The organism is Pseudarthrobacter sp. CCNWLW207, assembly GCF_037203945.1.
In the GTDB taxonomy this organism is placed as follows: domain Bacteria; phylum Actinomycetota; class Actinomycetes; order Actinomycetales; family Micrococcaceae; genus Arthrobacter.
In genome coordinates, this window is record NZ_JBBCBS010000003.1 from 443,655 (window position 1) to 488,060 (window position 44,406).

At 64.2% G+C, this 44,406-nt stretch carries 45 protein-coding genes, 1 other RNA gene, 1 pseudogene and 1 riboswitch (1 of these 48 cut by a window edge); of the genes and pseudogenes, 25 read left to right on the forward strand and 22 right to left on the reverse strand.

Going from position 1 to position 44,406, the window contains the following annotated elements:
* The 13 genes from V9L17_RS07720 to V9L17_RS07780 all read left to right on the forward strand — a co-directional run.
* Positions 1 to 600, forward strand: partial view of a type II secretion system F family protein gene (locus V9L17_RS07720; protein ID WP_337351013.1) — the 3' portion only. 255 nt of this gene lie to the left of the window's left edge; the window shows 600 of its 855 coding nt (coding positions 256–855); the start codon falls outside the window, past its left edge; its stop codon occupies positions 598 to 600.
* A complete protein-coding gene (locus V9L17_RS07725) occupies positions 597 to 1,541 on the forward strand; it encodes a type II secretion system F family protein (RefSeq protein WP_337345798.1) in 945 nt (314 codons plus the stop codon). Before V9L17_RS07720 ends, V9L17_RS07725 begins: the two co-directional genes overlap by 4 nt.
* A 72-nt stretch (positions 1,542 to 1,613) precedes the next feature.
* Complete coding sequence (locus tag V9L17_RS07730) at positions 1,614 to 1,880, forward strand: hypothetical protein (protein WP_337351014.1); 267 nt, start codon at positions 1,614 to 1,616, stop codon at positions 1,878 to 1,880.
* Complete coding sequence (locus V9L17_RS07735) at positions 1,877 to 2,329, forward strand: TadE family protein (protein WP_443198019.1); 453 nt, start codon at positions 1,877 to 1,879, stop codon at positions 2,327 to 2,329. Before V9L17_RS07730 ends, V9L17_RS07735 begins: the two co-directional genes overlap by 4 nt.
* On the forward strand, positions 2,310 to 2,831 hold the full coding sequence (locus V9L17_RS07740) for a hypothetical protein (RefSeq protein WP_337351016.1): 522 nt from the start codon (positions 2,310 to 2,312) through the stop codon (positions 2,829 to 2,831). The genes V9L17_RS07735 and V9L17_RS07740 overlap by 20 nt, the downstream gene beginning before the upstream one ends.
* A gap of 29 nt (positions 2,832 to 2,860) precedes the next feature.
* Positions 2,861 to 3,274 carry a pilus assembly protein TadG-related protein gene (locus V9L17_RS07745; protein ID WP_337345939.1) on the forward strand — a complete coding sequence of 138 codons (414 nt, stop codon included), beginning with the start codon at positions 2,861 to 2,863 and terminating at the stop codon, positions 3,272 to 3,274.
* Between the two features lie 52 nt (positions 3,275 to 3,326).
* Positions 3,327 to 4,442, forward strand: a complete 1,116-nt coding sequence (gene prfB / locus V9L17_RS07750) for a peptide chain release factor 2 (protein ID WP_337345802.1) — start codon at positions 3,327 to 3,329, stop codon at positions 4,440 to 4,442.
* Positions 4,443 to 4,622: 180 nt separating this feature from the next.
* A complete protein-coding gene (ftsE, locus tag V9L17_RS07755) occupies positions 4,623 to 5,417 on the forward strand; it encodes a cell division ATP-binding protein FtsE (RefSeq protein WP_337351017.1) in 795 nt (264 codons plus the stop codon).
* Positions 5,414 to 6,328, forward strand: coding sequence for a permease-like cell division protein FtsX (gene ftsX, locus V9L17_RS07760; protein WP_337345804.1), 915 nt, complete (start codon positions 5,414 to 5,416; stop codon positions 6,326 to 6,328). The genes ftsE and ftsX overlap by 4 nt, the downstream gene beginning before the upstream one ends.
* A gap of 36 nt (positions 6,329 to 6,364) precedes the next feature.
* Positions 6,365 to 7,780, forward strand: coding sequence for a peptidoglycan DD-metalloendopeptidase family protein (locus tag V9L17_RS07765; protein ID WP_337351038.1), 1,416 nt, complete (start codon positions 6,365 to 6,367; stop codon positions 7,778 to 7,780).
* Positions 7,781 to 7,867: 87 nt separating this feature from the next.
* Entirely contained in the window at positions 7,868 to 8,338 is a 471-nt protein-coding gene (gene smpB, locus V9L17_RS07770) for an SsrA-binding protein SmpB (protein WP_066292645.1), read from the forward strand.
* Positions 8,339 to 8,442: 104 nt separating this feature from the next.
* Positions 8,443 to 8,811: a transfer-messenger RNA gene (gene ssrA, locus V9L17_RS07775) on the forward strand.
* A gap of 210 nt (positions 8,812 to 9,021) precedes the next feature.
* A complete protein-coding gene (locus V9L17_RS07780) occupies positions 9,022 to 10,002 on the forward strand; it encodes a S1C family serine protease (RefSeq protein WP_337345805.1) in 981 nt (326 codons plus the stop codon).
* Between the two features lie 6 nt (positions 10,003 to 10,008).
* On the opposite strand, the gene V9L17_RS07785 is transcribed toward V9L17_RS07780, so the two are convergent.
* From V9L17_RS07785 to V9L17_RS07835, 11 genes are all read right to left on the reverse strand, one after another.
* The gene (locus tag V9L17_RS07785) at positions 10,009 to 10,146 is read right to left on the reverse strand and encodes a hypothetical protein (RefSeq protein WP_310161748.1); all 138 of its coding nucleotides are present in this window, start codon (positions 10,144 to 10,146) and stop codon (positions 10,009 to 10,011) included.
* Positions 10,147 to 10,228: 82 nt separating this feature from the next.
* Positions 10,229 to 10,597: a hypothetical protein gene (locus V9L17_RS07790; RefSeq protein ID WP_337345806.1), complete on the reverse strand. Its 369-nt coding sequence runs from the start codon at positions 10,595 to 10,597 to the stop codon at positions 10,229 to 10,231.
* A 79-nt stretch (positions 10,598 to 10,676) separates the two neighbouring features.
* Positions 10,677 to 11,090 (reverse strand): fluoride efflux transporter FluC, encoded by a 414-nt coding sequence (locus tag V9L17_RS07795; protein ID WP_337351018.1) that lies wholly within the window; start codon positions 11,088 to 11,090, stop codon positions 10,677 to 10,679.
* Positions 11,087 to 11,506 carry a fluoride efflux transporter FluC gene (locus tag V9L17_RS07800; protein WP_337351019.1) on the reverse strand — a complete coding sequence of 140 codons (420 nt, stop codon included), beginning with the start codon at positions 11,504 to 11,506 and terminating at the stop codon, positions 11,087 to 11,089. The genes V9L17_RS07795 and V9L17_RS07800 overlap by 4 nt, the downstream gene beginning before the upstream one ends.
* A complete protein-coding gene (locus V9L17_RS07805; protein ID WP_337345808.1) occupies positions 11,507 to 12,220 on the reverse strand; it encodes a metal-dependent transcriptional regulator in 714 nt (237 codons plus the stop codon).
* 31 nt (positions 12,221 to 12,251) lie between these two features.
* Positions 12,252 to 13,010 carry a class I SAM-dependent methyltransferase gene (locus V9L17_RS07810; RefSeq protein WP_337351020.1) on the reverse strand — a complete coding sequence of 253 codons (759 nt, stop codon included), beginning with the start codon at positions 13,008 to 13,010 and terminating at the stop codon, positions 12,252 to 12,254.
* Positions 13,011 to 13,078: 68 nt separating this feature from the next.
* Positions 13,079 to 14,515 carry an aminotransferase class V-fold PLP-dependent enzyme gene (locus V9L17_RS07815; protein ID WP_443198017.1) on the reverse strand — a complete coding sequence of 479 codons (1,437 nt, stop codon included), beginning with the start codon at positions 14,513 to 14,515 and terminating at the stop codon, positions 13,079 to 13,081.
* Positions 14,516 to 14,550: 35 nt separating this feature from the next.
* A riboswitch (SAM riboswitch) is annotated at positions 14,551 to 14,664 on the reverse strand.
* A 159-nt stretch (positions 14,665 to 14,823) separates the two neighbouring features.
* Positions 14,824 to 15,636, reverse strand: coding sequence for a histidinol-phosphatase (gene hisN, locus V9L17_RS07820; RefSeq protein ID WP_337351021.1), 813 nt, complete (start codon positions 15,634 to 15,636; stop codon positions 14,824 to 14,826).
* Between the two features lie 97 nt (positions 15,637 to 15,733).
* The gene (gene rsgA / locus V9L17_RS07825; RefSeq protein ID WP_337345811.1) at positions 15,734 to 16,849 is read right to left on the reverse strand and encodes a ribosome small subunit-dependent GTPase A; all 1,116 of its coding nucleotides are present in this window, start codon (positions 16,847 to 16,849) and stop codon (positions 15,734 to 15,736) included.
* Entirely contained in the window at positions 16,849 to 18,231 is a 1,383-nt protein-coding gene (aroA, locus tag V9L17_RS07830; RefSeq protein WP_337345812.1) for a 3-phosphoshikimate 1-carboxyvinyltransferase, read from the reverse strand. Before aroA ends, rsgA begins: the two co-directional genes overlap by 1 nt.
* A 6-nt stretch (positions 18,232 to 18,237) precedes the next feature.
* Positions 18,238 to 18,786, reverse strand: coding sequence for a DoxX family protein (locus V9L17_RS07835; RefSeq protein ID WP_337345813.1), 549 nt, complete (start codon positions 18,784 to 18,786; stop codon positions 18,238 to 18,240).
* A 209-nt stretch (positions 18,787 to 18,995) separates the two neighbouring features.
* Here V9L17_RS07835 and V9L17_RS07840 point away from each other — a divergent pair, with 209 nt between their 5' ends.
* Together V9L17_RS07840 and rsrA are read left to right on the forward strand one after the other, a co-directional pair.
* A complete protein-coding gene (locus V9L17_RS07840) occupies positions 18,996 to 19,901 on the forward strand; it encodes a sigma-70 family RNA polymerase sigma factor (RefSeq protein ID WP_443197925.1) in 906 nt (301 codons plus the stop codon).
* Positions 19,898 to 20,158: a mycothiol system anti-sigma-R factor gene (gene rsrA, locus V9L17_RS07845; protein WP_131131627.1), complete on the forward strand. Its 261-nt coding sequence runs from the start codon at positions 19,898 to 19,900 to the stop codon at positions 20,156 to 20,158. The genes V9L17_RS07840 and rsrA overlap by 4 nt, the downstream gene beginning before the upstream one ends.
* A gap of 97 nt (positions 20,159 to 20,255) precedes the next feature.
* Here the strand turns inward: rsrA and V9L17_RS21285 are convergent, their stop codons facing one another.
* The 5 genes from V9L17_RS21285 to V9L17_RS07865 all read right to left on the reverse strand — a co-directional run bounded on the left by V9L17_RS21285 (position 20,256) and on the right by V9L17_RS07865 (position 26,537).
* Positions 20,256 to 20,330 (reverse strand): 50S ribosomal protein bL37, encoded by a 75-nt coding sequence (locus V9L17_RS21285; protein ID WP_369299106.1) that lies wholly within the window; start codon positions 20,328 to 20,330, stop codon positions 20,256 to 20,258.
* A 97-nt stretch (positions 20,331 to 20,427) separates the two neighbouring features.
* Positions 20,428 to 21,042, reverse strand: a complete 615-nt coding sequence (locus V9L17_RS07850; RefSeq protein WP_337351022.1) for a PadR family transcriptional regulator — start codon at positions 21,040 to 21,042, stop codon at positions 20,428 to 20,430.
* A complete protein-coding gene (locus tag V9L17_RS07855) occupies positions 21,042 to 21,869 on the reverse strand; it encodes a DUF4097 family beta strand repeat-containing protein (protein WP_337345815.1) in 828 nt (275 codons plus the stop codon). The genes V9L17_RS07850 and V9L17_RS07855 overlap by 1 nt, the downstream gene beginning before the upstream one ends.
* Before the next feature lie 95 nt (positions 21,870 to 21,964).
* Positions 21,965 to 22,564, reverse strand: a complete 600-nt coding sequence (locus V9L17_RS07860) for a GDSL-type esterase/lipase family protein (RefSeq protein ID WP_337345816.1) — start codon at positions 22,562 to 22,564, stop codon at positions 21,965 to 21,967.
* Between the two features lie 154 nt (positions 22,565 to 22,718).
* Positions 22,719 to 26,537 (reverse strand): multifunctional oxoglutarate decarboxylase/oxoglutarate dehydrogenase thiamine pyrophosphate-binding subunit/dihydrolipoyllysine-residue succinyltransferase subunit, encoded by a 3,819-nt coding sequence (locus V9L17_RS07865; RefSeq protein ID WP_337345817.1) that lies wholly within the window; start codon positions 26,535 to 26,537, stop codon positions 22,719 to 22,721.
* A gap of 526 nt (positions 26,538 to 27,063) precedes the next feature.
* On the opposite strand from V9L17_RS07865, the gene V9L17_RS07870 reads away from it, so the two are divergent.
* From V9L17_RS07870 to V9L17_RS07890, 5 genes are all read left to right on the forward strand, one after another.
* On the forward strand, positions 27,064 to 28,398 hold the full coding sequence (locus V9L17_RS07870; RefSeq protein WP_337351023.1) for a hemolysin family protein: 1,335 nt from the start codon (positions 27,064 to 27,066) through the stop codon (positions 28,396 to 28,398).
* A complete protein-coding gene (locus V9L17_RS07875; RefSeq protein ID WP_337345819.1) occupies positions 28,395 to 29,465 on the forward strand; it encodes a hemolysin family protein in 1,071 nt (356 codons plus the stop codon). The genes V9L17_RS07870 and V9L17_RS07875 overlap by 4 nt, the downstream gene beginning before the upstream one ends.
* Before the next feature lie 106 nt (positions 29,466 to 29,571).
* Positions 29,572 to 30,558: a metal ABC transporter solute-binding protein, Zn/Mn family gene (locus V9L17_RS07880; protein WP_337351024.1), complete on the forward strand. Its 987-nt coding sequence runs from the start codon at positions 29,572 to 29,574 to the stop codon at positions 30,556 to 30,558.
* The gene (locus V9L17_RS07885; protein ID WP_337345821.1) at positions 30,559 to 31,374 is read left to right on the forward strand and encodes a metal ABC transporter ATP-binding protein; all 816 of its coding nucleotides are present in this window, start codon (positions 30,559 to 30,561) and stop codon (positions 31,372 to 31,374) included.
* Positions 31,374 to 32,249 carry a metal ABC transporter permease gene (locus V9L17_RS07890; protein ID WP_337345822.1) on the forward strand — a complete coding sequence of 292 codons (876 nt, stop codon included), beginning with the start codon at positions 31,374 to 31,376 and terminating at the stop codon, positions 32,247 to 32,249. The genes V9L17_RS07885 and V9L17_RS07890 overlap by 1 nt, the downstream gene beginning before the upstream one ends.
* Before the next feature lie 43 nt (positions 32,250 to 32,292).
* Here the strand turns inward: V9L17_RS07890 and V9L17_RS07895 are convergent, their stop codons facing one another.
* Positions 32,293 to 32,772, reverse strand: coding sequence for a Fur family transcriptional regulator (locus V9L17_RS07895; protein WP_337351025.1), 480 nt, complete (start codon positions 32,770 to 32,772; stop codon positions 32,293 to 32,295).
* Positions 32,773 to 32,883: 111 nt separating this feature from the next.
* Between V9L17_RS07895 and V9L17_RS07900 the strand changes: the two genes are divergently transcribed.
* Positions 32,884 to 33,540 carry an MBL fold metallo-hydrolase gene (locus tag V9L17_RS07900; RefSeq protein WP_337351026.1) on the forward strand — a complete coding sequence of 219 codons (657 nt, stop codon included), beginning with the start codon at positions 32,884 to 32,886 and terminating at the stop codon, positions 33,538 to 33,540.
* Here the strand turns inward: V9L17_RS07900 and V9L17_RS07905 are convergent.
* Positions 33,537 to 34,616 carry a PLP-dependent cysteine synthase family protein gene (locus tag V9L17_RS07905; RefSeq protein ID WP_337345825.1) on the reverse strand — a complete coding sequence of 360 codons (1,080 nt, stop codon included), beginning with the start codon at positions 34,614 to 34,616 and terminating at the stop codon, positions 33,537 to 33,539. The genes V9L17_RS07900 and V9L17_RS07905 overlap by 4 nt on opposite strands.
* An 83-nt stretch (positions 34,617 to 34,699) precedes the next feature.
* On the opposite strand from V9L17_RS07905, the gene V9L17_RS07910 reads away from it, so the two are divergent.
* From V9L17_RS07910 to V9L17_RS07920, 3 genes are all read left to right on the forward strand, one after another.
* Positions 34,700 to 35,539, forward strand: a complete 840-nt coding sequence (locus tag V9L17_RS07910) for a sulfurtransferase (protein ID WP_337351027.1) — start codon at positions 34,700 to 34,702, stop codon at positions 35,537 to 35,539.
* Positions 35,540 to 35,602: 63 nt separating this feature from the next.
* Positions 35,603 to 36,763, forward strand: coding sequence for an NAD(P)-dependent alcohol dehydrogenase (locus V9L17_RS07915; RefSeq protein ID WP_337351028.1), 1,161 nt, complete (start codon positions 35,603 to 35,605; stop codon positions 36,761 to 36,763).
* On the forward strand, positions 36,760 to 37,191 hold the full coding sequence (locus V9L17_RS07920; protein WP_337345828.1) for an HIT family protein: 432 nt from the start codon (positions 36,760 to 36,762) through the stop codon (positions 37,189 to 37,191). Before V9L17_RS07915 ends, V9L17_RS07920 begins: the two co-directional genes overlap by 4 nt.
* Before the next feature lie 35 nt (positions 37,192 to 37,226).
* On the opposite strand, the gene hrpA is transcribed toward V9L17_RS07920, so the two are convergent.
* Both hrpA and V9L17_RS07930 read right to left on the reverse strand, forming a co-directional pair.
* Complete coding sequence (gene hrpA / locus V9L17_RS07925) at positions 37,227 to 41,174, reverse strand: ATP-dependent RNA helicase HrpA (protein WP_443198018.1); 3,948 nt, start codon at positions 41,172 to 41,174, stop codon at positions 37,227 to 37,229.
* Between the two features lie 243 nt (positions 41,175 to 41,417).
* The gene (locus V9L17_RS07930; protein ID WP_337345829.1) at positions 41,418 to 41,585 is read right to left on the reverse strand and encodes a hypothetical protein; all 168 of its coding nucleotides are present in this window, start codon (positions 41,583 to 41,585) and stop codon (positions 41,418 to 41,420) included.
* Between the two features lie 81 nt (positions 41,586 to 41,666).
* Between V9L17_RS07930 and V9L17_RS07935 the strand changes: the two genes are divergently transcribed.
* Positions 41,667 to 42,635 (forward strand): GlxA family transcriptional regulator, encoded by a 969-nt coding sequence (locus V9L17_RS07935; protein WP_337345830.1) that lies wholly within the window; start codon positions 41,667 to 41,669, stop codon positions 42,633 to 42,635.
* A gap of 36 nt (positions 42,636 to 42,671) precedes the next feature.
* Here the strand turns inward: V9L17_RS07935 and V9L17_RS07940 are convergent, their stop codons facing one another.
* Complete coding sequence (locus tag V9L17_RS07940; RefSeq protein WP_337345831.1) at positions 42,672 to 42,974, reverse strand: protealysin inhibitor emfourin; 303 nt, start codon at positions 42,972 to 42,974, stop codon at positions 42,672 to 42,674.
* Positions 42,975 to 43,046: 72 nt separating this feature from the next.
* Positions 43,047 to 44,084, reverse strand: a pseudogene (locus V9L17_RS07945) (M4 family metallopeptidase); the annotation flags it as partial.
* Between the last annotated feature and the right edge of the window lie 322 nt (positions 44,085 to 44,406).

The following is a 44,406-nucleotide window of genomic DNA, read 5'->3' on the forward strand; positions in this document are numbered from 1 at the left end:
GCCTGGCTTCCGGTCAGCGTGATCCGCTGGCGTGCCAGGAAGAGAACGGCGCTGCTCCGTCAGTTGTGGCCGGACGTCGTGGACCACCTCAGATCCGCTATCCGGGCGGGACTGTCACTGCCGGAGGCCCTCATCCAGCTCGGGGAGAAGGGTCCCGAGGAACTGCGGTACGTCTTCAGGGACTTCGGCTCGGACTACCGCGCCGGAGGCCAGTTTGATGCCTCGCTGAACAAACTCAAGGACCGGCTGGCCGATCCCGTGGCTGACCGGATCGTGGAAGCACTGAGGCTGACGCGCGAAGTCGGAGGCGCGGACCTGGGGAAACTGCTCAGCACGCTTGCGGAGTTCCTGCGGGAAAACGCCCGCACACGAAGTGAGCTTGAGGCCCGCCAGTCGTGGACCATCAACGCAGCCAGGCTGGCGGTTGCTGCTCCCTGGATCGTTATGCTGCTTCTGGCCACGAGGCCAGAGGCGGTCCAGGCGTACAACACGCCGGTGGGTGTCGCTGTTTTGCTCGGCGGCCTTGTTGTGTCCCTTGTCTGCTATTCGCTGATGCTGAGGATTGGCGCCCTCCCACCGGACGAAAGGGTTCTCAGATGACGGGCTCTCAGGCCGCGGCCACCATCTGCGGAATCGTCCTCGGAGTGGGACTGTGGCTGGTCTTCGTCCGATTGCCGATGATGCGCGCCACTACACTGGCCGAACGCATTGAACCGCAGCTGAAGTCACAAAACCTTGAGTCAAGGCTGCTGCGCGCAGCGGGGGACCAGAACGTCACACCCTTCGGCCCGCTGGAACGCATTATGAGGCCCCTGATCCGCGACGGCTTCGCGGCCCTGGGCGGGCTGAACCTGGGATCCAAGGGCCTTGCACGACGGCTCGCCCAGGCAGGCATCAACAAACCTCCGCTCGACTTCCGGGCTGAGCAACTGCTCTGGGCTGCGGCAGCCTTCAGCCTCTCGCTGTCGTTGGTGGTCCTCGGTGCCCTAGCGGGCCGTTTCAGTCCATTGCTGGCGGTCCTCGCGGTCGTTGGGAGCGGGTTCGGCGGGTTTCTGTTCCGCGACTATTGGCTTGGGATCCAGATCAGGAACCGGGAAGCCCGGATGATGGCTGAGTTCCCCAGCCTGGCCGAGTTGATGGCGCTCGCGGTCGGTGCCGGCGAAAGCGCCACCGGCGCGCTGGACCGCGTCTGCCGCAGCGCGCACGGGGAACTGGCCAAGGAGTTCTCCCGGATCCTGGCCGAAACCCGGGCCGGCAGACCACTCGTGGAGGCCATGCAAGGGTTTTCCGCCCGAACCGACCTGGGTCCGCTGATCCGGTTCGTTGACGGCATTATCGTGGCCGTGGAACGGGGGACCCCGTTGGCGGACGTACTCCGGGCCCAAGCCCAGGATGTCCGGGATACGGCCAAACGGAACCTTATGGAGTCGGCCGGTAGAAAAGAGATTGGGATGATGGTGCCGCTCGTTTTCGGTGTCCTGCCCTTGACCGTGATCTTCGCTGTTTACCCCGGCATTGCAGCCATCAGCCTTGGCTTATAAGCGGCCTCGCTGGGCAACCATAACCAGCCGGGCTGCCGGCTTTGAGAACGCGACTACTGAATAGGACGAAAGATGAAAAACTTGGGATTGCGCAGCGGATTGCAGCTTTTGGGCATCGTGGCCGGCATCTGGTGCTTAGCTCGGATAAGCCTGCAGCCGTACGGGGCGCTGCCCGCCGGGCGAAGCAGCGCAGCCTCCGAACACCCTGAGCGTGGCGACGTCCCTGGCTGGGTAATGATCACACTGATGTCGGCGGTCCTCGTGGCAGCGTTGCTGGCTTTGGCGGGTCCGGCTTTGGAGTCGATGTTCAACCAGGCCATGGACAGGGTCGGAAACTGACCATGCCCCGACGCCTTGGGCGGGACCGTCTCCGCGGTGGCAGTCCCGTTGCAGTACAAGGCCGTTTCAGGGGTGCGTCAACGGGCGAACGCGGTTCGGCCGTGGTGGACTTCGTCCTGGTGGGTGGCCTGCTCAGCATGTTTTTCCTGGCCATCATCCAACTCACCTTGGTCCTCCACGTCCGAAATACCCTGATCGACGCCGCGGCATCAGGCGCCCGTTACGGCACCTTGGCAGACAGGGGCGCCGCCGATGCCCAGGAGCGCGCCGGGGCGCTGGTTGGAATGGCACTTAACGAGGAGTTCGCCCGCGATATCAGCACCTCCGAAGTGACCTTCCAAGGCCTCCGGACGCTGGAAGTGACCATCAAGGCCCCCATGCCGGTTATCGGATTGATCGGGCCCCGGGACATGTTGGAAGTCAAGGGCCATGCCGCTGTCCAGCCCTGAAGCCATCCATTCGGCCGTAGTCCGAAGGCTGAGGTTCGCGTGTGGCCTCCCGGCCACGACCGCTCCGCCACCGGACGACACCAGGGCCATCCGGGAACAGGGGAGTGCAGTGGTGGAATTTACGTTCCTCGCGCTGCTTCTGATGGTTCCGCTCGTGTACTTCATCATTACTATGGGCCAAATACAGGGCGGATCCTTTGCCGTCGTTGGGGCGGCCGACCAGGCCGCAAAAGTGTATGTCGCCCAGCCTGACGCTGCCTCGGCGCAGCGCGCGGCCGAGCAGGCGGCCCTGGTTGCCCTCGCAGATTACGGTCATCCTGCCGACAACGCCCAAGTAACCACGAGTTGTGACCCGTCTGCCTGCCAGGCGGCCGGAACGGCGGTGACCGTGACCGTCAGTTTGATGGTGCCTCTGCCGTTTGTGCCGTTCAGTGACGAGTTCAGGCTCAACGCCAGCAACGTCGAAGCATCTTCGACCCAACTGGTTGGCAGGTTCCGGTGAAGGCAAAGAATGCCGGGGAGGACGGCCAGATGATTGTCCTCATCATCGGATATGTCCTGCTGGCACTCTTGGTGACCACTGTCGTCGTCGGCATCTCCAGTGTCTACCTGGAGCATAAGCGTCTCCTGTCCCTGGCCGACGGAGCGTCCCTGGCCGCGGCCGACAGCTTCACCCTGGGTGATGTGGGATCCGACGACGGCGGTCCCTCCACTGTCCTCGGTTCCGAACGCGTCAGGAACGTTGCCCGCGACTTCATCGGCAGAAATCCAGCCGCGGCGCGTTTCGACCGCTTGGACGTCGCCCCGGCGACAGGCAGTCCCGAGGGCTCCACCGCCGTCGTTGTCCTCACCTCTGCCGTCCATCCGCCAGTGGTGAATTTCCTCATGCCCGACGGAATCAGGATCGAAGCTTCCTCCACGGCCCGTTCCCGCCTTACGCGGTGATCGGCGGCGGGGAGTCGGGGCCTCCGGCCGGATAGCGTAGGCTTAAACAACCATGGCCAATATTGATTTTTCCGCAGAAATCCGCGCCCTTCGCGCCACCTACACCTCCATCGAGCGAGTCAGCGATGTTGAGGCACTGAAGGAAGACATCGCTGAACTCAGCGAGCGGGCCGGCGAGCCGAACCTGTGGGATGACCCTGCTGCTGCCCAGAAAATCACGTCCCGGCTCTCCCACCGCCAGTCGGAACTGGAGCGGCTCAACACCCTGGCCTCGCGGATTGACGACCTCGAAGTCCTCGTGGAGCTCGGTCAGGACGAGGACGACGCTGATTCCATGGGCGAAGCGGCCGCGGAACTCGAGTCCATCAGGAAGGCACTGAAGGAGCTCGAAATCGTCACGCTGCTCTCCGGCGAATACGACGAACGTGAAGCGGTAGTGTCCATCCGTGCCGGAGCCGGCGGGGTTGATGCAGCCGATTTCGCCGAGATGCTGATGCGGATGTACCTGCGCTGGGCGGAGCGGCACGGTTACCCGACCACCGTTATGGACACTTCATACGCCGAGGAAGCCGGGCTGAAGTCCGCCACTTTTGAGGTCAAAGCACCTTACGCCTTCGGAACGCTGAGCGTGGAGGCCGGCACCCATCGCCTGGTACGGATCAGCCCCTTCGACAACCAAGGCCGGCGCCAGACCTCCTTTGCCGCGGTCGAAGTGATCCCCCTCATCGAACAAACTGACTCCATCGACATTCCCGACAACGAGATCCGCGTCGACGTATTCCGGTCCTCGGGCCCCGGCGGACAGTCGGTCAACACCACGGACTCTGCTGTCCGCCTGACCCACATCCCCACCGGCACGGTGGTGTCGATGCAGAATGAAAAGTCCCAGCTACAGAACCGCGCGGCTGCGATGCGGGTCCTCCAGTCAAGGCTCCTGCTCCTGAAGAAGGAGCAGGAGGACGCCGAAAAGAAGGCGTTTGCCGGGGATGTCAAGGCATCCTGGGGCGACCAGATGCGCTCGTACGTCCTGAATCCGTACCAGATGGTCAAGGACCTGCGGACCGACCACGAAGTCGGCAACACGTCAGCGGTTTTCGACGGCGAGATCGATGACTTCATCGACGCCGGCATCCGGTGGCGTACTGACAACCGCAACGCCGAGAAGTAACTGTCCGGCGGTCCTCACGGCACTGATCGCGCGACACGCCCCCGGAAGCCCCTAAATACGGCGTCCGGGCTGCGTATAGTCGAGGAGCCGGAGCTCTACTTCCCCCAAACAGAAGCCCGCGCACCGGCTGCAGATCTGGGCTGCGTAACGATCAGCCGTGCCTGCAGGGTACTTAGGGTCATGATCCGATTCGAAAATGTCACCAAGGTCTACGACCAGCAGGCACGGCCCGCGCTGGATTCTGTCAACCTTGAGATCGACCGTGGCGAGTTCGCCTTCCTCGTAGGCGCTTCCGGATCCGGAAAATCCACCTTCCTGCGGCTGGTGTTGAAAGAGGACCGCGCCTCGTCCGGGGCCGTCTACGTGGCGGGGCAGAACGTTGCCAAGATCTCAAGCTGGCGGGTGCCCCGTCTCCGCCGCGGCATCGGCGTCGTCTTCCAGGACTTCCGCCTCCTGCCGCAGAAAAACGTCTTCGCCAACGTCGCCTTCGCAATGCAGGTCATCGGCAAGAGTCGCAGCGTCATCCGGGACACGGTGCCCGAGGTACTCAAGACAGTGGGGCTCGAAGGTAAGGAAAACCGGCTCCCGCACGAACTCTCCGGCGGCGAGCAGCAGCGCGTGGCCATTGCCCGTGCGGTGGTTAACCGGCCGGGCATCCTCCTGGCGGACGAGCCGACGGGAAACCTGGATCCCACGACGTCAATGGGCATCATGGGGGTGCTGGACAAGATCAACCAAAATGGCACCACAGTAGTAATGGCCACGCACGATGACGACATCGTCAATGAGATGCGCAAGCGCGTAGTGGAGTTGAAGAACGGCGTAGTCATCCGCGATGAAGCGAAGGCCCTCTACACTTCCATGATCCCGGTGGTTGGCCAGTCGCGGCGGCTTAAGGACGCCAGCGGCCGGGAGGAGCCACCGCCTGCCAGCCCTGAAGGACAACGCGATGGCTCAGGGGAGGGACAGCGATGAGGCTCGCTTTTATCCTCGGCGAGATCGGCAGCGGCCTGCGGCGGAACGTGACCATGGTCGTTTCCGTCATCCTGGTGACCTTTGTTTCCCTGACCTTCGTTGGCGCAGCCGGGATGCTCCAGCTGCAGATCAACCAGATGAAGGGCTACTGGTACGACAAGGTCCAGGTAGCGATCTTCCTTTGCAGTGACGGTTCGACGGCCGCCGGGTGCGCCGCCGGCCCGGTCACTCCAGAGCAGCAGGACAACCTGCAAAGCCTCCTGGAGTCACCGGCGGTGGCTCAGTACATCAACGATTTCCAGTTTGAGTCCAAGGAAGAGGCGTACAAGCACTTCAAGGACCAGTTCTCCAATTCCCCAATTGTTGACTCTGTCACGCCTGACCAGCTTCCGGCCTCCTTCCGGATCAACATGAAGGATCCGGAAAAGTACCAGATCATCAGCGAGACCTTTTCGTCCCAGCCCGGCGTCGAGACTGTTATTGACCAGCGCCAGTTGCTGGAACGGCTCTTCTCCGCCATGAATGCCGCTTCCCTCGTGGCTGTCAGCGTCGCGGGCGTCATGATTGTCTGTGCCATCCTCCTGATCGCTACCACTATCCGTCTCTCGGCGTTCAGCCGACGCCGCGAAACGGGCATCATGCGCCTCGTGGGCGCCTCCAAAACAGTCATCCAGCTGCCGTTCATCCTCGAAGGTGTCATTGCTGCCGTGATCGGCGCTGCGCTGGCGTCCGGAACGCTGTGGGCCGTGGCGCACTTCTTCCTGGGGGAGTACCTGTCCAAGCAGTACCCGGACACGGCCTTCATCTCGCCGGCGCAGACACTCATCCTTGCGCCCGCCTTGCTGATCCTTGGCGGATCCTTGGCAGGAATTTCGTCTCTCTTGACCTTGCGCAGATATTTGAGGGTTTAGGCTGTGCAAACCGACCAAGGAAAGCTTATGACTGGCATGAATCGTACTTCCCGCGCGCCCGGCAAAACCGGCAACCGCCAGCCGCGCCGCGCCGGCATCATCAGCGGTGTCCTGGCGCTTGTCCTGGCGGCAAGCCTGGGCGCTTCAACGCCGGCAGCTTTCGCCGACGAACTGGAAGACAAGCAGGCCGCCCTCGAAGCCGAGGCCGCCCGGGTTCAGCAGTCCCTTGAATTTGTTGACTCGCGGATAGCCAAAGCCGCGGGCGACCTTGTGATCTACCAGGGCCAGCTTCCCGGCGCCCAACAGGCACTTCTTGAAGCCCAGGGCAGGGTTGCCAGCGCCGTCAAGGAAGTCGAGGCGCTCTCAGCGCGGGTGGACCTGGCACAGCAGAACAAGGCCAAGATCACGCAACAGCTGGAGACAGACAAGCAGAAGATAGCGGACACAAAGAAGCTGATCGGCCAGATTGCTACGCAGGCGTACAAGTCCGGCGGGGTTCCCTCCAACCTCACGCTCTTCTTCGGATCCAACGCAGGCGGGAGCCTGACCGATACGATGGACCTCGCCGACCAGGCCATGCGCAGCCAAAACTCGGCCATGGACAAGCTGTCCCAGCAGAACGCCACCAACGTCAATTCCCAGGCTCGGCTTGCGGCAGTTGAAGCGGAGATCCAGGACCTGAAAGCCAAGGCCGACGCGGCGCTCGAGCGGGAAAAGGCGGCCCGCGACGAAGCCGCCGCCAAGAAGGCGCAGGTTGACCAGCTGATCGCCGACACCACCCGGCTGGATGCCGAACTCCAGGCCGCACGGCCAGGCATTCAGAGCCAACTGGCAGCCGTCGAGGCCAGCCAGAACGCAGTCGCCAACGAGATTGCCGAGCGTGACCGCAGGCTGCGGGAAGCCTGGGAAGCAGAACAACGTCGCCGTGCTGAGGCGGCGGCAGCAGCCGCCGCGGCAGCGGCCGCTGCAGCGGGCCAAGCTGCCCCGCCGCAGGCGCCCTACGCTCCGGTGACCGGGTCGCCGTCGGCGTTTGGCCTGCGGCACCCCTTCGCCGGCTCCGTGCCCATCACGTCCGGCTTCGGTTGGCGGGCCACTCCGCCGGGAACCATCGACTTCTACGGCACCGGCGGTTACATGCACACCGGCATAGACTTCGGAGCAGCGTGCGGCACCCCGGTCTATGCGGCCGCGGCCGGTGAGGTCTTTTCCTCCGGCTGGAACTCAGCCGACGGCGGCGGATGGCGGGTAAAGCTTTCCCACGGTGTGATGGAAGGCAACTCCCTGACCACCATCTACTACCACAACAGCAGCATCGCCGTCTCCAACGGCCAGAGGGTCTCCCAAGGCCAGCTCATTGCCTACTCGGGCAACACAGGGAACTCCACAGGCTGCCATGCACACTTCGAGACCTGGCTGAACGGCGCAGCGGTCGATCCGATGCGGCTGCTGTAACGCCGCTCCGCAGCTGCCGTACACTGGTATGACTTCGCGCCGGAACGGCCGGAGCCACTGACGATCCAAGAACCGAGGAGTTCCACCGTGCCCAAAGAAAGTGGCCGTAAAGTGGTGGCCACCAACCGCAAGGCCCGGCATGACTACCACGTGCTGGACACCTATGAGGCGGGAATAGCCCTCATGGGAACAGAGGTCAAGTCGCTTCGCGAGGGCCACGCGTCCATGGTCGATGGCTTCTGCACCTTCTACAACGACGAGTTGTGGATGGAGGGCATCCACATCCCGGAATATAACCAGGGAAGCTGGACCAACCATGCTGCCCGCAGGCGCCGGAAGCTGCTCCTCCACCGCGAGGAACTGATCAAGATTTCGCACAAGATCAGGGAGTCCGGGTTCACCATCGTCCCGCTCCAGCTGTACTTCGTCGACGGCCGTGCCAAGGTGGAGATCGGGGTCGCCCGCGGTAAGCGGGAATACGACAAGCGACAGAGCCTGCGTGAGCAGCAGGACAACCGTGAGGCACTGCGCGAGATCCGGGAACGCAACCGGAGGTAGCGCGCCGCGGGGTGGAATGATTTCCACCGGCTGTGCGTTATGATTGGTAGTCCGGCAGGCATTGGGACGCAAGACCTGACCTGCCGGGTTTGATAACAAAATACGGGGATGATCGGTTTCGACGATGTTAGTCGCGACAGGTGAAGCGGGCCGAGGATGCAGAATTATCTCGTAAACGCTGTCTGCAAACCAATAAGTGCCGAATCTAAGCGCACTGACTTCGCTCTTGCTGCCTAAGCAGTAAGACAGTCCGTCAGCCCGAGGTTGCTATTGCCCCGGAACCTGGCGTCATTTAGATAGCCACTGCTGTTTGCCTCCGTCATCGGGGCAAACGGGACTCTTAGATGACTGGGCCCGGATCAGCCAGCTGTTTGCAGCATGGCTGGGGCCGAGAAAATCCGACGCAAACTGCGCCCGGAGAAGCCCTGACAACACGACATCGGACGGGGGTTCAATTCCCCCCATCTCCACATTTTGCGATGCCGCAAGGCACGCAGAACGGCCCGGACCTTGGTCCGGGCCGTTCTGCGTTAAGCGCAATGCAGCAGCTGACGCTGTCATTTCCCCCCGTTCACCCACGGCGTAGACACGCAGGGAGTAGGACGGCAGGCCGAATGGTTGAGACAAATAGGACCAGCAGCCAGTCCGGACCAATCGGCTGCCATAACTCCAGGAGGTGGGCCATGGACCAGGTGCGGAAGCCCGGTTCACCAGCGTCCGACGACGGGCCTCTGGACTCGTACTCGGAGACGGTCATGCGCGTGGCCGAGACAGTCACCCCACACGTTGCCGCCATTGAAATGACGGGAAACCGCCGTAATGGACGCTTTCGTGTGGGCGCCGGATCGGCGGTGCTGTTCACGGAGGACGGTTACTTGCTGACAAACTCCCACGTAGTGGCCGGCACCCGCCAAGGCAACGCTGTTTTCGCGGACGGTGCCCGCACCGACCTGGAGCTGGTGGGCGCCGATCCATTGTCCGATCTTGCCGTTGTGCGCGGCCGCGCGCCCAAAGTCCCTCCCGCCGAGTTCGGCGACGCGGAAACCCTGCGGGTGGGGCAGCTCGTCGTTGCGGTGGGGAACCCGCTGGGGCTGGCCGGATCCGTGACTGCTGGCGTCGTCAGCGGCCTGGGCAGGGCCATCCCAGTCTGGGCAGGAGGCAACCGGAGGGTGATCGAGGACGTTATCCAAACGGATGCGGCCCTGAACGCCGGGAGTTCCGGCGGTGCGCTGGCGGACACCCACGGGCGGATTGTCGGCATCAATACAGCGGTGGCCGGTGCCGGGCTGGGGCTGGCGGTGCCCATCAATGCAACCACGCGAAGGATCATCGCGGCGTTGCTGGCTGACGGGCGCGTTCGCCGGGCCTACCTTGGTGTCGTCAGCACGCCCATCCGCCTAAATGCCAGTGCCGTGGTCCGGACAGGGCAGCGGGACGGGCTGCGCGTGGTGGAGGTCCTGGCAGGTTCGCCCGCGGACCGGGCAGGCCTGGCGGCGGGTGACATCATCCTGACAGCAGGCGGCCGTCCCGTCAGCAACGCTGAAAGCCTGCAGAAGCTGCTGTTCGCCGATGCTATCGGCCAGCCCCTGCGGATTGCGGTGCTGAGGGACGGCAAAGAAACTGACCTTGTTGCCGTGCCCGAAGAAATGGCGGCTAACGGGTAGTGGCCGCTACCGGCGCTTCTTCAGGTGCGCGACCGGATCCTGCGGGCCGTCAATGGGGCTCTTGGCCTTCTTTTCGGCGCGTTTCTCTTTGATGGTCTTGACCGGCTTCTTGGACAGATTCTGGTGAGGTGTCTTGTCAGGCATGGCGTGCTCCCTTATTAGGCGGGACGGCGTACGTCCCATCTCGTAAATTACGCCTGATTCGCCCTTAAGGAAATGCCCGGATTCAGTCCGGGACGGCGACGTCCGCGATGCCCACAAACCGGGTCCCAACGCCGTCGAACTCGCTGCGGACAAAGCCCGGACGTGGGGGCGGCAGCTCACTGGGAGCATGGTGACCGCAGCTGACATAGGTAAACTCGGGCCACCATTTCTTGGGCCGCGCCGCTTCCTCGTAGCCGCACACGGCACATTCCAGATGAACCCACACAGGACGCTTCCCGGTGCGGTTTGCCCTCGATTGGACAAGCCAGGGCGGCGGGTTGTCCAGGATTTCGCCGAGGTCGGCTTCCGTCAGCCATTTTGGGATGCCATGGCGTTGGGCCATCTCCAGGGGTACATCGAGGGCAATTGCCGCGTCACGTCTGCTAATCATCACAGTCAACGATACGGGACTGCGTTAGAGGCCGCCGCCGCCCACCAGGCAACCGGAAGCACAGAGTGCGCTGATTCAGCTAGGACGCAAGGGCGATGCCCACAGCAGCAGCGGCGAATCCCGCGAGTAGATTGGCCGCCACGTTCCAGGCTGCCGCGGCAATCCGGGATTCAGCCAGCAGCCTGATGGTGGCGGTTGTCCACGAACTAAAAGTAGTCAGGGCGCCGGCGAGGCCAGTTGCCACAGCGGCATGGAGGTCTTCGGGCAGTCCCAGCCGTCCTGTCATTCCAACGGAGAGCCCTATGATCAGGCACCCGGCTACGTTGACCACCAGGGTGGCCCACGGCCAGTGCTGCGGCGTCCGATCGGCGGCGTCCTTGGTGCGCGGTCCCGTGGAGGTAGCGGCGGGCCGATGAGCGAACCAGCTGTCCACGGCGAAGCGCAGCAGAGCACCGGCCACGCCGAAGACTCCTACCAGCATGGCGGCGATCACGCAGGGGCTCCGGAGCGGTCGGCCAGCACTTTGCCCGTCCTCCAGCCAGCGGCCGCGGCGCCGAACCCCAGCAGAAGTGAAAGGCCGAGGTACGCAATCCACACCAAGTGGAGGTTGGCACGGGAGAACTGATCCACCGCGAACACCACTGCGGAAAACGTCGTGAAGGATCCCAGCAGACCGGGCCCGAGCCCCGCCCGGAGCCAGAAAGCCGTGCGGGGCCTTGCGATCCAGAACGTAGTCAGGGCGGCCAGGACAAAGCTCCCGGCCACGTTGATGCCCAGCGTGGTCCAGGGCATCATTCCCGCGGCATCAGGGAAGGCCAGGCCCAGGCCGTACCGGAGTTCGGTCCCGAGGAGTCCGCCGCCGGCCACCGCCAGCCATGCACGCCAGCCAGGTGCCCCAGTGCCGGCCATTCAGCCGTTTCCGAGGACGCAGCCGGCGTGCGGCGCGTCGCTGTGCACCCACAAGGCCGAGGTGATTTCATCAGCGAGGTCATACTCCCGAGTCTTCCCCGCGGAGCTGATTCGCACTACAAGTGCCCCGCCGAATGGCTTGCGGCCCACTACCTCCACCTCGGCGTCGAGGTCGATTTCCTCGGCAGACAAGTACCGGAGCAAGTCAGGGTTCTCATCGCTGATTCGGGTGATCCGGCCGGTGTGTCCCTGATCCAATTCATTCATCAGGTGGGCGTGCGGCATCCGGACCGTGCCATCGGCGCCGGGGATGGGGTCGCCGTGGGGATCCCGAAGTGGATTTCCCAGTTTCGCCGCCATCCGCTCTATAAATGTGTCCGAGACGGCGTGTTCGAGATGCTCGGCCTCATCATGGACCTCATCCCAGCTGTAGCCAAGTTGTTGGACCAGATAGGTTTCGATCAGCCGGTGCCGCCTGACCATGGAGAGCGCAAGCCTCACGCCGGCGTCGGTGAGGGTGATTGCGCTGTACGGCTTGTGGTCCACCAGGCCCTGGTCCTTGAGCTTGCGGACCATCTCGGACACGGAGGAGTTTGCCACACCCAGCCGTTGCGCAAGTTGGGAGGAGGTAATGGGTTTGTCCTGCCACTCCGTGAAGGAGTAGATGACCTTGACGTAGTCCTCGATGGAGGAGGAGGGCGCGCTGGTCTTCACGACACCAAGCCTACCCGTTGCGCGGAGGGCGTCACGCTTTTGCGGCCCGCCATGTCAGGGTGAGGTAGGGCAGTCCCAGGCCCGCCCCGGGGGAGTGTCCCAGATGGTCGTGGAGGTACCAGTCCAGGTTCGCGAGGACCTTGGCGCGGGTGGTATCGCCGGAACGGAGGTAGTAGCTCCGCGACTTGGCAAGCTCCATGATCTCTGTCGTGGTGAGCGCGTCTTCCCAGCGGGTGACATGGCTTTCCAGCTCCACGAATTCCGGTCCCAAGGGCGGCTGGAAGTGCGGCCGGTAGACATCCCCGGCGTGCATGATGCGGGAAAGCCGGTGAACCCAAGGGACTGAAGTGTCCAACTGGTTCCAGATCAGCCCCAACCTTCCGCCGGCGCGGAGAACCCGTGAAAGCTCCGTACTGGCGGCCAGTGGATCGCACCAGTGCCATGCCTGCGCCACGCTGACGACGTCGAATGAGGACTCCGCGAATCCCGTCGCCTCGGCAGTGCCCACACTGGCCGCAACACCGGGGTGCAGGATCCGCAACTGGTCGAGCATGTCTGCGGAGGGGTCCACGGCGGAAACGGACAATCCGCGGTCGAGCAGCAGGACCGTGAATTTTCCGGTGCCGGCTCCCACGTCCAGGGCATCCCGGGCCCCCGCCGGAATAAGCCAGTCGGCCGAATCGCCGGGGTAACCGGGGCGCACGCGTTCGTAGTGTTCGCCTCCGTCCTGGAAGCTCTGACCAAGCTCCTGACGGCGTACGTCGTCAAGTTTGGGGCCACCCCGTGCCACGTGCAGCCTCCTTCGCCAGATGCCCTTGGGTATCCTTCGAATTTACCGCATGAGCCGGGTAACCCGGGTCAGTCGTCGATGCAGGGGGCAGCGCCTGCCGTGCCAGGCGTATTGGGTGCCCAGTCCGGGTATTTGCGGGTGTCGTTAGCCGGAACCCAGCGGCCCGAGTCAACCACATAGTCCCAGCCCAGGCCGGTTCGGCGGAGTTCCTCGATGCCAGCCAGCAGACGCTGGGCGTCTTCGAGGCGGGACCCAACGCCGAAGCTTGCCCGCAGGGAGCCGGACGGGAGGCCCAGGCGCTTCAGCAGGGGGTGGGCACAGAACCGGCCGTCGCGGAGGCCTACGCCGTGTTCTGCTGACAGGTAGGCAGCCACCAGGCCGGCGTCGTAGCCTTCCACCGAGAAGTTCACTACGCCGATGGTGTCGGTGTCCGGATCGGTGTCCTTGAAGATCTGGTGTACCGTCACGCCTTCGATCTTCTGCAGACCCTCCACCAGGAACGACCGGATAGCCGACTCGTGGGCGTGCCACCGGTCCTGATCCAGCGATGCGATGACCTGGGTGGCGCGAGCCAGTGTGGCGGCGCCCAGGACATTGGGCGAACCGCCCTCGTGCCGGGCTGGGCCGGTGGCCCAGCTGACGCCGTCGAGCCTGGCCTCCCGCACCGCGCCGCCACCGGCAAGATGCGGCGTGCCCGCGTCGAGCCAGTCCGACCGCCCCACGAGGACGCCTGCGCCGAAGGGCGCGTAGAGCTTGTGGCCCGAGAAAGCGAGGTAGTCGACGTCGTCGGCGCTGATGTTGATCCGGCGATGCGGCGCGAGCTGCGCGGCATCGACGACAATCCGGGCGCCGTGCTGGTGGGCAAGGGCGGCGAGGGCACGGATGGGCAGGATTTCGCCGGTGACGTTGGAGGCGCCCGTGACGGCGAGCAGGCTGATTCCGCCCTGTTCCAGTTCGGCACCGAGGGCCTCGATGGTGCCGGCCACGGTGTCGGCCGCAACGACGCTGCGGTGCGGGACGCCCTGCCACGGCAGGAGGTTGGCGTGGTGCTCGATGTCGAGGTACAAAACCTCCCCCGTGGGGCGGCCGTCCGCGGACGGAAGGCACCCGGCGAGGAGGTTCAGGGAGTCCGTGGTGTTCCTGGTGAAGATGACGGAGTCACCGAGCCGGCCTCCCACGAAGTCACGCACGATGTTCCGGGCGTTCTCGTAGACGGACGTGCTGATCTGGGATGCGTAGCCGGCGCCGCGGTGGACGCTTGCGTAGAACGGCAGGATCTCGTTGAGGTAGGCGGAGACAACCGAGAGGGCCGGGGCGGAGGCGCCGTAGTCCAGGTTGGCGTAACGCACGTGGCCGCCCTGGATCAGCGGGGCCTGGATTTCGGCGCCGGTGACGGCGGAAAGCGGCCGTCCGGCAACGGCGAGCCGTTCGCTGAACAGGGCTGCGGTGTCGTTTGCGGCCAGGGTACGGACGGCGGAGTTGGGGGAGACGGTGGCTGTTGTCACAGAGACCTCACTTTAGAGGGACTCCCTGTCCCGGGAATCCGCGCTTGCCGGGTCCGTTCCGGACCGGCCTGGTCGTCACCCGGGGCACCCCACCGCGAATGGAGGGTTGCCGGCCAGCAAACCGGGGTTTCGCGCTGGCACTCGTGACCTGTTAAGAGCGTAGAACATGGGCGGGGCGGGCAGGAAGCCCGTCCGAATGTTAAGGCTTTTGTTACGCGCGGATGGAAATACCCATGGTTATCCGAAGATACGACGGCGGACGCCCCCATCAGGAGGCGTCCGCCGTTGATAATTCGGCACTTGGGCTGCTAGAGGAGGTCGTCCAGGTCGGGGTTGAGCCGTTTGAGGACTTCCGAATGCAGGATGGAGTTCGTCGCCAGCGCGTTGCCGCCAAACGGACCGTCTTCACCCTCGAGGGAGGTGAAGCGGCCGCCGGCCTCCACCACGATCGGGACCAGTGCCGCCATGTCGTAGAGATTCAGCTCCGGCTCACACGCGATGTCCACGGAGCCTTCGGCCACCATGCAGTAGGACCAGAAGTCGCCGTAGGCACGCGTGCGCCAGACGTCTTCGGTGAGCCCAAGGAAGTCATGCAGGTTCCCGCGGTCCTTCCAGCCGCTCAGGCTGGAGTAGGACAGGGAAGCGTCCGAGAGTTTCGACACGTCCGAGACCTTCAGCCGGGTGGCCGCAGCGAGTGACCGGCCCATGTAGGCGCCTGCGCCCTTGGCAGCCCACCAACGCTTGCCCAGGGCAGGGGCACTGACGACGCCGACGACGGGCTCTCCTTCGTCCACAAGCGCAATCAGTGTTGCCCACACCGGTACGCCACGGACAAAGTTCTTGGTGCCGTCGATGGGGTCGATGATCCAACGCCGGGAGCCATGGCCTGAACTGCCGAATTCCTCGCCCAAGACCGCATCGCGGGGGCGGGAACGGGAAAGCTGGCCACGGATGGCTTCTTCGGCGGCCTTATCGGCATCAGTGACCGGGGTCAGGTCCGGCTTGGTCTCGACGTGGAGGTCCAGTGCCTTGAAGCGGCTCATGGTCTGGTCGTCCACGGAATCGGCCAGCACGTGGGCCAGGCGCAGGTCGTCGTTGTAGCTCGAAGCGGGTTGGATCATGGTTCCAAACTACCGTCAAAGCGCCGTGTGGTTGGGGACCCCGGCTTCGGGCGGCGTCCTGAACAGCCTGGGCGCTGCTCCCAGCCGGCCGGGCGGGTCAGTTGACGCTGCCCAATTCCTTGGTTTCCTGCCCCTCCATGCGGGGATCGGTGCCGAGCAGGCGACGGAGGGACGCGAGCCTGGCGGGTCCGGTTGGGCCCGCATGGCCTTCGGCAACCCAGGAGTCCAGGCCGCAATTGACTGCGCTGGCATTGTGTTTGCAGCCGCGCTCGCACGCATCCGTGCCCGGTTCCAGGTCCGGAAAGGAGCGGAGGATGCGGTCTGCGTCGACATGCGCCAGTCCGAAGGACCGGATGCCGGGGGTGTCGATGATCCAGCTTCCAGCAGGGGCGTCGGCCAGCTTAAGGGCCAGGGCCGAGGAGGACGTGTGGCGTCCGCGGCCTGTCACGGCGTTGACTCCGCCAGTGGCTCGCTCGGCTCCGGTCAGGGCGTTCACCATGGTGGACTTGCCTACGCCTGAGTGCCCCAGCATCACCGTGACCTTGCCATCGAGGTAGGCCCGAAGCTGGGCGACGGCATCGCTGTCGAGGCGCGCCGAGAGCCCGTCGTCGGAGCGGGCATCGATGCCGGATGCAGCGGCGTCGGCCGTCCGGCTGATGATGACCGGGAAGTCCAGGTGCTCGTAGTTCGACAGAAGTTCGGCAGGGTCTTTGACATCGGCTTTCGTGACCAGCAGGATCGGCTCGATGCCGGCGTCGTAGGCGGCGACGAGTGCACGGTCAATGAAGCCGGTGCGTGGTTCGGGATTGGCCGCCGCCACCACAACAACGAGCTGGTCGGCGTTGGCCACGACTGCCCGTTCAACGGGGTCGGTATCATCGGCGCTGCGCCGCAGGAGCGTCCTGCGGTCCTGGATCCGGACCAGCCGGGCCAGCGTGTCCGGTTCCCCGGAGACATCTCCCACCAATGAAACGAAGTCGCCAGCGACCACGGGGGACCGGCGGAGTTCCCGTGCCCGTGCGGCGATGATGGTGCGTTCTTCCCCTGAATCTTCGCCGACCACCGCTGTGTATCGGCCGCGGTCCACGGTAATGATCCGTCCTGTCACGGCATCATCGTGGCTGGGGCGGTCCTTCGTGCGGGGTCGGGAACCCTTCTTGCTGGGGCGGATCCGGACGTCGGATTCGTCCCAGGAGTCAGTGCTGCGTGCCACTATGCGTTACCAGCGGGTCCCGGCGTACCAGGTTCCTGGCCCTGCGCGATCATGTTTTCCCACAGCCGCGGGAAATCGGGCATGGTCTTGGCCGTGGTGGCGATGTCTTCTACTTCTATGCCCTCCACTGCGAGGCCCAGTATCGCCCCTGCAGTTGCCATTCGATGGTCCGCATAGCTGTGGACGACGCCGGAATGCAGCTTGGCTGGGCGGATCACCAGCCCGTCGCTGGTTTCCTCGGCGTCGCCGCCCAGCCGGTTGATCTCGGCGACCAGGGCGGCGAGCCGGTCAGTCTCATGGCCGCGGAGGTGTGCGATGCCGCTGAGCCGGGAGGGGCCGCTGGCAAGCGCGCAGAGCGCCGCGACAGTGGGGGCAAGCTCACTGGTTTCATCAAAGTCGGCGCCCTTGATCTGAGCTCCGCCGGTGACCGTGAGGACGCCGTCGGCCAGGCTGACCGTGGCGCCCATGTCCGCAAGGATACTGCGCCAGAGATCACCCACCTGCGTGGTTCCAGTGGGCCAGTTGGGGATCCGGACCGTGCCGCTGGTGGCCAATGCGGCGGCCAAGAAAGGGCCGGCGTTGGAAAGGTCCTGCTCAATGCGCTGGTCAAACGCCCGGATGGTTCCTGGCGCCACGACCCAGTGATTGGGGACGGAATCATCCACGGACACGCCCACGCCGCGAAGGACTGCCACTGTCATGTTGATGTGGTCCAGGCTCGGAACCGGCTTACCGACATGCTCCAGGTGCAGCCCCTCTGTAAAGCGTGCACCCACCAGCAGTAATGCAGAAACAAACTGGGACGAGGCACTGGCGTCGATCACCAGATGTCCGCCCCGGACTTCCCCGGTTCCGGCCACGTCAAAGGGCAGGGACGCCGGTGTCCCGCCGTCCTCTGCCGTCACGGCCACACCGAGCGCCTTCAGGGCTTCGATGATGGTCCCCATGGGGCGGTTCCTGGCGTGCGGATCGCCGTCGAACACGCTGACGCCGTTCCGCAGTGCAGCGAGCGGAGGAACAAAGCGCATGACGGTGCCGGCCAGTCCGCAGTCGATCCGGGCCAGCGACGACGGCGCGTCCTGGCTGAGGGGAACGACCTCAAGGTCCGGGCCGAAGGCTCCGTCGCCGGGAACTTCCGTGATGGAAGCCCCCAACTGCCGCAGGGCCTCAATCATCAGGGCGGAGTCCCTGGAGTGCAGCGGAGCGCGGAGCCGGGACGGTCCGTCAGCCAGCGCCGCCAGGACCAGGAACCGGTTGGTCAGGGATTTCGAACCCGGCACGGTCACGGTGGCATTGATGGGCCTGGTGGCGAACGGTGCGGGCCAGAGCGGAAGAGCTTCGGCAGCGTCAGGCTGCGAAAGGGCGGTAGTGGATCCGGTCATGCGTCCTTATGCCCCCGTTGCCTGGTCCACCACACGACGCACGGCCTTGTCGGCCTTGTGGAGTTTCTTCCCAGTGCTCTTGCGGGCGTCAGCTGCCAGGTGCGAAGCGCCCTTCCTGGCGTCGGCAGCGAGGTGTTCCGCCCGCCAGGCCAACCCTGGCTTACCGGCAGTATCCACCGAAGCCAGCAGGGCCCCGCCGCTCAGGGACAGGTTCTTCAGGAGCTGGTTGCGGCGTGCCACACGGGCCTCCTTGGTGCTGATGTCGGCGCTGCGCCATTCGACGAATGTGTTAAGGGCAGAGATGACCGTGAGCAGCGTCGCAGAGAACCGCGCGAACTTGCCCAGGCCAAACAGCACTCCGGCGCCCACCTGCACCCCGCCGATGACCCGGGCCAGTGTCTTGTCTTCCGTACGGAAAGGCAGTGAGGCCGTGGCTTTGCGCAGAAGCGGCGACAGCTGCTGGGCAGTGTCATCCGCGTTCTTGAGCTTATCCAGTCCTGCGAGTACGAAGCTGGATGCCAGCATGGGCCGGGCGAGGGTACGGACAAAGGACATGGATTTCCTCCTGGCTGGACGAACCGCGTCGAATGCGGCGGAGTCGGTTCTAGTCTTGCACTTTTGGGGAATATTTGCCCGCCACTAAAGGTTATGGATTGCGGGTCCGGCAGTGCCGGACGAATCACGGCGCACACTGCGCCATGGCGGTTGGGTTGCGGGCTGCAGGTCCGGGCGCATCGAACGGTACAGGGAAATGGAGTTGGCCTTTGGGGTTGGTGAAGGACGGCATGGACGTGGCAGGCCCCGTGGCGATGGAGGCTTTGGAAACCGGTGCCCCGGAGTACGGGTCGCCGCGTGCCCGGAGCGTCACAGTAGACTTGGGGGCGATGAGCACCCTGGATCCGGCCCTCGAGGCCATGTATGAGGCCTCCGGGCGCGAAGCCAAGACCGCGGATGTCTCACCGGACGCCGCGAAGTCAGGCGGAACGCCTGATGCCGCGCTGTTGCCGGACACGGCGGCCACAGAACCCGAAGCCCCGGCAGTTGACCTTGCCACGGAAAGCACGGAGGAGCGCCGGATTCGTTTTGAGCGCGATGCCATGCAGTACGTGGACCAGCTCTATTCAGCGGCCATGCGGATGGCGCGGAACCCCGCTGATGCCGAGGACCTTGTGCAGGAGGCCTACACCAAGGCATTTTCGGCCTTTCACCAGTACAAGCCCGGTACCAACCTCAAGGCGTGGCTGTACCGCATCCTGACCAATACCTACATCAATTTGTACCGCAAGCGGCAGCGCGAACCGCTGCAGTCCAACTCGGACACCATTGAGGATTGGCAACTCGCCAGGGCAGAGTCCCACACGTCCAGCGGGTTAAGGTCGGCCGAAGCAGAGGCCTTGGACCACCTGCCTGACACCGACGTCAAGAGGGCGCTGCAGGCCATTCCCGAAGAGTTCCGGCTCGCGGTGTATTTCGCCGACGTAGAAGGCTTCGCGTACAAAGAAATTTCAGACATCATGAACACGCCCATCGGCACTGTGATGTCCCGGCTCCACCGCGGCCGGAAAATGTTGCGGGACATGTTGGCGGAATATGCCGCCGAGCGGGGATTCAAAACCGCCGTCGATCCTCAGGAAACGGCCGGAAGCACACAACAGGAGAACAGGAAATGAGCGACTGCCAGGGATTGGGCGACTGCGACGACGCCCGGATGCAACGCATCTACGAATATCTTGACGGGGCACTGACCCGGGAAGACATCACGGACATCAAGCACCACCTCGATGACTGCCCGGAATGCACCCAGCAGTATGACCTCGAATGCGTCATCCGCAACATGGTCAAACGCTCCTGCACGGAAGCGGCACCGGAGAACCTGAAGAACGCCATCCTGGACCGGATCCATTCAATCCGTCCCGTCGAGGCCTGAGGGCACCGAACCGGCCACACACCGTAAGAGACGAAGAACCCCGGAAGCCATGTGACTTCCGGGGTTCTTCGTTTGAACCGTCATACCAAGCTTTTGCTTAGGTGTTGGGGCGCTTGCCGTGGTTCGCGCCGCCACGCTTACGGTCACGACGTTTACGTGCACGCTTGCTCATAGCTGGCCTCCTTAATGTTGGTACTCAAAAGAGCTGCCCTCAAGTCTCCCACATGATGGCACGGGCCGCGAACCAGGCCCGCCTGTGAAGCGGCCGCTCAGCCCGGCAGGGAATTCCGGATGGAAATGCGGGCCTGGTCCAGTACCGTCCGGACGGTTTCGAGCACCATGGGGCTCAGCGGCTCCCTGTTAGCCTGCAGCCTCAGCTCGACTCGGAGGTCGTCGCGGAACGCCTGGAGGAGCATCTCGGCTTCCTTGAGCGTGCGTTGTCCTTCGGGTGACTGCCGGGGTCCGGCCGAACTGAAGTCACCGTTCCGGACCGAGGCCCTTGCTGCCTCGGCCGTTGCTGCGAGATCTGCCCTCAGGCCACGCATGTTGGTCCGGATATCGTCGCGGAGGCTATCCGCCAACCGCCGGACGGAGGCGGAAATGTCGTTTTCGACGCCGGCAAGCTCGTCCCGGCGGGTGTTCAGTTCAGCCAGGCCTGCAGGCGTGATGTGGTAGTTGGTACGGCGGCCTGCGGATTCCGTGGCGACGAGCCCTTCCTCTTCCAGCTTCCCCAACCGCGGGTAAATGGTGCCCGCGCTGGGGGAGTACGTGCCGCCGAACCGTTCATTGAGGGCCTTGATGAGCTCGTAGCCGTGCTTGGGCCCGGACTCGAGGAGGGCAAGGAGGTAGAGCCTTAGGGCGCCGTGGGCGAAGACAGGAGGCATCAGTACTCTGTTTCCGGGGCCCCGGCTGTCTGGCCATGGAAGATGGAGGTCTTGCCGGAGACGGAGTTGGTCCGGACAATCATCAGCTTGCCGTCCGGGCCGGCGATTGTTTCCACCTTGCCGCCGGGCTGGGAGTACTGCTGGTTGTCGATGACCAGCGTGCCACTGGCCGACTTGGCCACGATGTCCACGCCGACGTCGTGCGGAAGGCGGATGGTCAGGTCGCCCGAAACTGAATTGGCGCCAAAATCCTGGGTGAAGCCCAGGAGGTCGAAGCTCATGTCGCCGCTGACAGTGTTGGCCCGGATGTGGCTGAACCTTCCAGAGGCGGTGACTTCACCGGAGATGCTCTTGGCGGTCAGGACGCCGTCGTGGTTGCGTGCGATCACCTCGCCGCTGACCGTGTTGACGTGGAGGTCACCGGCGGTTCCATCCGCCATCACCGAGCCAGACACCGTGTTGAGCCGTATGTGCCCGCCGATACCCGACACCAGGCCATCACCGCTGACCGTTCCGGCTTCCACGTCAACGCCCTCGGGCAAGGCGATGCTGATGACAGCCGAATTGTTGCTGTTGTGGTTGACGGTCCCCATGAGGTTCTTGAACCACCCCTGCGGCCCGTGGAGCTGGTGCCGAACCTCCAACCTGCCGTCCACCAGGCTGATGGCTACGGGATCGCCCTGGACTTCGGAAACCTCAACGCGCGCTACGGTGTCCGTGTGGGTGACAATGTCGAACCGCCCGCGAACCATTCCCAGCTTCAGCGACGTGACACCGTCGACGTCGATAATGCGGGGCTCGGTGACGGCCCAGCTGCTCTCTGCCATGGATCCTCCAAGATCGCGATATATCGTGACTGATACCCCACGGTATAACGCCTCGGCGGACGGGTCAAGATATATCGCGATTGGCAGCGTGTGGATTACTCAGGGGCGTCCATGCCCAGCCACTGGAACCAACCCCGGTGCAGGACCAGCCAGGCCATCAGGCCGTAGCCAGACTGGCCGGGTGTCCCGCCGTTCGCCGCGAGGTCCTGGCGCCACTGCTCGTGGTTCAGCAGGGGTGAGAAGGTGTCAACATACAGGTGCTTGCGCCTGGTGGTTACATCGGCGAAGGCCGTGTTGAGCTCTCCCAGCCGGCGGTTCTGGGTGGGATCCAGCGTAGGTGGCGGGCCAACCACAAAGACTTCGATCCGGTTCTGCGAGGCGGAGTCCAGGATGTTGGCCAGGTTAAGGCGGCTGCGGGCGGTGGAGAGGCCAAACTCAATATCGCGGCCGGAGAGCCCGATGACCAGCCGGTTTTCGTGGAGGTCGCTGAAACGCCGGCCGGCTTCCTCCAGCCAGCGTGCGGCCAGTCCTTCCGTTCCTTCCTGTGGGCAGGGGAGGGCATAACTCTCAAGTGCCATGCCATCCTGCGGAGTGCGGGCCAGGACGCGGCCCAGCCAGCCGAGGGCCCTGGGATCGCCCAGTCCGGCCAGCAGTTCATCTCCAACAGCTGCGATGCGCAGCTTCCTGTCTTCCACAAGTTCCTCTTTACTTCCGTACTGAATGGCGCCCCATGCCGGCAGCGCGGGACGGGCCGGACAGACTCTGCCCGTTGGTACCCTCGCAACCCATTAAACAGAACTGCCCGGCCGGAGTCTGGTATTTCGACGTCCGGCCGGGCAGCCCCCGTGGTTACTTACGGGCGAAAGCCTGCTTCAGGAGTGTGTCCTGCTCGGCTGCGTGCCGCTTCATGGAGCCGGCGGCAGTGGATGCCGACGCCGGACGGGACACGAGCCGGACCCTGCGGTCAAGCGCGTCGGGAAGGTTCAGGCCCATAAACGGCCACGGTCCCTGGTTGGCGGGCTCATCCTGTGCCCAGACAACCTCCGCGTTCGGGTACTTGGCGAGCTCCGCCGCAATTTCCGCCGCGGGCAGCGGATAGAGCTGCTCGACACGGACGATCGCCGTCGTCTTGTCCTCGGTCTTCTGCCGGGTGGACAGGAGGTCGTAGTACAGGCGACCGGATACGAGCAACACGCGTTCGACGGCGTCAGCCGCCAGCTGCTCGTGCTCACCGATGACCGGGCGGAAGCTGCCAGTGGTGAAGTCTTCGACCGAGGATGCGGCTCCCTTGAGGCGGAGCAGCTGCTTTGGCGTGAAGATGATCAGCGGCTTGCGCGGCCTGCTGTACGCCTGGCGACGCAGCAGGTGGAAGTGCGACGCGGCTGTCGTGGGATTGGCAACGATCATGTTCTCTTCCGCGCACATCTGCAGGAAGCGCTCGATACGTGCCGAGGAGTGGTCCGGGCCCTGGCCCTCGTAACCGTGCGGCAGCATCAGCACGAGCGATGAACGCTGGCCCCACTTCTGCTCGGCGGAGGAGATGAACTCGTCGATGATGGTCTGCGCGCCGTTGACGAAATCGCCGAACTGCGCCTCCCACAGCACGAGCGCGTCAGGGCGCTCCACTGAGTAGCCGTATTCGAAGCCCATGGCCGCGTATTCGGACAGCAGGGAGTCGTAGATCCACAGCTTTGCCTGGTTGTCTGAGAGGTTGCCCAAGGGAAGCCACTCGTTGCCATTGGAGCGGTCGTGGAACACGGCGTGGCGCTGCACGAAGGTTCCACGGCGCGAATCCTGACCTGCGAGGCGGACGGGAACGCCTTCCATGATGAGCGAACCGAAGGCTGCGATCTCGCCGAAGCCCCAGTCGATGCCGCCTTCACGGGACATCTGCTCGCGCTTCTCGAGGAGCTGCTTGAGCTTGGAGTGGACGGTGAAGCCCTCGGGGATTTCGACGTGTGCCTTGCCGATCCGGGCCAGGGTCTCCGGGGAGATGGCCGTGGATGCGGGAGCGTTGGTGCCGAAATCGGACTGCTGGGCGATGGGACGTTCGATGTCCGAAACCGCTGCGGAGTCCGCCGTGATGATCGGGATCGGGGAAGTCTGGGCGGCGTGGGTCTCGGCGAAGACCCGCTCCAGGCGCTCCTGGTAGTCGCGGAGCAGCTGCTCTGCTTCATCTTCGGTGATGTCGCCACGGCCAATCAGCGATTCGGTGTACAGCTTGCGGACGGAGCGCTTGGCTTCGATCAGGTTGTACATCAGCGGCTGGGTCATCGAGGGGTCGTCGCCCTCGTTGTGGCCACGCCGGCGGTAGCAGACCATGTCGATCACAACGTCCTTGTGGAAGCGCTGGCGGAACTCGTAGGCGAGCTGGCCGATGCGGACCACTGCCTCCGGATCGTCACCGTTCACGTGGAACACCGGAGCCTGGATCATCTTGGCAACATCCGTGGAGTACGTGGATGAGCGTGAGGACGATGGAGCTGTGGTGAAGCCGACCTGGTTGTTGACCACAACGTGGATGGTGCCACCGGTCCGGTAGCCACGGAGCTGGGACAGGTTCAAGGTTTCTGCCACCACGCCCTGGCCGGCGAAGGCGGCGTCGCCGTGCACCATGATGGGCAGGACGGGGAAGGCCTCGCCCTGGTCCAGGCGGTCCTGCTTGGCGCGGACGATGCCTTCGAGCACGGAGTCCACGGCTTCAAGGTGCGACGGGTTGGCAGCGAGGTAAACCTTGGTTTCGTTGCCATTGTCCGACGTGAAGGTGCCCTCGGTGCCAAGGTGGTACTTGACGTCACCCGAGCCCTGGACGGAGCGCGGATCCTGGGTGCCCTCGAATTCGCGGAAGACCTGGGCGTAGGTCTTGCCGGCGATGTTGGTCAGCACGTTGAGGCGGCCGCGGTGGGCCATGCCAATGGCGACTTCGTCCAGGCCGTCATCGGCGGCGTCTGACATGATCGCGTCAAGGAGCGGGATCAGGGACTCGCCGCCCTCAAGGGAGAAACGCTTCTGGCCGACGAACTTGGTCTGCAGGAACGTCTCAAAGGCCTCCGCGGCGTTCAGCTTGGAAACAATGCGCAGCTGTTCTTCACGGGTGGGCTTGGAGTAGGGGTGCTCCAGCTGGTCCTGGAACCACTTGCGTTCCTCCGGCTCCTGGATGTGCATGTATTCGATGCCCGTAGTCCGGCAGTAGGCGTCACGCAGCACCGCCAGGATGTCGCGGAACTTCAGCATGGGCTTGCCGCCGAAGCCGCCGGTGGGCCACTCGCGGTCCAGGTCCCACAGGGTCAGTCCATACGTCAGGACGTCGAGGTCGGGGTGCTTACGCTGGACGTACTCCAGTGGGTCGGTGTCCGCCATAAGGTGGCCGCGCACGCGGTAGGAGTGGATCAGCTGCTGGATCCGGGCGACCTTGTTGATCTGGTCGGACGGGTCAACCTGCAGGTCCGGGCTCCAGCGCACGGGCTCGTACGGGATGCGGAGGGACTCAAAGATTTCGTCGTAGAAGTTCTGGGCCCCCAGCAGGAGCTGGTGGACGAGCTTCAGGAACTCGCCGCTGCCGGCTCCCTGAATGACGCGGTGGTCATAGGTGGAGGTAAGCGTCAGGACCTTGCTGATCGCGTTGTGCGCGATGATCTTTTCGCTCGCGCCCTGGAACTCGGCCGGGTAGTCCAGCGCGCCCACGCCGATGATGGCGGCCTGGCCCTTGGAAAGGCGGGGCACCGAGTGGACGGTGCCAATGCCACCGGGGTTCGTCAGGGAAACAGTGGTGCCCTGGTGGTCGTCGGCGGTCAGCTTGCCGCTGCGGGCCCGCTTGATGAGGTCTTCATACGTGTGCCAGAACTCGGAGAAGTTGAGGGTCTCCGCCTTCTTGATGTTGGGAACCATCAGGAGGCGGGTTCCATCGGGCTTGGGCATATCGATGGCGATGCCGAAGTTCACGTGGGCCGGCTGGACGGCGACGGGCTTGCCGTCCACCTCGTCGTAGTACACGTTCATGGACGGGAACTGGGACAGGGCCCGAATGACGGCGTAGCCGATCAGGTGGGTGAAGGAGACCTTGCCACCGCGGGCCCGAGCCAGGTTGGAGTTGATGACCACGCGGTTGTCGATCAGCAACTTGGCCGGGATCGCACGGACGCTGGTAGCGGTGGGAACCTCAAGGCTAGTCACCATGTTCGTGGCGATGGCCTTGGCCGGGCCACGAAGGATGGAGACGACGTCTTCCTCAGGCGCCGTAGGTGCCTTGACGTTCTTGGGAAGCTGGGCGGGGATCGGCTGTGATCCGGAGCCCGGCTCGGTCTTCTTCGCGCCGTCACGCGCCACGGTGGCCGGTGCCTTCTTAACCGGCGCCGGTGCCGGGGGAGCAGGAGGCGCAGCTGCAGCGGGGGCAGGCGCGGCCGGCTGTGCTGCCGGCGACGGTGCCGGAGCTGCGGGGGCCTGCGCCTGGGCTACGACGGGCATTTCGCGGGTTGCGGGATGAGCAACCGCGAGGGCCGAATTTCCGTTGGAGGAAGAACCGCTGCCCGAGTCGAAGGATTCGAACAGGGGCCACCACTTGGCATCCACCGCGTTTTTGTCCTGCTGATACTGCTCGTACAGTTCGTCAACGAGCCACTCGTTTCCGCCAAATTCCTCTGGTAGACGGTGGCTAGGCTGCTCTGGCACTTGAAATACGCCTCTTCCATGAGTTTGATTTCTCTCTGGCCGCCACGGTGCCTCAGCACAACATCCGAACCAGTCTCTGCGTCCTCTGAACCCAGACCTTTGCCAGTCTAATGAGCATTCTGTATTAACTGCCAATAAGGGTGACCCAAATCATGAAGTGACGCGTAGATTGGCAAATATGGCGCCGCCGGTCCCTGCCCGACGCTCAGGGAGGGCTATCCCAGGGGACGCTTCAGGATGCCGGGATTTGCTCCTGTAGACTGAAATTCTTATGGACAGTAAATCTAGGTGCCGGCCTGGGGGCTGTCAGCGGAGCATGAAGTACAGCAACGCGCAGCCGACCCGCCGAGCCGGCAAACCCCGAACACGCGCCCATCACACTCCGTCGTTCCACGCCTCCGGAGCCTTCAAGGAGACAGCGTCCGCTTCGGCGGACCATCCTCCGCCGGGCAGACTTCCCCGGATCCAGCCTGGAACACGGACCTGCACCATCACCCCGCCCCAGCATCACCGGGCGGGCTGCTGAATGGAATGGTTACTCCTCGCGGCAGGCCTCCTGCTGATCGCCGGCACCGGCTTCTTCGTCGCCGTCGAATTTTCCCTTATTGCCCTGGACCAGGCGACTGTCCAACGCGCGATCGACAACGGTGACACCCGTGCCGTTGCGCTGCTCAAGTGCCTGAAGTCCCTTTCAACCCAGCTCTCCAGCTGCCAGCTTGGCATCACCCTGACCACCCTCCTGACCGGCTACGTCATGGAACCCTCCGTCGGCAAACTGCTTGAGGTGCCCCTGACCGCCGCCGGGATCCCTGAGGCCGCAGCAGCGTCCATTTCCCTTGTCATCGCTATGGTGCTGGCCACCCTGCTCTCCATGCTCCTGGGCGAGCTGGTGCCCAAGAATATGGCCATCGCCCTGTCATTCCCCGTGGGCCGCGCACTCGCGAGGCCACAGCTGATGTTCACGGCCATTTTCAGACCGGCCATCGTGGTCCTCAACGGGTTTTCCAACAAAGTGCTCAACGTCTTCGGCCTCGAAGCCAAGGAAGAGATTTCCGGTGCCCGGACGCCTGCCGAGCTCGCATCCCTGGTGCGTCGTTCGGCTGCCATGGGAACGCTCGACGCCGGTACGGCCAACTTCGTGGCACGGACACTGAACTTCTCGGCCAGGACGGCAGCCGACGTGATGACACCACGGATCCGCGTGGAAACCATCGACGCCGACCAGCCCGTTTCGGACATCGTGGAGGCCGCCCGCCGCACGGGTTACTCGCGGTTCCCGGTCATCGGGGACTCTGCCGATGACATCAGGGGATTGGTCCACGTCAAGAAGGCTGTGGCCGTACCTTCGGCACGCCGGGCAAACCTGGAAGCCGGAGCCATCATGACCGACGTCCTTCGGGTCCCGGAAACCATCCACCTCGATGCTCTCCTCGCTGAACTCCGCGAGGGAAACCTCCAGCTCGCCGTGGTCCTTGATGAGTATGGCGGCACCGCCGGAATCGCGACGCTCGAAGACCTCGTGGAGGAAATCGTAGGAGAAGTGGCGGACGAGCACGACAAAGTCCGTCCGGGGCTCCTGCAAAGCGCATCGGGTGACTGGTACTTCCCTGGGCTGCTGCGTCCGGACGAACTCTCCGAACAGATTCCCGGCCTGACCGTTCCCGACGAAGCAGCCTACGAGACGGTGGGCGGCTACGTCATGAGTGAATTGGGGCGGATCGCCGCCGTCGGGGACACCGTGGCCGTGGGCGGCGGAACGTTGAGCGTGACCAGGATGGATGGGCGCCGGATCGACAGGATTTGCTTCCGGCCGGCCGCCCCTGATGCAGAGCCTGACCCGAATGACAGGACGGAACGATGAGTGACTGGGCCGGAATTTTCTGGCTGGTAGTGCTCCTGCTGGGTAACGCGTTTTTTGTTGCCGCCGAGTTCGCCGTGATGTCGGCAAGGCGCAGCCAGATTGAACCGCTGGCCGACGCCGGGTCCAAGCGCGCGCAGACCACCTTGCGGGCAATGGAGAACGTGTCCCTGATGCTGGCGTGCGCGCAGCTGGGCATCACGGTCTGCTCCCTGCTGATCCTGCTGGTAGCCGAACCGGCCATCCACCATCTCCTGGCTGCCCCGCTGGAAGCCGTGGGGCTGCCAATGGAGATCGCCGATGTGGCGGCGTTCGCCGTCGCGCTGATGGTGGTTACCTTCCTGCACGTGACCTTCGGCGAAATGGTGCCGAAGAACATCTCGGTTTCGGTAGCTGACAAGGCCGCACTTTTCCTGGCGCCGCCGCTGATGTTTGTTGCCCGCCTGGTCAAGCCCGTTATTGTGGCCCTGAACTGGTCGGCCAACCACATCTTGAAGCTCCTCCGGATCGAACCCAAAGACGAGGTGAATTCCTCGTTCACCCTGGAGGAAGTCCAATCGATCGTCCAGGAGTCCACCCGGCACGGTCTGGTGGACGATGATGCCGGGCTGATCACGGGTGCTCTGGAATTCTCCGACCACACCGCCTCGGACATCATGGTGCCGCTGGACAAGCTGGTCATGCTAAAGGCCGCCACCACGCCGGTGGAATTCGAGAAGGCAGTCAGCAGGACCGGATTCTCGCGGTTCCCGATGCTGGACGATGACGAGATGCTCTACGGCTACCTGCATGTCAAGGACGTGCTGTCCATCCCCGATGCGGATTATCAGCACCCGATTGCGGAAAGCCGGATCCGCTCTCTTGCCAACCTCGCGCTGGGCGATGAGATCGAGAAGGCGATGTCGGTCATGCAGCGAACCGGTTCGCACCTGGCCCGGGTCATCGGCCCGGACGGCCAGACGCAGGGGGTGCTGTTCCTGGAAGATGTGATCGAGCAGCTTGTCGGCGAAATCCGGGATGCTACGCAGGCGACCGGGATCCGGAGGCTCGGCCAGCCGAACGGGGAGTGATGCCCGCGGTTGGGGACACTGGCGGTTTTCTAAATAGGAATCATTCCTATTTGGAGTTAGACTTTGCGGGTTGCTCTTGTCCCTCCTGAACTGATCTGAGGTTTCCGTGCGCCGTCCGTCCGCCGCCCGTGCATCCCTGGCCGCCCTCGCCGGCCTTGGCCTGATGCTGTCTGCCTGCTCTGCTGAGGGGGCGCCCTCCGGCGCCTCTTCGGCCGCCGAGGGAATCAATGTGGTTGCCTCCACGAACGTCTACGGCGACATCGCCAAGGCCATCGGTGGCGACAAGGTCAACGTCACGGCGATCATCAACAAGACCAGCCAGGACCCGCATTCCTACGAGGCGACCGCCCAGGACCGGCTGGTAGTGTCCAAGGCCGACCTCGTCATTGAGAACGGTGGCGGCTACGACGGCTTTATCCACACGCTCGCAGACGACAGCAATATCCCCCACGACAGCATTGTCAGTGCCGTGGAAGTATCGGGACTGGCGCCGGAGGAGGAAGCATCCGAGCCTGCGGCTGCGGAAGCCACCGAGCCGGCTGACGACCACGTCCACGATCACGGCGAGTTCAACGAACACGTGTGGTACAGCCTTTCTGCGATGGGGAAGCTGGCAGATGTCCTCGCTGCCAAGTTCGGTGAAGCCGAGCCGGGTTCAGCCGCCGCGTTCAAGGCGAACGCAGCCACGTTCAAGTCCGGCCTGGAGGGGCTCACGGGTAAACTGGCAGCATTGTCGGCGGCCGATGCCGGAGCTCCTGTTGCAGTTACTGAGCCAGTTCCGTTGTACCTGCTTGAGGCCGCCGGGCTGGAGAACAAGACACCGGAGGACTACACTGCAGCGATCGAAGAAGGCACTGACGTACCGCCAGCCGTGCTCAAGGCGGCAACCGATCTTGCCGGTTCCAAGGACCTGAGCTTCCTGGCGTACAACCTGCAGACCGAAGGTCCCCAGACCGAGGCGCTGAAGAAGGCGGCAGAAACAGCCGGCGTTCCGGTGGTCGACTTCAGCGAAACACTGCCGGAGGGCAAGACGTACCTGCAGTGGATGACGGACAATGTGGACAACATCAGCAAAGTTTTGGAGAAAAAGTAGTTGAAACCGGTTGTGAGCCTCCGTGGGGCGTCCCTGCAGTTTGGCAGGAGGGCGCTGTGGGAGGGTCTCGACCTGGACATCAGGCCCGGTGAATTTTTCGCCGTGCTTGGTCCCAATGGAAGCGGGAAAACCAGCTTCCTGAAAGTGCTGCTCGGGCTGCAGCAACTCCACTCGGGCACTGCCAGCCTCGGAGCACACCCCGTGGAACGGGGGAGCCGGATGATCGGTTACATCCCGCAGCAGAAATCGTTCGCTGTGGACACGCCGATGCGTGCCAGGGACCTGGTGGGCCTTGGCGTCGATGGCCACCGGTGGGGCCTGCGCCTCGGGGCCGCCAAAGCAAACCGCAGGATCGACGAACTCCTGGAACTTGTCGGTGCCACGGACTACGCCAAGGTCCCGGTGGGGCAGCTCTCCGGCGGTGAGCAGCAACGACTTCGGGTGGCCCAGGCTCTGGCGACGGACCCGAAGGTCCTGTTGTGCGACGAGCCGCTCCTGTCCCTGGATCTTCACCACCAGCAGGCGGTCAGCGCCCTGATCAACAAGCAGTGCCGTGAACAGAACAGTGCAGTGGTGTTTGTGACCCACGAAATCAATCCGATTATCGATTACGTAGACCGCGTGCTGTATCTGGCCGGAGGCCGCTTCCGGGTAGGAACTCCCCAGGAAGTCATGACCACCGAGGTTCTCTCCGACCTCTATGGCAGCCATGTGGAGGTCATCCACGCCAACGGACGCATCGTCGTCGTCGGACTTCCGGACGCAACCACGCACCATCACGCGGATGTCCACGCCACCGCCGCTGAGGTGGCGTGATGGACGCCGACAGCATCATCGGGTCGATCTTCAGCTTCGAAAACTATGGCGAACTCCTGGTCCTGGTCCAGAACTCCATTTGGGCCGGCGCGGTCCTGGGGCTGCTGGGCGGCCTCGTCGGGACGTTTGTGATGAAGCGTGACCTCGCCTTTGCGGTTCACGGCATCTCCGAACTTTCCTTCGCCGGGGCTGCCTTTGCGCTGCTCATCGGCGCTGACATCGTCTTCGGCTCGCTCATTGGGTCAGTGGCTGCCGCGCTGCTCCTCGGGCTCATGGGCGTGCGGGCGCGGGACAAGAATTCGATCATTGGCGTGATCATGCCGTTTGGACTGGGGCTCGGCATCCTGTTCCTGTCGCTCTATGAAGGGCGGGCGGCGAATAAGTTCGGCCTGCTGACAGGCCAAATCGTCTCTGTCGACACGGTTCAGCTGCAGGCCCTGGCCGGGACAGCAGTGGTGGTCATGGTGGCGTTGGTGATCATCTGGCGGCCGCTGAACTTTGCCAGTGTCGACCCCGAGCTTGCCGAAGCCCGGGGGGTTCCCGTGCGGACCTTGGCCCTGGTCTTTATGGTCCTGCTGGGCGTGAGCGTGGCCCTGTCCATTCAGGTGGTGGGTGCCTTGCTGGTCCTGGCCCTGCTCATTACGCCGGCCGCAGCGGCTTTGCGGGTAACGTCCTCACCGGTGGTGGTGGTGGTGCTGAGCGTGGCATTTGCGATGACTGCGACCGTCGGAGGGATCTTGCTGGCACTGGGCGGCCGCATCCCGATCAGCCCCTATGTCACTACGCTGTCATTCGTCATCTATGTGGTGTGCCGGATCATCGGAACGGTCCGCGCCAAGCGCGGGCTAAACGGCCGGCTGCTGCACGCGGCCTGAGGATCTCCCGCGGATTCAGGTCAGTGTTCGACGACGGACCAGGCTAGAGGAGCCCAGCGGCCTTGCGTGCCGTGCAGTCCGGGCACAGCCCGAAGATCTCCACGGTGTGCGCCACCTCGGTATAACCATGGTCCTTGGCTGTCCGCGCGGCCCATGTTTCGACTGCGGGTGCTTCGACCTCAACGGCCTTTCCGCAATTCCGGCAGAGGAGGTGGTGATGGTGGCCGGTTACGGCACAGCGCCGGTAGACGGCCTCACCCTCACCGTTGCGCAGAACATCCACGAGCCCGTCGTCAGCCAGCGACTGCAGGATCCGGTACGCCGTGGCGAGGGAGACGGAAACGCCCTGGTTCTGCAGGATGCGGTAGAGCTCCTGGGTGCTGACGAAGTCATCCAGTTCGTCCAGGGCAGCGCTGACGGCCAGGCGCTGCTTAGTGACGCGCTGCTCTTTGCCCGCGGCGGTGCCTACCCGCGGCGCGGGGGTTGACGGCGTCGATTCGTCAGCCTTGGTGCCATACGGCATGGATTGACTCGCTTCCCTGAGGGATGGTGGCAAAGATCCAGATTACCAGCCAGACCTTGGCGGGCAGGAGTTCCGTGGACACCTGCCCGGACAGGACCCTAGGCTGGCGCTATGAAGCTAACTAAATACACTCACGCCTGCGTCCGGCTCGAAGTAGACGGGCGTGTCCTGGTCCTTGACCCCGGCACGTTCTCCGAAGTGAAGGAAGCACTGGACGGCGCGCAGGCAGTGCTGATCACGCACGAGCACGGCGACCACGTGGACGTAGCTGCCCTGGTCAATGCCCTGCGGGGTGAAGGCGAGCTCGCTGTTTTCGCGCCTGCGGGGGTGGCAGGCAACCTGCGCGAGGAAGCGCCGCAAGCCGCAGACCGGATCCATTCGGTTAAACCCGGGATATCCTTTGACGCTGCCGGGTTCAGCGTCCGCAGCTTCGGCGGCCAGCATGCCCTGATCCATCCACAGGTTCCCGTGGTGGCCAACGTAGGCTACCTCATTGACGAAAATGTCTATCACCCGGGCGACTCCTTCATCGTCCCGGACGGCATTAGCGTCAAGACGCTGCTGGTTCCCATCCATGCACCGTGGAACAAGGCCAGCGAAGTGGTGGACTTTGTCATCGGCGTCCGGGCACCGCAAGCCTTCCAGATCCACGATGGGCTCCTGAACGAGATGGGCCTGAAGATGGTGGAGTCTCATGTGACCCGGATCGGAGCCAAGTACGGCACGGAATTCACGCACCTGGCGGTCCGTGAAACAGTCGAAGTCTAGGGTGCCCAGATGCCGGTTTCGAAGAAGCGGCTGATGACTGCCTGATGGGGCTCGGGGTCCATCCCCTGGGTGGCCAGCCACGCCGGGTTGTAGTAGTTGCCCGCGTAGCGCTCGCCGCCGTCGCACATCAGCGACACAATACTTCCGCGCTGGCCCGTGGCGATCATCTCCGCCACCAGCTGCCAGACACCCCAGAGGTTGGTGCCGGTGGAAGGCCCTGCGTGCAGGTCCGTGAGTTCCCGAAGGTGCCGCATTGCGGCCACGGACGCGGCGTCAGGCACTTGGATCATGCGGTCGATGACAGATGGGACAAAGCTGGGTTCCATCCGCGGCCGCCCGATGCCTTCGATCCGCGAGGGAATGCCAGTGGTGAATTCTGGCACGCCGTCCCGCCAGCCGGGATAGAAAGCAGAGTTCTCGGGGTCAACCACTGCCAGGGAGGTGTCATGGGAGTGGTACCGGAGGTAGCGGCCGATCGTCGCGCTGGTTCCGCCAGTGCCGGCACCCACAACGATCCAGCGGGGGACCGGGTGCTCCTCCATGGACAGCTGATCGAAGATGGACTCTGCGATGTTGTTGTTGCCGCGCCAGTCGGTGGCCCGCTCGGCGTAGGTGAACTGGTCCATGTAATGCCCGTTGCTGGTTGCTGCGACCTCCTCCGCAGCGGCGTAGACCTCGGACGCGTGGTCCACGAGCAGGCAGGCCCCGCCGAACTGTTCAATGAGGGCGATCTTTTCCGGGCTGGTGGTCCGGGCCATCACAGCAACGAAGGGCAGGCCCAGCAGCTGTGCGAAATAGGCTTCGGAGACGGCGGTGCTGCCGCTGGACGCCTCCACAATCGTGGTGTCCTCCCGGATCCAGCCATTGACCAGGCCAAAGAGGAACAGGGAACGGGCCAGCCGGTGCTTGAGGCTGCCGGAGCGGTGGGTTGATTCGTCCTTGAGGTACAGCTGGACTCCCCAGTGCTCCGCAAGCGGCACCGAGTATAGGTGCGTATCCGCGGACCGGTTGTTTTCTGCGGTAATTTTCCTGATGGCCTGGTCAGCCCAGGCCCTGTCCGCGCGTGCGTTCTTCACCGGACCAGCCTACCCGCGCTGCCCGTTGGGCCCGGGCTAGAGTGGTCTGGTCAAAGCCCGAACCAACTACTCCTAGGAGCCGCATGCGACCCCTTCTGGATGTGGCCGCACTCGACGGCCGAATGAAGGCCGGCCAGCGCACCGTACTGCTGGACGTCCGGTGGCAACTGGGCGATCCCCGTGGCCGCGAACACTATCTTGAAGAACACCTGCCCGGAGCAGTTTTTGTGGACCTGGCCACCGAACTGGCTGCCCCCGCCCAGCCGGAACACGGCAGGCACCCGCTTCCAACAGCTGAACAGTTCCAGGCATCGGCTCGACGCTGGGGCATCTGCGACGGCGACATCGTCGTCGCTTACGACGACAGCGGGAACCTGGCTGCGGCACGGGTCTGGTGGATGCTGCGCAACGCCGGTTTCCCGGGCGTGTACCTGCTCGACGGCGGCTTGGCGGCGTGGCGCGGCGCTGGGCTGCCTGTGCAACGCGGCAATGTGGAGGCAAAGCCGGGCAACGTCACCCTTGGCGATGGGGCAATGCCGGCCATCGATGCGGCCACAGCGGGCAGTTGGGCCGACACCGGAGTCCTCCTGGACGCCAGGGCTGGCGAAAGGTACCGCGGGGAATTCGAACCGGTGGACCCGCGGGCTGGCCATATCCCGGGCGCCGTCAGTGCTCCGACGACGGAGAATGTTGATGCGTCGGGGCGGTTCCTCCCCGCCGACGAACTGCGGCGCCGCTTCACCACGCTGGGGATCTCCGGGGACGCCCCCGTGGCCGTGTACTGCGGTTCCGGCGTCACTGCCGCCCACGAGGTCGCGGCACTGGAGATTGCCGGCATCGCGGCGGCGCTATACCCAGGTTCGTTCTCCGAATGGTCCAATAACCCTGCCTTGCCTGTGGTGACGGGCAGCGAGCCCCGCTAGCGCCTGCCCGGTGGAATGCCTCCCGAGTGGAAATATCCGGCAACACGGGGGTAGCGTCGCTGTATGACCCCTGGACGACCCGTACCGCCGCCCCTCGCCCGCCCGATTTTGCCGGCTCGCAGCTTCGAAAATGACAGCACGGTAAACGACAGCCTGGCGGCCGCCTATGGCGCCACGTCCGGGGAAAGCGGCCTCGTCCCGCTGACCGTAGCAAGGCGGGCACTCAAGGCGGACGACGTCCGGATTGCCATTGACTTCTGCGGCCTCTGCCACTCGGATGTCCACGCCACCCGCGGGGAATGGGGCACCCAGCACTACCCCTTGGTTCCCGGGCACGAAATCGTCGGCAGCGTCAGTGCTGTCGGGTCGGCCGTGAACGACTTCGCGCCTGGAGATCTGGTAGGGGTTGGCTGCATGGTCGACTCGTGCCGGGAGTGCCGGAGTTGCCTGGACGGACAGGAACAGTACTGCGAAAACGGACTGACTGGGACCTATGGGGCGAAGGACGCCCGCAACGGTGGAGCGATCACCCAAGGCGGTTATTCGACGTCGGTAGTGGTGGACCGCCGGTACGTGGTCCGCGTGCCGGACAGCCTTGACCCTGCTGCCGTGGCGCCGCTCCTGTGTGCCGGTGTCACCACGTTTTCCCCGCTCCGCCATTTCGGCGTCAAGGAAGGGGACACAGTGGGCGTCGTGGGACTTGGCGGCCTGGGGCACATGGCGGTCAAGCTGGCCAAGGCCATGGGCGCCCGTGTGGTGGTCTTTACCACCTCCGAATCAAAAGTTCCCGCTGCGCTGGAACTGGGCGCGGACGAGGTGGTGTTGTCCCGGGACGCGGACGCGATGGCCGCCGCCGACCGCAGCATCGACGTCATCATCGACACCGTGGCCGCTCCACATGACTTGGACCCCTTCCTTCGCACCATCCGGCGGGACGGTGCGCTGTTCCAGCTGGGTTTGCCGTCAGAGACCATGCCACCGGTAAACCCGAGGGCGCTGATCCGTCGGCGGATCTCCTATACAGGCTCGCTGATCGGCAGCATCGCCGAAACCCAGGAGATGCTCGATTTCTGCGCTATGCATCATGTCGTGGCGGACATCGAACTGGTGCGCGCGGACCAGCTGAATGAGGCCTACGACCGCATGGTGGCAGGCGACGTAAAATACCGGTTTGTGCTGGACACCAGCACCCTGCAGGCCCCGGCCGAGGAGGCAGACGCATGAGTACCCTGTTCACCAAAATCCTTAACGGCGAGATCCCCGGACGCTTCGTCTGGCGCGAGCCGGAGGTCGCCGCCTTCCTCACCACCGGGCCCCTGGCTGACGGGCACACCTTGGTGGTCCCCACAGAGGAAGTGGACCGCTGGACGGATGCGTCGCCGGAAACGCTCGCCAAGGTGATGGAAGTGGCGCGCCGGATCGGTGCGGTGCAGCTGGATATCTTCCCGGCGGAGCGTGCCGGGCTGATCGTGGCGGGGTACGAGATCAACCACTTCCATGTCCATGTGTGGCCATCCAGGAGCATGGCCGATTTTGATTTTGCTTCGGCCGACCAGCACCCTGACCCTGCCGTGCTGGACGCGAACGCCGAGAAGCTTCGCGAAGGTTTGCGGGCCGCCGGTTACGGGGAATTCGTACCTGGCGACGCCTAGCCCCGCTGATGCCCAGAGCCACTGAGGCCCACAGCCTAGGCCGGCGCGAGAGCTTTGTTGAGCACGGCGCGGATTCGTTTTTCGGACACTGAGTAGGCAGTCCCCAGTTCGACGGCGAAGAGGCTCACCCTGAGCTCTTCGATCATCCAGCGCACCTGGGCCAGCTCCGCACCTGCCCGGCGGCCAGGCAGCAGGGCCGACACCGCGTCGTCGTAGTCGTCTTCCAGGCGCTGGACGGCGGCCATGCTGAGAGCGTCGCGCTGGACGTTGCCTGGCAGCCGTTCCAGCCGTTTTTCGATGGCTGCCAAATATCGCGGCAGCTGGCTCAGCTGGGCATAGCCGGTGCGGGCCACAAAGCCCGGGAACACGAGTTGCTCCAATTGGCTCTTGATATCGTTCAGAGCGCTGATGAGGGCAAGGCTCGTGGTGCCCTTCAGCTGCTTCTCGATCCGCCGGGTGCTGGCAAGGATGCGTTCCACCACTGCCGTCACACTGAAGACGGTATCGATGAGTTCGGCGCGGACCTGCTCATACAGCGCATCGAAGGACGCCTGGTCCCACGGAAGTTCAGCCGGGACCAGTTTGTCTACGGCGGCCAAGGCACAGTCGGCGATGAGGGCGGAGACTGAACCGTGCGGATTCTGGCTGAAGGTCAGTTTTTCGGTGTTGTTGAGGTGCTCCAGGACGTAGCGGTCCGGTGCCGGAACGCGGAGGGCCAGAAGCCGGATCACCCCGCCCCTCATGGCCTCCAGCTGTTCCGAAGGTGTCTGGAAGACGCGCAGGGCCACGGAGGTCCCTTCGTCCACCAGTGCCGGATAGCCCGTTACAGTGTGGCCCTTGACGGTGTTGCTTACCTGCCGCTGCACCGTGCCGAACGTCCAGGAGGTCAGGCCGCTTTGCTCCTTGAACCCCGGCGTCGAGCCGTTGGCGCTGCCTCCTTCGGCCGCCGCAGGGGGGATTCCGGCGGCTTTGCCGCCGGATTTTTGGGCCGTCGTTCCAGGCGTGGCCCCCAGCGACTCAGCGATGGCACGGCGAGTCGCCGGCGCCAGCTTTTCCTGCAGGGCGGCCAGGTCCTTGCCTTCGTCCAGTACCTTGCCCTTGCTGTCCACCACCTTGAAGCTCACGCGCAGGTGGGAGGGCACGGCATCCCAGTTCCAGGACCCGGGCGGGATGATGTGGCCCCTGATCCGGCGGAGGGCCAGTTCGAGTGATGCTTCCAGCTCGTCGACGGCGGGGTCGAAGTCCGCTTCCAGGGCCGCGACTGCCTGGCGGGCTACATCTGGGGCGGGAACAAAGTTCTTCCGGATCTGCTTCGGCAGGGACTTGATCAAGGCCGCTACCAATTCGGCGCGTTGCCCGGGAATCAGCCAGCGGAACGCTGCATCATCGAGCTGGTTCAGGAAGAGCACCGGCACTTCGGCCGTGACGCCGTCGGACGGGTTGGGCGGCGAGCCGGGCGCCACCGGATGGAACTCGTAGCTGAGCGGCAGCTCGAACCCCTTGTGCAGGAGGGTCTTTGGGTACGCGGCCTCGTCCAGGTCGTCGGCGTCGTCATTGAGCAGCAGCGACTTGTCGTAGTCCAGGAGGTCCGGATTCTTCTGCCGGGCTTCCTTCCACCACTTGTCAAAGTGCCGCTCGGACACAACTTCGGGGCCAATCCGGGCGTCGTAGAACTCAAACAGGGTTTCGTCGTCCACCAGCAGGTCGCGGCGGCGCATCCTGGCTTCGAGCTCCTCGACTTCAAGGAGGAGGGCGCGGTTGCGGTGGAAGAACTTATGGTGCGTTTTCCAGTCGCCCTCAACCAATGCATGCCTGATGAAGAGCTCGCGGGCCAGGACGGGATCCACCCGGCTGTAGTTGACCCGGCGCTGCGGGATGATGGGCACGCCGTAGAGCGTGACCTTCTCGTAGGCCATCACCGCGCCCATCTTGGTGGACCAGTGCGGTTCGCTGTAAGTACGCTTGACGAGGTCCGGCGCAACCTGTTCGGCCCAAACGGGATCGAACTTGGCGGCCACCCGTGCCCAGAGACGGCTGGTTTCCACCAGCTCCGCCGCCATGACGAACGTAGGCGACTTCTTGAACAACGCTGAGCCGGGGAAGATCGCGAAGCGGCTTCCCCGGGCGCCCATGTATTCGCGTTTGCGTTCGTCGAGGATGCCGATGTGGCTGAGCAAGCCGGAGAGCAGGCTGATATGGATGCCTTCGTGGTTGCCCACGGGGTCGGCCAGGCGCTTGTTGTCCAGGCTGATGCCCAGCGGCCGGGCCAGCTGCCGGAGCTGGGCGAACAGGTCCTGCCATTCCCTGACGCGCAGGTAGTTGATGAACTCCGTGCGGCACAGGCGGCGGAACTGCGTGGATGAGAGTTCCTGCTGCTTCTCCTGCAGGTAGTTCCATAGGTTCAGGAAGCCTGTAAAGTCTGAGTTTTCATCGCGGAAGCGGGCGTGTTTCTCTGCGGCCAGCTGCTGCTTGTCCGTAGGACGCTCCCGCGGGTCCTGGATGGTAAGCGCTGCGGCAAGGATCATCACTTCACGGACGCAGCCGCGTTTGCCGGCCTCCACGATCATCCGGCCGAGCCGGGGATCGACTGGGAGCTGGGCGAGCTTCTGGCCGACGGCGGTCAGGCCGCCGCTCTTGGCGTCCGCTTGTGCGTTTTGCGGTCTGGCGGCACTCAAGGCGCCGAGTTCACGGAGGAGGGTGACGCCGTCGTTGATTGCCCGTGAGTCCGGGGGCTCAACAAACGGGAAGTTCTCGACGTCCTTGGGCCCACGGGCCACCCCCATGGCGGTCATCTGCAGGATGACGGCGGCCAAGTTGGTCCGAAGGATTTCGGGGTCGGTGAAGAGGGGCCGGGACTCGAAGTCCTCTTCGGAGTACAGCCGGATGGCGATGCCGTCAGAAACGCGGCCACACCGGCCGGAGCGCTGGTTGGCGGAAGCCTGGGATACGCGTTCAATCGGGAGCCGCTGGACCTTGGTCCGGTGGGAATAGCGGGAGATCCGGGCTGTGCCGGTATCGATGACGTATTTGATGCCCGGAACGGTAAGGGAGGTCTCGGCGACGTTGGTGGCCAGCACGATCCGGCGTTTGCTGCCCGGGTGGAACACCTTGTGCTGTTCCTGCAGGCTGAGGCGGGCAAAGAGTGGCAGCACCTCGGTACCGGCAAGGCGCCGGTTGGACTGGATCCTGGCGTTGAGTGCCTCGGCCGCGTCACGGATCTCCCGCTCGCCCGAGAAGAAGATGAGGATGTCGCCGGGTGCCTCAGTGGCGAGTTCGTCGACGGCGTCGCAGACGGCGTCGAGTGGATCACGGTCCTCTTCGAGTTCGTCGTCGGAAGCGTCGGCGTCTTCGCCGTCTGCCGGGCCGCGCGCCGGCTGGGACAGCGGACGGTAGCGGATCTCCACCGGGAACGTTCGGCCTGAAACTTCGATGATGGGAGAGGGCTCGTCCTCGGAGCCAAAGTGCTTGGCGAAACGCTCCGGATCGATGGTGGCCGAGGTGATGATGATCTTCAGGTCGGGCCGCTGAGGGAGGATGCGCTTGAGGTAGCCCAGGATGAAGTCGATGTTGAGGCTTCGCTCGTGGGCCTCGTCGATGATGATCGCGTTGTATTTCCGCAGCAGCTTGTCGCGCTGGATTTCGGCCAGGAGGATGCCGTCGGTCATGAGCTTAACCTTGGTGGACCGGCTGACTTCGCCCGTGAACCGGACCTGGAAGCCCACTTCCTGGCCAATTTCGACGCCGAGTTCCTCCGCGATGCGCTCGGCCACCGTGCGTGCGGCCAGCCGCCGCGGCTGTGTATGACCGATCAGGCCGTTTTCGCCCAGTCCCAGTTCCAGGCACATCTTGGGGATCTGGGTGGTCTTACCGGAGCCGGTCTCGCCGGCAATGATGGTCACCTGGTTGGCGGCGATGGCCGCCATCAGGTCCTCGCGGCGCTCGGAGACCGGCAGCTCTGCGGGGTAGGAAATGTGAAAGGTCATGGCTCGAACCAGTCTACTGTGGGCTCCGCTGGCTGTTATGACGCTGTTACGGCCCGCACCCGGGGCTGATCACCGCCGACACCGGGGCGGATGCCGCCGTCGTGCTTTACGCATGCTTCCGCCGTCGGACCATCACAGCCTACCCCTGGCGCCTGCACAGAGGAGGACCCGGCTCTGATGAGCCGGGTCCTTGGTGGTTGATGGATGCTTGGGCCGATGTCCTGCTCAGAACAGATGTCCTGTTCAGAAGAGACGGAGCGTGTAGCTGGTACTGGGCAGGTCCAAGGCGGACCAGGCCTGATGGGAGCTGACGGGCGGGTTATGGCCGAGGCCGTCGCGCAGAAGCGCTGAAACGGTGGCGGCGAGGACGATGAGGAGCAGGATGGCGATGATGATTCCGAAGATTTCCATGCCTCAATGCTGCTCCTGGCCGCCGCCAACCAACAGTGGCAGAAATGCCCAAAAAGCTATAATTTCTGCCACAATGGATGCATGCTCAAATCAGTGGCAGTCATCGTGGTTCCCAACTTTTCGATCTTCGAATTCGCTACGGCGTGCGAGGTATTCGGCATCGACAGGTCTGGTCGTGGCGGGATCGTGCCTGCGTTCGATTTCAGGGTCTGCACGCCTGAGCCTGGAAACCTCAGGCTCAAATCGGGCCTCTCCATGAACGTCTCCTTGGGGCTCGATGCCACGGCGGATGCGGACCTGGTGATTATGGCGCCGTACGGGCGGGACGAAGACGTTCCCGAATCCGTCCTGGAGGCGCTCCGTGCGGCCGATGCCAGGGGAGCCTGGGTTATGTCCATTTGCTCGGGTGCTTTTGCCCTTGCCCGCGCGGGCCTGCTCAACGGCCGGCGCTGCACAACGCACTGGCACTACTCGGGGGAGCTCGCCAGCCGCTATCCGGATGTGCAGGTGGACGAAAACGTGCTCTACGTCCAGGACGGGAACATCATCTCCAGTGCAGGCACGGCAGCCGGGATCGATGCCTGCCTCCATTTGGTCCGCGTGGAACTTGGCGCGAATGTGGCTGCCGCGATTGCGCGGGACATGGTGGTTCCGCCGCACCGCGACGGCGGCCAGGCGCAGTTTATCGACCGGCCCATGCCCACGTGCGGCTCCGCGCCGATGGAGGAGCTCCTTCGCTGGATGGTGCAGAACCTGGATCGCGAGCACACCGTCGGCGAGCTGGCGACCCGCGTGCACATGTCGGCCCGGACGTTCGCGCGCCGCTTCCGCTCCGAGACGGGCGCCACGCCGGCGGCATGGCTCAACTCACAGCGGGTCCTCCGGGCGCAGGAGTTGCTGGAATCGACGGACCTCAACATCGACGAGGTGGCCAGGGAATCCGGGTTCGGCCATCCGGTGCTGCTCCGGCACCACTTCGCCAAGGTGCTCGACACCAGCCCCCAGTCCTACCGCAGGGCCTTCCGGGGGCAGCTGGTGGAGGCGGGCTAGGCTGAGCCCGTCGTGCCATGCTGCGGGTGGTCTGCCCTAGGCAGGGTGGTCCTCGGCGGCCGCCCGGGCGCTGTCAACCAGCACGCGCCAAGGGCCGGTAACAGCCTGCTCGGGCAGTGCCGCCCGCCTTTGGCCGGCCCGGATTGCATAGATGAAACGGTCAGCCTGGTTCCCGGCAGCCTCCGCGGCTGCCGCCCTGACAGTTTTCGGCACCGCGTCCCAGGGGCATGCTTCGACAATGGGCTGCCACTGGTTCTTGGCGCTTTCGGTCTGGGCGTGCACTGTCCATACTCTTGTGACGGCGGCGATGCCGCCGCTTCGCTCCACACTGATCTTCATGGCCGGTCCCGGGCTTTCCTGCAGCCTGGCCGCTTGGTGGTGTGCGGCCGGGCATTCAACTAAAGCTTGACCTTCCCACGCCTGCCGTACGGCGTCATGCTCGGGGGAACCGGTGCCAAAGAGCTCGACGGCGGATGCCGCCGTCGCCCTCGCGAAGACACTGAAGGTGGCTGTGGCTGGCAGTGAGCCGTCGGTAAGCGTCTCGTACCAGATCCGGCCGGGGGACTCCCAGGCATTTCCGCCCAACGACTCTGCGACGAGGTAAAAAGCGCGGTTGGGAATCCCTGAGTTGATGTGGACACCACCGTTGTCCGCGCTGGTGCGTACATAGGAATCCATGGAGTCCGGCTGTGGGTCCTTCCCGAGAACGTCGTCGTCGTATGCAGTGCCGGGGGCCTTCATGGAACGCAGGGCTGAACCCTCCACATGCTCAGTAAAGAGACCTTCGCCGATGAGCCAGCTGGCCTCCTTGAAGGACTGCTGCCTGAGGTATTGCTCCACCAGGGCACCAAAAACATCCGACATCGATTCGTTGATGGCGCCTGCCTGGTTGCGGTAGGCCAGCCCGGCAGAGTATTGCGTGACGCCGTGGGCGAGTTCATGGCCGATAACGCTGAGAGACCGGGTGAAGCGTTGGAATACCTCGCCATCGCCGTCGCCGAAAACCATCTGGCTGCCGTCCCAGAAGGCGTTGTCGTAGAGCTTTCCGAAATGGACCGTGGCGTCGAGGGGGAGACCCTCACCGTCGATGGAGTTCCGGCCAAAGACCTCAGCGTAGAGCCGGTGCGTGTGCCCTAGGCCGTCGTAAGCTTCGTTCGCCGCGTCGTCGCCCGAGTCCGGTTCACCTTCCTTTCGGACGAGCTTGCCGGGAAGTTTCTCGGCGCCTTGTGCGTCGTAGATGCTTCGGTGAGGCGGTCCCGGCTGGACCTGCCGAAGTCCCGGGGGAGTAACCCTGGCCGGCTGGGCTCGGGACTCCTGGACCGACCGGACATGGCTCAGTGCTTCTTTCGCGGCCCGGGCTGCGGCGGAAAACTGTGGTGCGTCCTGGCGGGCCAGCCGGCGCAGCAGGTACGGCGGAATGATGGAACAGAATGTGGCTGAAGCGTGCATGGCCTACCCCCTCAAGTTGGTTGAATCAGCCTACGAGGGGCCACCGACAAAGGGACTGCAGCCACACCCGTTTGACGCAAGGGGCGTAGATTTTTGGAAACCTTGGCGGGGGTCGCCTGGGTATAAGCGGGGAGCTCTGCGGCCATGTCCCTGGTGGTCGGGGGTTATCCACATAGGTGATGTGCTGGGCTGTTTTTGTTGGCGGGTCGCTGGATGATGGGGGTATGGGGATCCCGGGTGTTGAGGAGGCGGTTGAGGCCTTTGAGGCTGCTGCTGCGGAGTTTGCTGCCTTTGTGCGCCGGGGGCTGGGCGGCCGCGGTTC

What these genes read in the sequence shown, in the direction of transcription:
- V9L17_RS07800 (WP_337351019.1), bottom strand. Translation starts at nt 11,506, where the DNA reads ATGGCCGGCACTGGGGCACCTGGCTGGCGTGCATGGCTGGCGGTGGCC.
- V9L17_RS07890 (WP_337345822.1), top strand. Translation starts at nt 31,374, where the DNA reads ATGGACGCCGACAGCATCATCGGGTCGATCTTCAGCTTCGAAAACTAT.
- V9L17_RS07730 (WP_337351014.1), top strand. Translation starts at nt 1,614, where the DNA reads ATGAAAAACTTGGGATTGCGCAGCGGATTGCAGCTTTTGGGCATCGTG.
- V9L17_RS07855 (WP_337345815.1), bottom strand. Translation starts at nt 21,869, where the DNA reads ATGGCAGAGAGCAGCTGGGCCGTCACCGAGCCCCGCATTATCGACGTC.
- ftsE (WP_337351017.1), top strand. Translation starts at nt 4,623, where the DNA reads ATGATCCGATTCGAAAATGTCACCAAGGTCTACGACCAGCAGGCACGG.
- ftsX (WP_337345804.1), top strand. Translation starts at nt 5,414, where the DNA reads ATGAGGCTCGCTTTTATCCTCGGCGAGATCGGCAGCGGCCTGCGGCGG.
- prfB (WP_337345802.1), top strand. Translation starts at nt 3,327, where the DNA reads ATGGCCAATATTGATTTTTCCGCAGAAATCCGCGCCCTTCGCGCCACC.
- V9L17_RS07940 (WP_337345831.1), bottom strand. Translation starts at nt 42,974, where the DNA reads ATGAAGATCAGTGTGGAGCGAAGCGGCGGCATCGCCGCCGTCACAAGA.
- V9L17_RS07790 (WP_337345806.1), bottom strand. Translation starts at nt 10,597, where the DNA reads ATGATTAGCAGACGTGACGCGGCAATTGCCCTCGATGTACCCCTGGAG.
- V9L17_RS07930 (WP_337345829.1), bottom strand. Translation starts at nt 41,585, where the DNA reads ATGGAAATCTTCGGAATCATCATCGCCATCCTGCTCCTCATCGTCCTC.
- V9L17_RS07740 (WP_337351016.1), top strand. Translation starts at nt 2,310, where the DNA reads ATGCCGCTGTCCAGCCCTGAAGCCATCCATTCGGCCGTAGTCCGAAGG.
- hrpA (WP_443198018.1), bottom strand. Translation starts at nt 41,174, where the DNA reads ATGACCTTTCACATTTCCTACCCCGCAGAGCTGCCGGTCTCCGAGCGC.
- V9L17_RS07780 (WP_337345805.1), top strand. Translation starts at nt 9,022, where the DNA reads ATGGACCAGGTGCGGAAGCCCGGTTCACCAGCGTCCGACGACGGGCCT.
- V9L17_RS07785 (WP_310161748.1), bottom strand. Translation starts at nt 10,146, where the DNA reads ATGCCTGACAAGACACCTCACCAGAATCTGTCCAAGAAGCCGGTCAAG.
- V9L17_RS07870 (WP_337351023.1), top strand. Translation starts at nt 27,064, where the DNA reads ATGGAATGGTTACTCCTCGCGGCAGGCCTCCTGCTGATCGCCGGCACC.
- V9L17_RS07910 (WP_337351027.1), top strand. Translation starts at nt 34,700, where the DNA reads ATGCGACCCCTTCTGGATGTGGCCGCACTCGACGGCCGAATGAAGGCC.
- hisN (WP_337351021.1), bottom strand. Translation starts at nt 15,636, where the DNA reads ATGATCCAACCCGCTTCGAGCTACAACGACGACCTGCGCCTGGCCCAC.
- aroA (WP_337345812.1), bottom strand. Translation starts at nt 18,231, where the DNA reads ATGACCGGATCCACTACCGCCCTTTCGCAGCCTGACGCTGCCGAAGCT.
- V9L17_RS07915 (WP_337351028.1), top strand. Translation starts at nt 35,603, where the DNA reads ATGACCCCTGGACGACCCGTACCGCCGCCCCTCGCCCGCCCGATTTTG.
- V9L17_RS07895 (WP_337351025.1), bottom strand. Translation starts at nt 32,772, where the DNA reads ATGCCGTATGGCACCAAGGCTGACGAATCGACGCCGTCAACCCCCGCG.
- V9L17_RS07725 (WP_337345798.1), top strand. Translation starts at nt 597, where the DNA reads ATGACGGGCTCTCAGGCCGCGGCCACCATCTGCGGAATCGTCCTCGGA.
- V9L17_RS07745 (WP_337345939.1), top strand. Translation starts at nt 2,861, where the DNA reads ATGATTGTCCTCATCATCGGATATGTCCTGCTGGCACTCTTGGTGACC.
- V9L17_RS07900 (WP_337351026.1), top strand. Translation starts at nt 32,884, where the DNA reads ATGAAGCTAACTAAATACACTCACGCCTGCGTCCGGCTCGAAGTAGAC.
- V9L17_RS07920 (WP_337345828.1), top strand. Translation starts at nt 36,760, where the DNA reads ATGAGTACCCTGTTCACCAAAATCCTTAACGGCGAGATCCCCGGACGC.
- rsrA (WP_131131627.1), top strand. Translation starts at nt 19,898, where the DNA reads ATGAGCGACTGCCAGGGATTGGGCGACTGCGACGACGCCCGGATGCAA.
- V9L17_RS07875 (WP_337345819.1), top strand. Translation starts at nt 28,395, where the DNA reads ATGAGTGACTGGGCCGGAATTTTCTGGCTGGTAGTGCTCCTGCTGGGT.
- V9L17_RS07935 (WP_337345830.1), top strand. Translation starts at nt 41,667, where the DNA reads ATGCTCAAATCAGTGGCAGTCATCGTGGTTCCCAACTTTTCGATCTTC.
- V9L17_RS07835 (WP_337345813.1), bottom strand. Translation starts at nt 18,786, where the DNA reads ATGTCCTTTGTCCGTACCCTCGCCCGGCCCATGCTGGCATCCAGCTTC.
- V9L17_RS07850 (WP_337351022.1), bottom strand. Translation starts at nt 21,042, where the DNA reads ATGCCTCCTGTCTTCGCCCACGGCGCCCTAAGGCTCTACCTCCTTGCC.
- V9L17_RS07765 (WP_337351038.1), top strand. Translation starts at nt 6,365, where the DNA reads ATGAATCGTACTTCCCGCGCGCCCGGCAAAACCGGCAACCGCCAGCCG.